General features: G+C 32.4%; 62 protein-coding genes (2 of these 62 cut by a window edge). 37 read left to right on the forward strand and 25 right to left on the reverse strand.

The window, feature by feature from the left end; translation table 11 throughout:
• A protein-coding gene (locus VKY41_RS07185; RefSeq protein WP_500813758.1) for a hypothetical protein crosses the window boundary here: on the forward strand, positions 1–848 show its 3' portion. 340 nt of this gene lie to the left of the window's left edge; only the last 848 of its 1,188 coding nucleotides appear in the window; the start codon falls outside the window, past its left edge; the stop codon is at positions 846–848.
• The gene (locus tag VKY41_RS07190; RefSeq protein ID WP_500813759.1) at positions 845–1,306 is read left to right on the forward strand and encodes a hemerythrin domain-containing protein; all 462 of its coding nucleotides are present in this window, start codon (positions 845–847) and stop codon (positions 1,304–1,306) included. Before VKY41_RS07185 ends, VKY41_RS07190 begins: the two co-directional genes overlap by 4 nt.
• A gap of 56 nt (positions 1,307–1,362) precedes the next feature.
• Here VKY41_RS07190 and VKY41_RS07195 read toward each other — a convergent pair whose 3' ends face one another.
• The 4 genes from VKY41_RS07195 to nirK are packed head-to-tail and all read right to left on the reverse strand — an operon-like array spanning position 1,363 to position 5,666.
• Positions 1,363–2,637 carry an alginate export family protein gene (locus VKY41_RS07195; RefSeq protein ID WP_500813760.1) on the reverse strand — a complete coding sequence of 425 codons (1,275 nt, stop codon included), beginning with the start codon at positions 2,635–2,637 and terminating at the stop codon, positions 1,363–1,365.
• 60 nt (positions 2,638–2,697) lie between these two features.
• On the reverse strand, positions 2,698–3,417 hold the full coding sequence (locus tag VKY41_RS07200; RefSeq protein WP_500813761.1) for an SCO family protein: 720 nt from the start codon (positions 3,415–3,417) through the stop codon (positions 2,698–2,700).
• 5 nt (positions 3,418–3,422) lie between these two features.
• On the reverse strand, positions 3,423–4,193 hold the full coding sequence (locus tag VKY41_RS07205) for a formylglycine-generating enzyme family protein (RefSeq protein ID WP_500813762.1): 771 nt from the start codon (positions 4,191–4,193) through the stop codon (positions 3,423–3,425).
• 9 nt (positions 4,194–4,202) lie between these two features.
• On the reverse strand, positions 4,203–5,666 hold the full coding sequence (gene nirK, locus VKY41_RS07210; protein WP_500813763.1) for a copper-containing nitrite reductase: 1,464 nt from the start codon (positions 5,664–5,666) through the stop codon (positions 4,203–4,205).
• A 209-nt stretch (positions 5,667–5,875) separates the two neighbouring features.
• On the opposite strand from nirK, the gene VKY41_RS07215 reads away from it, so the two are divergent.
• The 9 genes from VKY41_RS07215 to VKY41_RS07255 all read left to right on the forward strand — a co-directional run bounded on the left by VKY41_RS07215 (position 5,876) and on the right by VKY41_RS07255 (position 12,708).
• Complete coding sequence (locus VKY41_RS07215) at positions 5,876–6,643, forward strand: hypothetical protein (protein ID WP_500813764.1); 768 nt, start codon at positions 5,876–5,878, stop codon at positions 6,641–6,643.
• A 12-nt stretch (positions 6,644–6,655) separates the two neighbouring features.
• Entirely contained in the window at positions 6,656–6,988 is a 333-nt protein-coding gene (locus VKY41_RS07220) for a hypothetical protein (protein ID WP_500813765.1), read from the forward strand.
• Positions 6,989–7,111: 123 nt separating this feature from the next.
• Positions 7,112–7,876, forward strand: coding sequence for a ParA family protein (locus VKY41_RS07225; RefSeq protein ID WP_500813766.1), 765 nt, complete (start codon positions 7,112–7,114; stop codon positions 7,874–7,876).
• 2 nt (positions 7,877–7,878) lie between these two features.
• Positions 7,879–8,778, forward strand: coding sequence for a ParB/RepB/Spo0J family partition protein (locus VKY41_RS07230; RefSeq protein WP_500813767.1), 900 nt, complete (start codon positions 7,879–7,881; stop codon positions 8,776–8,778).
• Positions 8,768–9,370 carry a DUF5683 domain-containing protein gene (locus VKY41_RS07235; protein ID WP_500813768.1) on the forward strand — a complete coding sequence of 201 codons (603 nt, stop codon included), beginning with the start codon at positions 8,768–8,770 and terminating at the stop codon, positions 9,368–9,370. Before VKY41_RS07230 ends, VKY41_RS07235 begins: the two co-directional genes overlap by 11 nt.
• A 1-nt stretch (position 9,371) precedes the next feature.
• Positions 9,372–10,073, forward strand: coding sequence for a 4-hydroxy-tetrahydrodipicolinate reductase (dapB, locus tag VKY41_RS07240; protein WP_500813769.1), 702 nt, complete (start codon positions 9,372–9,374; stop codon positions 10,071–10,073).
• Positions 10,074–10,136: 63 nt separating this feature from the next.
• A complete protein-coding gene (gene lepB, locus VKY41_RS07245) occupies positions 10,137–11,714 on the forward strand; it encodes a signal peptidase I (protein ID WP_500813770.1) in 1,578 nt (525 codons plus the stop codon).
• A gap of 65 nt (positions 11,715–11,779) precedes the next feature.
• On the forward strand, positions 11,780–12,400 hold the full coding sequence (locus VKY41_RS07250) for a WbqC family protein (RefSeq protein ID WP_500813771.1): 621 nt from the start codon (positions 11,780–11,782) through the stop codon (positions 12,398–12,400).
• Positions 12,400–12,708, forward strand: coding sequence for a DUF6122 family protein (locus tag VKY41_RS07255; protein ID WP_500813772.1), 309 nt, complete (start codon positions 12,400–12,402; stop codon positions 12,706–12,708). Before VKY41_RS07250 ends, VKY41_RS07255 begins: the two co-directional genes overlap by 1 nt.
• A gap of 4 nt (positions 12,709–12,712) precedes the next feature.
• Here VKY41_RS07255 and VKY41_RS07260 read toward each other — a convergent pair whose 3' ends face one another.
• From VKY41_RS07260 to VKY41_RS07300, 9 genes are all read right to left on the reverse strand, one after another.
• Positions 12,713–13,039, reverse strand: coding sequence for a DMT family transporter (locus VKY41_RS07260; RefSeq protein WP_500813773.1), 327 nt, complete (start codon positions 13,037–13,039; stop codon positions 12,713–12,715).
• 11 nt (positions 13,040–13,050) lie between these two features.
• A complete protein-coding gene (locus VKY41_RS07265; protein ID WP_500813774.1) occupies positions 13,051–14,076 on the reverse strand; it encodes an endonuclease/exonuclease/phosphatase family protein in 1,026 nt (341 codons plus the stop codon).
• A gap of 12 nt (positions 14,077–14,088) precedes the next feature.
• A complete protein-coding gene (locus tag VKY41_RS07270) occupies positions 14,089–14,958 on the reverse strand; it encodes a rhomboid family intramembrane serine protease (protein WP_500813775.1) in 870 nt (289 codons plus the stop codon).
• A 2-nt stretch (positions 14,959–14,960) separates the two neighbouring features.
• A complete protein-coding gene (locus VKY41_RS07275; protein WP_500813868.1) occupies positions 14,961–15,734 on the reverse strand; it encodes a rhomboid family intramembrane serine protease in 774 nt (257 codons plus the stop codon).
• Positions 15,735–15,749: 15 nt separating this feature from the next.
• Entirely contained in the window at positions 15,750–17,603 is a 1,854-nt protein-coding gene (gene mutL, locus VKY41_RS07280) for a DNA mismatch repair endonuclease MutL (RefSeq protein ID WP_500813776.1), read from the reverse strand.
• A gap of 8 nt (positions 17,604–17,611) precedes the next feature.
• The gene (locus VKY41_RS07285; protein WP_500813777.1) at positions 17,612–17,887 is read right to left on the reverse strand and encodes a riboflavin synthase subunit beta; all 276 of its coding nucleotides are present in this window, start codon (positions 17,885–17,887) and stop codon (positions 17,612–17,614) included.
• 8 nt (positions 17,888–17,895) lie between these two features.
• Positions 17,896–18,108, reverse strand: coding sequence for a hypothetical protein (locus VKY41_RS07290; protein WP_500813778.1), 213 nt, complete (start codon positions 18,106–18,108; stop codon positions 17,896–17,898).
• A 238-nt stretch (positions 18,109–18,346) separates the two neighbouring features.
• Complete coding sequence (gene ribH, locus VKY41_RS07295; protein WP_500813779.1) at positions 18,347–18,829, reverse strand: 6,7-dimethyl-8-ribityllumazine synthase; 483 nt, start codon at positions 18,827–18,829, stop codon at positions 18,347–18,349.
• A 25-nt stretch (positions 18,830–18,854) separates the two neighbouring features.
• Positions 18,855–19,625, reverse strand: a complete 771-nt coding sequence (locus VKY41_RS07300) for a tetratricopeptide repeat protein (protein ID WP_500813780.1) — start codon at positions 19,623–19,625, stop codon at positions 18,855–18,857.
• A 130-nt stretch (positions 19,626–19,755) separates the two neighbouring features.
• Between VKY41_RS07300 and recF the strand changes: the two genes are divergently transcribed.
• The 4 genes from recF (at position 19,756) to VKY41_RS07320 (ending at position 21,878) form a co-directional block, all read left to right on the forward strand.
• Entirely contained in the window at positions 19,756–20,835 is a 1,080-nt protein-coding gene (gene recF / locus VKY41_RS07305; protein WP_500813781.1) for a DNA replication/repair protein RecF, read from the forward strand.
• Positions 20,836–20,869: 34 nt separating this feature from the next.
• On the forward strand, positions 20,870–21,295 hold the full coding sequence (locus VKY41_RS07310) for a hypothetical protein (RefSeq protein ID WP_500813782.1): 426 nt from the start codon (positions 20,870–20,872) through the stop codon (positions 21,293–21,295).
• Positions 21,296–21,307: 12 nt separating this feature from the next.
• Positions 21,308–21,604, forward strand: coding sequence for a DciA family protein (locus VKY41_RS07315; RefSeq protein WP_500813783.1), 297 nt, complete (start codon positions 21,308–21,310; stop codon positions 21,602–21,604).
• An 82-nt stretch (positions 21,605–21,686) separates the two neighbouring features.
• Positions 21,687–21,878, forward strand: a complete 192-nt coding sequence (locus VKY41_RS07320) for a cold-shock protein (RefSeq protein ID WP_500813784.1) — start codon at positions 21,687–21,689, stop codon at positions 21,876–21,878.
• Positions 21,879–22,102: 224 nt separating this feature from the next.
• On the opposite strand, the gene VKY41_RS07325 is transcribed toward VKY41_RS07320, so the two are convergent.
• Positions 22,103–22,522, reverse strand: coding sequence for a nucleoside-diphosphate kinase (locus VKY41_RS07325; protein WP_500813785.1), 420 nt, complete (start codon positions 22,520–22,522; stop codon positions 22,103–22,105).
• Positions 22,523–22,612: 90 nt separating this feature from the next.
• On the opposite strand from VKY41_RS07325, the gene VKY41_RS07330 reads away from it, so the two are divergent.
• The 3 genes from VKY41_RS07330 to VKY41_RS07340 all read left to right on the forward strand — a co-directional run bounded on the left by VKY41_RS07330 (position 22,613) and on the right by VKY41_RS07340 (position 25,376).
• The gene (locus VKY41_RS07330) at positions 22,613–23,632 is read left to right on the forward strand and encodes a DHH family phosphoesterase (protein ID WP_500813786.1); all 1,020 of its coding nucleotides are present in this window, start codon (positions 22,613–22,615) and stop codon (positions 23,630–23,632) included.
• Positions 23,625–24,161, forward strand: coding sequence for a gliding motility-associated peptidyl-prolyl isomerase GldI (gene gldI, locus VKY41_RS07335; RefSeq protein WP_500813787.1), 537 nt, complete (start codon positions 23,625–23,627; stop codon positions 24,159–24,161). The genes VKY41_RS07330 and gldI overlap by 8 nt, the downstream gene beginning before the upstream one ends.
• Before the next feature lie 75 nt (positions 24,162–24,236).
• Entirely contained in the window at positions 24,237–25,376 is a 1,140-nt protein-coding gene (locus tag VKY41_RS07340; protein ID WP_500813788.1) for a peptidylprolyl isomerase, read from the forward strand.
• A gap of 73 nt (positions 25,377–25,449) precedes the next feature.
• Here VKY41_RS07340 and VKY41_RS07345 read toward each other — a convergent pair whose 3' ends face one another.
• The gene (locus VKY41_RS07345) at positions 25,450–26,910 is read right to left on the reverse strand and encodes an aminoacyl-histidine dipeptidase (protein WP_500813789.1); all 1,461 of its coding nucleotides are present in this window, start codon (positions 26,908–26,910) and stop codon (positions 25,450–25,452) included.
• Positions 26,911–26,982: 72 nt separating this feature from the next.
• Here VKY41_RS07345 and VKY41_RS07350 point away from each other — a divergent pair, with 72 nt between their 5' ends.
• The 13 genes from VKY41_RS07350 (at position 26,983) to VKY41_RS07410 (ending at position 43,861) form a co-directional block, all read left to right on the forward strand.
• Positions 26,983–28,050, forward strand: coding sequence for a DUF3810 domain-containing protein (locus tag VKY41_RS07350; protein WP_500813790.1), 1,068 nt, complete (start codon positions 26,983–26,985; stop codon positions 28,048–28,050).
• Positions 28,051–28,095: 45 nt separating this feature from the next.
• Positions 28,096–28,893 (forward strand): TrmH family RNA methyltransferase, encoded by a 798-nt coding sequence (locus VKY41_RS07355; protein WP_500813791.1) that lies wholly within the window; start codon positions 28,096–28,098, stop codon positions 28,891–28,893.
• Positions 28,894–28,958: 65 nt separating this feature from the next.
• Positions 28,959–30,191: a M48 family metallopeptidase gene (locus VKY41_RS07360; RefSeq protein WP_500813792.1), complete on the forward strand. Its 1,233-nt coding sequence runs from the start codon at positions 28,959–28,961 to the stop codon at positions 30,189–30,191.
• A 162-nt stretch (positions 30,192–30,353) separates the two neighbouring features.
• Positions 30,354–32,567 carry a RelA/SpoT family protein gene (locus VKY41_RS07365; protein ID WP_500813793.1) on the forward strand — a complete coding sequence of 738 codons (2,214 nt, stop codon included), beginning with the start codon at positions 30,354–30,356 and terminating at the stop codon, positions 32,565–32,567.
• 26 nt (positions 32,568–32,593) lie between these two features.
• Positions 32,594–33,046, forward strand: coding sequence for a Fur family transcriptional regulator (locus VKY41_RS07370; RefSeq protein WP_500813794.1), 453 nt, complete (start codon positions 32,594–32,596; stop codon positions 33,044–33,046).
• Between the two features lie 11 nt (positions 33,047–33,057).
• On the forward strand, positions 33,058–34,329 hold the full coding sequence (locus VKY41_RS07375) for an adenylosuccinate synthase (protein WP_500813795.1): 1,272 nt from the start codon (positions 33,058–33,060) through the stop codon (positions 34,327–34,329).
• Between the two features lie 123 nt (positions 34,330–34,452).
• The gene (locus VKY41_RS07380) at positions 34,453–36,312 is read left to right on the forward strand and encodes an OstA-like protein (RefSeq protein WP_500813869.1); all 1,860 of its coding nucleotides are present in this window, start codon (positions 34,453–34,455) and stop codon (positions 36,310–36,312) included.
• The gene (locus VKY41_RS07385) at positions 36,313–37,515 is read left to right on the forward strand and encodes an aspartate aminotransferase family protein (protein WP_500813796.1); all 1,203 of its coding nucleotides are present in this window, start codon (positions 36,313–36,315) and stop codon (positions 37,513–37,515) included. It begins immediately after the preceding gene.
• 124 nt (positions 37,516–37,639) lie between these two features.
• A complete protein-coding gene (locus tag VKY41_RS07390; protein WP_500813797.1) occupies positions 37,640–39,022 on the forward strand; it encodes a tetratricopeptide repeat protein in 1,383 nt (460 codons plus the stop codon).
• 54 nt (positions 39,023–39,076) lie between these two features.
• A complete protein-coding gene (locus VKY41_RS07395; protein ID WP_500813798.1) occupies positions 39,077–40,087 on the forward strand; it encodes a DUF368 domain-containing protein in 1,011 nt (336 codons plus the stop codon).
• A complete protein-coding gene (locus VKY41_RS07400) occupies positions 40,087–41,106 on the forward strand; it encodes a DUF368 domain-containing protein (protein WP_500813799.1) in 1,020 nt (339 codons plus the stop codon). Before VKY41_RS07395 ends, VKY41_RS07400 begins: the two co-directional genes overlap by 1 nt.
• Entirely contained in the window at positions 41,099–41,836 is a 738-nt protein-coding gene (locus tag VKY41_RS07405) for a shikimate dehydrogenase family protein (RefSeq protein WP_500813800.1), read from the forward strand. The genes VKY41_RS07400 and VKY41_RS07405 overlap by 8 nt, the downstream gene beginning before the upstream one ends.
• A gap of 102 nt (positions 41,837–41,938) precedes the next feature.
• Positions 41,939–43,861 (forward strand): DUF349 domain-containing protein, encoded by a 1,923-nt coding sequence (locus tag VKY41_RS07410; protein WP_500813801.1) that lies wholly within the window; start codon positions 41,939–41,941, stop codon positions 43,859–43,861.
• Between the two features lie 381 nt (positions 43,862–44,242).
• Here VKY41_RS07410 and mazG read toward each other — a convergent pair whose 3' ends face one another.
• The 6 genes from mazG to ruvX form a co-directional block, all read right to left on the reverse strand.
• Positions 44,243–45,025, reverse strand: a complete 783-nt coding sequence (gene mazG / locus VKY41_RS07415; protein ID WP_500813802.1) for a nucleoside triphosphate pyrophosphohydrolase — start codon at positions 45,023–45,025, stop codon at positions 44,243–44,245.
• A gap of 112 nt (positions 45,026–45,137) precedes the next feature.
• Complete coding sequence (locus tag VKY41_RS07420) at positions 45,138–45,557, reverse strand: DUF5606 family protein (protein WP_500813803.1); 420 nt, start codon at positions 45,555–45,557, stop codon at positions 45,138–45,140.
• Positions 45,558–45,610: 53 nt separating this feature from the next.
• On the reverse strand, positions 45,611–46,201 hold the full coding sequence (gene def, locus VKY41_RS07425) for a peptide deformylase (RefSeq protein WP_500813804.1): 591 nt from the start codon (positions 46,199–46,201) through the stop codon (positions 45,611–45,613).
• Between the two features lie 113 nt (positions 46,202–46,314).
• Positions 46,315–46,497: a hypothetical protein gene (locus VKY41_RS07430; RefSeq protein WP_500813805.1), complete on the reverse strand. Its 183-nt coding sequence runs from the start codon at positions 46,495–46,497 to the stop codon at positions 46,315–46,317.
• A 344-nt stretch (positions 46,498–46,841) separates the two neighbouring features.
• Entirely contained in the window at positions 46,842–47,435 is a 594-nt protein-coding gene (locus tag VKY41_RS07435; RefSeq protein ID WP_500813806.1) for a T9SS type A sorting domain-containing protein, read from the reverse strand.
• A gap of 148 nt (positions 47,436–47,583) precedes the next feature.
• Entirely contained in the window at positions 47,584–47,994 is a 411-nt protein-coding gene (gene ruvX, locus VKY41_RS07440) for a Holliday junction resolvase RuvX (RefSeq protein ID WP_500813807.1), read from the reverse strand.
• 176 nt (positions 47,995–48,170) lie between these two features.
• Here ruvX and VKY41_RS07445 point away from each other — a divergent pair, with 176 nt between their 5' ends.
• From VKY41_RS07445 to VKY41_RS07455, 3 genes are all read left to right on the forward strand, one after another.
• Positions 48,171–48,986, forward strand: coding sequence for a 2,3,4,5-tetrahydropyridine-2,6-dicarboxylate N-succinyltransferase (locus VKY41_RS07445; protein WP_500813808.1), 816 nt, complete (start codon positions 48,171–48,173; stop codon positions 48,984–48,986).
• Between the two features lie 274 nt (positions 48,987–49,260).
• Positions 49,261–50,862, forward strand: a complete 1,602-nt coding sequence (locus VKY41_RS07450; protein WP_500813809.1) for an LTA synthase family protein — start codon at positions 49,261–49,263, stop codon at positions 50,860–50,862.
• A gap of 34 nt (positions 50,863–50,896) precedes the next feature.
• Positions 50,897–51,952, forward strand: coding sequence for a glycosyltransferase family 9 protein (locus VKY41_RS07455; RefSeq protein WP_500813810.1), 1,056 nt, complete (start codon positions 50,897–50,899; stop codon positions 51,950–51,952).
• A 4-nt stretch (positions 51,953–51,956) separates the two neighbouring features.
• Here VKY41_RS07455 and VKY41_RS07460 read toward each other — a convergent pair whose 3' ends face one another.
• Complete coding sequence (locus VKY41_RS07460) at positions 51,957–52,784, reverse strand: glycosyltransferase family 2 protein (protein ID WP_500813811.1); 828 nt, start codon at positions 52,782–52,784, stop codon at positions 51,957–51,959.
• A gap of 40 nt (positions 52,785–52,824) precedes the next feature.
• On the opposite strand from VKY41_RS07460, the gene VKY41_RS07465 reads away from it, so the two are divergent.
• Complete coding sequence (locus VKY41_RS07465; protein WP_500813812.1) at positions 52,825–53,583, forward strand: glycosyltransferase family 2 protein; 759 nt, start codon at positions 52,825–52,827, stop codon at positions 53,581–53,583.
• Positions 53,584–53,586: 3 nt separating this feature from the next.
• Here the strand turns inward: VKY41_RS07465 and VKY41_RS07470 are convergent, their stop codons facing one another.
• The gene (locus tag VKY41_RS07470; RefSeq protein WP_500813813.1) at positions 53,587–54,351 is read right to left on the reverse strand and encodes a lipopolysaccharide kinase InaA family protein; all 765 of its coding nucleotides are present in this window, start codon (positions 54,349–54,351) and stop codon (positions 53,587–53,589) included.
• 91 nt (positions 54,352–54,442) lie between these two features.
• Between VKY41_RS07470 and VKY41_RS07475 the strand changes: the two genes are divergently transcribed.
• The gene (locus VKY41_RS07475) at positions 54,443–55,519 is read left to right on the forward strand and encodes a glycosyltransferase family 4 protein (protein WP_500813814.1); all 1,077 of its coding nucleotides are present in this window, start codon (positions 54,443–54,445) and stop codon (positions 55,517–55,519) included.
• Here the strand turns inward: VKY41_RS07475 and VKY41_RS07480 are convergent.
• Positions 55,508–56,374, reverse strand: coding sequence for a hypothetical protein (locus tag VKY41_RS07480; RefSeq protein WP_500813815.1), 867 nt, complete (start codon positions 56,372–56,374; stop codon positions 55,508–55,510). The two genes, VKY41_RS07475 and VKY41_RS07480, sit on opposite strands and share 12 nt — an antisense overlap.
• Positions 56,375–56,453: 79 nt before the next feature.
• Between VKY41_RS07480 and VKY41_RS07485 the strand changes: the two genes are divergently transcribed.
• Positions 56,454–57,449: a glycosyltransferase family 2 protein gene (locus VKY41_RS07485; RefSeq protein WP_500813816.1), complete on the forward strand. Its 996-nt coding sequence runs from the start codon at positions 56,454–56,456 to the stop codon at positions 57,447–57,449.
• Here VKY41_RS07485 and VKY41_RS07490 read toward each other — a convergent pair.
• A protein-coding gene (locus VKY41_RS07490; RefSeq protein ID WP_500813817.1) for a glycosyltransferase family 2 protein crosses the window boundary here: on the reverse strand, positions 57,441–57,671 show its final stretch. 687 nt of this gene lie beyond the right edge of the window; only the last 231 of its 918 coding nucleotides appear in the window; the start codon falls outside the window, past its right edge; the stop codon is at positions 57,441–57,443. The genes VKY41_RS07485 and VKY41_RS07490 overlap by 9 nt on opposite strands.

The following is a 57,671-nucleotide window of genomic DNA, read 5'->3' on the forward strand; positions in this document are numbered from 1 at the left end:
GACTAATTTGGAAAAACCATAAAACAGAATCTAAGGCTTCAAGCTATCTGTTAAAGTTATCTCTTATTTTTATGGTAATTTCTACTATTGGTACATGGTGTTTAGGTCCGGCAGGTAGTATGTTTGGTCAAGGTTCAGCCTTTTTTCAAATTTCCATACAATTCTTTTTACATTTTCAATTTAATGGTTGGTTTTTAATAGCAGCTTTAACTATATTATTTCACAAATTAAAAATTAAAGACTCTACAGAGTTTAAAAGGTTTTTCAACTTACTGGTAGTTTCTACCATACTAACACTTGCTTTGCCTGTAAATTGGTTTCTCCCACATTCCTCTTTATTATGGATTAATGGACTAGGAATTTTACTTCAAATTACAAGTTTATATTTATTTATAAAATTAATTAAAAAGCCATATCAACTGCTAATCAACAACAGCCCTAAAATCTCCAAACATTTACTTCATTTTTCCATACTATGTTTTATTCTAAAAACAGGTTTACAAACCATATCTATAATTCCAGAAATATCAAATACCATATTTCAACACAAAAATTTAGTAATTGGATTCATACATTTAACCATGTTAGGTGTTATTAGTGGATTCTTACTTTCCTATATTTTGCAAAGCAAGCTTGTTACCCAAAACAGGTTCTTAACATCAGGATTACATATTTTTATTTTAGGTTTTATTTTAACCGAAGTTATTATTATCGCTCAAGGTTGTTTATTTTACTTTGGTAAAGGATTATTGCCCAACTATTATATGTTACTGTTTTTAAGTAGTATCTTACTTCCCTTAGGAGTATTAAGTCTTATCTATAATATTTACAAAACCAAAACAACATGAAAACCAAGCCTCAAAAACGCCATAAGGCACTACAACCATTAAGTAGAGAACATCATCACGGATTGCTTTTATCTTGGAAAATAAGAAGTGGTTTTAATAAGAATATCGATCCAAAACGGATAAAAACTTATAGTGATTGGTTTTTTGAAACTCATTTAATCCCACATTTTGAAATGGAAGAAACTCATGTCTTTTCCATTTTAGATGAAAACAATGAACTAGTAAAACGCGCCTTAGCAGAACACAGACGACTAAAACGTTTATTTACCGAAACGGAAGTGAATCCTAAAACTTTAAGCAAAATTGAAGAGGAATTAGAACAGCATATTCGTTTTGAAGAGCGTGTACTTTTTCCTGAAATCCAAAAAGTAGCAACAGAAGAACAATTAGCCCTAATTGAAAAAATTCATCAATCAGAACCTTTTGAAGACAATCTGGAAGATGAATTTTGGAAATAGTTTTTAACTGAATATTTTAATCAGACGAATTATAAACTCTAACAAGCTTTAAATTATTAGTCTTTAAATTCTTTTTTCTTAAAGGATGTTTTAAACAACGATGGCTTCACTGTAATCATAACCCAAGCCCAATTATTTGTTTCGGAGCTATCACCACCTTTAACAATTTCCATGCTTTCCGTAGCAAATATTTGTGAATAGCCTACTTGAAAATGTATGTCTTTAGCAAAATTATAACCAAGTATCAAATCGATTTCTGTACCTAGATCTTTACTCTTTTCATTGCCAAATTCGTCAACTATTGTTGCAGCCGAAGAAAAAATATGAGGTACCATTTTAGCAAAAAACTTGTTTTTCTGATAAGCTAAAGTGACATTAAAATCTACTAAGCCCACAGAGTTGATATGGTTTCCAACATAAAAATAATCCATCCAACCATTAAATTTATGATTCGTACCATACCAAGGATTAAAAGACTTTATTTTGTCAGCTGAAGAATACATATCAGTTCCTGACAAATACTCTCCACCAAGACCTAAATTGATATTTTGACTAATAGTGTAATATACATTCAAAGCTAAATTATAAGCACTTAGATCTGAGTTAGCCAATTTTCCTGTTTGAAAATAAACAGAAGCATCAGCTTTTAATTTATTATTACCATACGTAGCATGAGTTCCAAAAGTTTGGTTGTAATCTACTTGCTGTTTATTATTTATATCTGCAAAAGCATAACCATTATTTAAAGCTAAAAAACTTAATCCAAGGTTATTTAAATTTGTATGATACCATATATATTGGAACGATTTATAGTTGTTTACATTATAATCTATTTCAAATAACGACTCACTTTCGGCACTAAGGGCCAAACCTAAATCTATTCTATGGTTTTCATCAGGTTTAAAGGTAGCTATTAATGCATCGTGGCTTCTGGCCTGCTGCGCCCAACCAACATTTCCAAACATCCGATGATCATCATAATTTATTTCTTGACGGCCAAATTTCAAAAAAAACCAATCACTCAATAAAACTTCGGCCCAAGCTTCGTGAATAGCTGTTCCGTTTTTATCAGAAGCAGCTAAAGTTGGGACATCTCCCCAAACTCTAAGGTTTTGAACACTAAAATAAGTATTGATTTTTTCACTTTTATACCCCAAATTCAAGCGTGTTCTTTGCGATACAAAAACTGCTGGATCTATTGAATCATCAGATAAAGTTTTGTATCCGTGTCTGAATTCAAATCTAGGCCTTAACTCAGCTGAAATCTCAAATTCTTGAGCATAACTAGCCATGCCAAGTCCTATACATAGGATTGCTAATGTTTTTTTCATAAGGACTTTTTTAATGGTTCTTTAGCCTTGCTGGAGGCCTTTCTAAGCAACAAGTAATTTCTATTGAGTCAATTCTAGGATGGCTGCTATGGTTTCTTTATTATCTACCCCTAAACCTTCTTGTTGATGAATTAATTCTCCTTCAGGATTAAATACACTTATAATATTGGAATGTGAAAAATCTATAGGTGAAATCTCTTTATATTTAACCGATAAGACATTGGCAAATTCTCTTACTCCACTTTCTGTACCTTGCAAGAATGTCCAATGCTCATCGTCCATCATGTTTTCTATTGCAAAAGCTTTTAAACGTTTTGGTGTATCTACCGTAGGATCTATACTTACTAATATAAACTGAAGGTCATCTAAATTCTTTTTAGGAATTTGCCCTTCAATATTTCTCATATCAGCAACCAATCTTGGACAAGCCGCTTTACACGACGTGTAAATCATGACCATTACCAAAGTTTTATCTTTTAAATCTTCTAGTTGAATTTCCTCACCCTCTTCTGTATGCCACTTACTTGTAAGGTTGAAAATGGACTCATCGGAAATTTCATTATCAGCACCTGTTTTTGATGCCTTACTTTCAACTAATTGCAAATCCATTTTACAAATAGGACAGCTTACTTTTTCAGAGTAGGTCTTATCACCTTCACATTCCATAGGACATTGATAAACCGCTATTTCCTGTTGAGAAGACTTAGATTTTTTCGAATCACAGGACGTTACTACGATGAGCAACATCATTACTGTCATTATGGTTTTAATATATTTCATTTGTTTTATTCTTTAATATCCTGGACACAACGAAACCCTAAGTTTTTCATTGAGTTTTTTGCTTTTAAACTTCCTCTAATAGCATAACGCATAAAAGCTGCATAATTCATTAAATCAGTGGCATTAATTGAAGCGCTTCCACAGAATAAATTGCTATCCTTATCGCTATCTTTTCTAGATTCACCAGTAATTAATACCGAATTAAAATCTAGAGTCCACTCCCAAACTAAACCATGTAAATCGTAAACTCCCCAAATATTTTTAGGGCTTTCTCCAATAACAGGAACTTTACGAGGCTGTTCGTACCAAGCTAAAATTCGAGCGTTATACTCAGGTTTAATCCTTGCATCTTTTGTTGTTTCGTCTGCCATAGCAACATATTCCCACTCATCCACTGTTGGCAAACGTTTATCCTGACACTCGCAATATGCTTTTGCTGCAAACCAAGATACATTTGTAATTGGACTGTTTGGAATTACTGAATCATCCATTTTTAAATCTGATTGCCAATTAGCCAAATAACTTTTGTCAGCAAATAATCCTTTTATATTTGACTTTCGCCATTTCGGATTTTCTTTTAAAAAGGTCATGTAGTCTTCTACACTTACTGGATAAACATCCATTTTAAAATCCTTAACCTCAACAACGGTAGAGTCTCGACCATATAAAGGCAAATATCTACTTCCTTCTATAAGAACCATGTCTTTAGCTTGTCCAAACACAAAATTTTGAAAAACTAAACACATTAAAAACAAGCTAAAGACTCTGGTTTTCATAACTTTCAATTATTTTTTATTCTTTACTTTATTTACCATTTCTTTTGTAACAACTTGTTTATTGTTACCCCAACTATTATAAACGTAAGTCAATACATTTGCAACCTCTTCTGAAGAAATACTTTGTCTTGTCATTACACTATTATATTTCTCACCGTTTACAGTAATCTCGCCACTAAGTCCGTTTACCACTACACCAATTGCTCGATCTACATCGGCATTTAAGTAGTCTGATTTAGCCAATGGAGGAAAGGCATTTGGGATACCCTGACCTTCTCCTTGGTGACAGGCAAAACAGTTTTGCATATATACTTGTTTTCCGAATTTCATTTGCTCCTCAAATGATTGTGCAGGAATTTCTGATTCCACAATTTCATCTGTTGTAGGCATAGTTTGGATACCAGGTCCTTCCGGTAAATAAATATCTTCACGAAGTTCACCTGAATAGATTTTCTTATTCTCTTCTCCTTCAACATTAAGAATTCCTAAAGCTCCTTTGTTAAATGCTCTAAAAATAGAGTGATCTACTAAAACAAGAGACCCTGGAACATCAACTCGGAACTCAACAATAGCAGCTCCTCCTGCAGGAATAAGTGTTGTTTGAATATTTTCGTTAATTAATTTTCCACCTTCAACATAAACTTTGTCAAATATTTCTCCAATAACATGGAAAGATGATACTAAGTTTGGCCCACCATTACCCACATAAAGTCGGACAGTTTCTCCAACCTTAGCTGTAATAGCATTGTCACCAGTTAAACCATCAACACTACCATTGAATACTACGTAATCGGCATTTTCATCAACGGCCTTCTGCATATCAAAAGGTTGCAAACCTCTTTCTCCATTTTTTCCCTTAGTATAGAAGTCACCTTGCATAATGTAGTATTCTTTATCTACAGGTGGCAAACCTCCTTCCGGTTCAACTAAAATTAAACCATACATTCCGTTTGCAATATGCATCCCAACTGGTGCTGTAGCACAGTGGTAAACAAAAAGTCCTGGATTTAAGGTTTTAAATGAAAAGGTTTTTTCAAATCCTGGTGCTACGAAAGAAGATTCTGCTCCTCCTCCTGGTCCAGTTACCGCATGTAAATCGATGTTGTGAGGCAATTTGTTGTCTGGGTGATTTGCTAAAGTAAATTCTACCTCGTCACCAATTCTCGTTCTAATAAAACTTCCTGGTACAGTACCTCCAAATGTCCAATAGTTATATTTTACTCCACCTGTTAACTCTCCTTCTTGCTCAAGGATTTCCATTTTAACCTTTAGCTTTTTAGGTTTTCTGGCTCCTATAGGTTTTGGCACATGTGGTGGCGCTGTTAATTCAGCCACCATTTCCTGATTTACAGCCATATCAGCTGAACTAACTACTTCTTTTTTGTCGTTAAAACATGCTACAAAAAATACGGGTGTTATTAGTAAGGCAAGACTCCTTACTAAATTGTTTTTTGAATTTTGGTTTGATTTCATGGATAAAAATTTAAGTGATTTTCTATTTAAATAATTAATTTCGGACTAAACAATCCTTTATATTATTAAGCAAATATACATGCACTATAAGAATAAAAATATGACCAATATCATGAAATGAATATAGTAAAGGAATATCTTAGAGTTTTAAAATTTAATATATATATGAAAACCCCAATTACCTACTTGCTTGTTTTTTTACAGCCTTTGTGTTTGCTCAAAAAAACAATACAACAACCATTTACTTTAAAGATGGCACTTCTAAACAATTCGACAAAGTAAACTTTTTAAACAACGTTGAAGACTATATTGTTGGTTTAGAAGCTAAAATTGATTCTAATAAAAAACTCAATTTCAATTTAACAGAGGTCCTTAGTGTTAACGAAAAGAACAGACATTATACTGTTAAACAATCTGAAAAAAACTTATATCTATGTCAAGAAGTTATTATAGGCAACTTATCTCTTTACAAAAGTGGTGACCATTATTTTTTAGAAAATGAAGAACATGGTTTTAAAGAAATATCGAAAGTAGAATTAGATGGCATAACCTTAAATAAATACAATTATTCTACTCTTTCTGTTTTTGTAAACAAATGCAAAAAAGCACAGGAGGAAGCTTACAACAAAAACTCATCTATTACTCCAAGTGTTATAAAATCAATAGTTAGCACTTATAATTCATGCCATTTAAGTGAAGACACACAATTTGCTGCAAATGTTATAAAACTAGCAAATGATCAATCGGAGATTATAGAAATTGGAATTAATATTGGCTATAGCTTCTCAAATACTTCATTCGATAAATTATCACCAGATGCTTCCAACAGTTATGGTACTCCTGTAATTGGGGCTCAAGTTTATTTTAACACCAATATATTAGAAAAGTCTTTGGGGTTTTTATTTTTAGTTGATTATTCATTTCCTAGTGAGTTTAATTCTAGTGAAAATAACATTCATTTAAAAACTAAGCTGTAATATATAAATACGATGGTTGGAACTCGTTACACATTTAACAACATAAATAAAACTTTTAGTCCTTATTTAGGCTTGAATGGTGGTTTTATTTTTAATTCCAAGTCAAGCATCACTATTCAGGACGCTATTTTTGGAGCTCAAAAAATCGAATTTAACTCTACAAACAAATTAGCCTACAATGTTGGTATTGGGACTTATATTCATTTTGGAAAACAAAAAATTGATTTCAATGTAATCTATCAGCCAGAAAATAAATTTGAACTTTCCTCCACGGATAACTTAAGCAAATTAGAAAGCTCGTATAAAGCATCTGGTTTTCAACTAAAAGCGACTTATATAATTTAGTTTTTAATTAAAACCTATAAATTATTAGAGCCACTTTAAGAAGTAGCTCTTTTTGTTAACAAATTCCGTTTTTTAAACTCACAAATAATTGTATTTTTACCGTTATAAAAAACCAAATCATTAATGGGTAAAATAATAGCAATTGCTAATCAGAAAGGTGGTGTAGGAAAAACAACCACATCTATTAATTTAGCAGCTTCTCTTGGGGTGCTTGAAAAAAAAGTATTATTAATAGATGCCGATCCACAAGCTAACGCTACGTCTGGCTTGGGCTTGGATGTTGATACTGTAGAAATTGGAACCTACCAACTTTTAGAGCATACAAAAAGTGCAAAAGAAGCCATATTAAAAACCAACACTCCAAATCTTGATGTAATTCCTTCTCATATAGACTTAGTTGCTATAGAAATTGAACTAGTTGATAAGGAAGAGCGTGAATATATGCTTAAAAAGGCTTTAGAAGAAATAAAAGACGAGTATGATTTTATTTTAATCGATTGCGCACCATCTCTTGGGTTGCTTACATTAAACGCACTAACAGCTTCGGATTCGGTTATTATTCCTATTCAATGCGAATATTTTGCTTTAGAAGGATTAGGAAAATTATTAAACACAATTAAAAGTGTTCAGAAAGTACATAATCAAACTTTAGACATTGAAGGGCTATTACTTACAATGTACGACTCTCGATTACGTTTATCTAATCAAGTGGTAGAAGAAGTACAGAAGCACTTTAACGATATGGTATTCCAAACCATAATACAAAGAAATGTACGTTTAAGCGAAGCTCCAAGCTACGGTGAAAACATTATAAACTACGATGCTAGTAGCAAAGGTGCTAGTAATTACTTAAGTTTGGCTAAAGAACTTATTATTAAAAACTCCTAAAAATGGCGAAGGCAACAAAAAAACAGGCTTTAGGTAGAGGATTATCGGCTCTTTTAAAGGATCCATCAAACGACATTTCGTCGGTACAAGATAAAAATGCAGATAAAGTTATTGGTAGTATAGTTGAATTGGAAATTGATACTATAGAAATCAACCCATTTCAACCAAGAACCAATTTCAATGAAGAAACCCTTTTAGAACTTGCTTCTTCAATAAGAGAATTAGGTGTTATTCAGCCTATAACTGTTAGAAAATTAGAGTTCAATAAATTTCAATTAGTTTCTGGAGAACGCCGTTTTAGAGCTTCTAAATTAATTGGGCTTCAAACAATTCCAGCATACATTCGTATAGCTAATGATCAAGAATCTTTAGAAATGGCATTGGTTGAAAACATCCAACGTCAAGACCTAGATCCTATAGAAATTGCTTTGTCTTACCAAAGATTAATAGACGAAATTAATTTAACACAAGAGCAAATGAGTGAGCGTGTTGGTAAAAAACGTTCAACAATTGCTAACTACTTGCGTTTATTAAAACTAGATCCAATTATTCAAACAGGAATGCGCGATGGATTCATTTCCATGGGTCATGGAAGAGCTATCATTAACATAGAAGATCAAGGCATTCAATTGGACATCTACGAGAAAATTATAAGTAACAAGCTTTCTGTTAGAGATACAGAAGCACTAGTTAAAGCTTTCCAAGAGAAAACTTCAGGAAAAGCGCCTCAAAAAACAGAGGTTCCAGCTTTTCTAAAAAGTGCTGCTAAAGATTTATCGGAATACTTTGGACAAAAAATTAACGTTAAGATTTCTAAGAATGGTAAAGGGAATATTACTATTCCTTTCAATTCAGAAGAAGACTTTAACCGCATGTTAAAACTTATTAAGGGTGCTAAATAAACAGGCCATATTAACTGTTTTTTTACTTGCATTTTGTTTTTCAACCCTGGCTCAAGAAGACAAAACTGAAAACAAAAAAAAGAACGAGAACAATATTCCAACAGAAGAGTTGGTCGTAGAGTCAAGTGTCATCATCACCGATCCAATCGACCCTTTAGCTCCAGCACGAGCTGCCTTTTATTCTGCTGTACTTCCAGGGCTTGGACAAGCCTACAATAAAAAATACTGGAAAATCCCCATTGTATACGCAGGCTTGGGAGTGGGACTATATTTTTATATAGATAACAACAACGAATACCATAGATATAGAGATGCTTACAAAAGACGTTTAGCTGGTTTTGAAGACGATGAGTTTTTTGGAACAGTAACAACAGATGGCTTACGTGAAGCTCAGAAAAATTTTGGTAGAAACAGAGAACTCTCACTACTAGTAACCATTGGAATTTACGCATTAAACATAATAGACGCCAACGTAGACGCGCATTTATTACAATATAACGTGGACGATAAATTATCGATAAAACCTCATTATAAAATTAATGAAATGGATAATGTAGGAGACCTTGGACTAACACTTAACTTTAAGTTTTAAAATGAAAATAGCACTATTAGGATACGGAAAAATGGGAAAAACTATTGAACAGGTTGCTCTGAAACGAGGCCATGAAATAGTTATAAAAACAAATGACGAAGATGGCTACGACCTCAATTTAGCAGATGTTGCCATTGACTTCAGTGTTCCTAAAGCTGCTTTTTTCAATATTGCCAAATGTATAAAATTAGGAGTTCCTGTTATTTCAGGAACCACTGGTTGGCTTGATAGTTATGAAAGCGTTGTTAAACTTTGCCAAGAAAACAAAGGAGCTTTTATATATGCTTCAAATTATAGCCTTGGCGTTAATATCTTTTTTGAGTTAAATAAAAGTTTAGCTAAAATGATGAGCAATCTAGGCCAATATAATGTATCCATGGAAGAAGTTCATCACACTGAAAAGCTTGATGCTCCAAGTGGAACTGCCATTAGTTTAGCAGAAGGAATAATAAACCTACATCAAAAGTACGATAAGTGGTTTTTAAATGAAGTTCAAGAAAAAGTTGTACCAATTACAGCTAAACGTATTGATAAAGTTCCTGGCACTCACGAAATAACCTATACAAGTGAAGCTGATAGTATTACGATAACACATACCGCCCACAACCGAGAAGGCTTTGCACTAGGTGCGATAATTGCAGCCGAATGGATTCTAGGTAAAACAGGGATTTTCACCATGAAAGATGTATTAAATATTGGTTAAAACCTATAAATCGAGTAACAATTTTTAGTGATATTACACTAATAAAAAAACAAAAACAATATTATGACCATAACGCAATTGCTTATTTTCTTGATGGCTATTCAAGTTATTCATGGATTAGGAACTTGGAAATTATACATTAAAGCTGGTAGACAAGCTTGGGAAGCATTTGTTCCTGTGTACAATGCGGTTGTTTTAATGAAAATAATCAATAGACCATGGTGGTGGACGATTCTACTTTTCTTGCCTATTGTAAACCTTATAATGTTTCCTGTAGTTTGGGTAGAAACAGCTAGAAGCTTTGGAAGACACTCTAATACTGATACAATTTTAGCAATTATTAGTTTAGGTTTTTACAACTTTTATCTTAATTACGGATTAGATTTAGAACATGTAAAAGACCGAAGTTTACAACCTAGAACGGCAGCTGGAGATTGGGTAAGTTCTATTCTATTTGCCATTGTTGCTGCTACCATTGTTCATACTTACTTTATACAACCTTATACCATTCCAACCTCTTCTTTAGAAAAGTCTTTATTAGTTGGAGATTTCTTGTTTGTAAGTAAATTTCATTACGGTCCTCGTGTTCCAATGACCACTATCGGGGCCCCAATGGTACATGACACGATTCCTTTTATTAAAAAGAAGTCCTATTTATATAATGATAATGTAGAAAAGAAAAATACAGCATTTGTAAATAAACTTTCTTTGCCATATATGCGAATTCCTGGTTTTCAAAACATAAAACGCAACGACATTGTAGTATTTAACTGGCCAGTAGACACCATGTTAAATATGCGATATACTGACAGAAATCACTACAAACCAATTGACAAAAAAACCAATTATGTAAAACGTTGTGTTGGATTGCCTGGAGATTCTCTAGAAATTCGTGATGGATATGTATATATTAACGGGAAACAAAACGAACTACCTGACAGAGCTAAACTTCAATTTTCATATAAAATAGAAACAAAAAGTGGCCCATTCAATAACGAACAGTTAACCAAAAGATATGGCATAACAGATTTACCACAATACAATCAAGATTATTCTTTAAGTTATTTTCCAGGGATAACAGATGAAGCCTTGAGTCAATTTAAGAACCATCCAAATGTAGGAAGTGTGGAATCGTTAAAACGTAAAAAAGGCGAACGAGAACCTAGCGTTTTTCCTCACGATCCAAATTACAATTGGAACAACGATTTTTTTGGTCCTCTTTTTATTCCTAAGGCGGGATCTACTATCGATTTAAACTTAGACAATTTACCATTGTACAAACGCGTAATATCTGAATATGAAAACAATACACTTACAGTAAAAGGTAACCAGATTTATGTTAATGGAAAAGTTGCAAGTACTTATACTTTTAAAAATGATTACTATTGGATGATGGGAGATAACCGTCATAATTCACAAGATGCAAGAACATGGGGATTTGTACCTTTCGATCACGTAGTAGGCAAACCAGTACTTATTTGGATGAGTTGGGATAGATTTGGAAAACCACGTTGGGAACGTTTCTTTACAACCGTTCACGGAAGTGGCGAACCTGTTTCATATTTAATTCCGTTTTTAATAGTTCTTGCAGGTTGGTTTGGATTTAACCAATGGAGAAAACGTAAAAAAGCAAATAGTTAGTTGTATCGTTTTAAAATACCTCAACAGAGACAATTTTACCAAGTTAATAGAAACCAACACAAACAATGAAGGTTCTTATCCATCCAACATATTTTCCTAATATAGCCCACGCCGTAGCTATGGCCCAGGCCGACGAGGTTACGTTTGAAATGGACGACAACTACCAGAAGCAAACTTATAGAAATAGAACATATATCTATGGAGCTAATGGCAAGCTACAACTTAGTATTCCTATAATTCATTCGCAGAAAGAACGACAAAAATATCGCGATCTCAAGATTTATAACGCTGAAAACTGGCAAGATATTCATTGGAAATCTTTAGAAACAGCTTACAGAACCTCTCCTTACTTTGAGTTTTATGAAGATGAAATCCACCCTTTATTTACAGAGAAGGCAGAGTTTTTATTAGATTTCAATCTAAAATGCTTTAACACAATATTAGACTGTTTACAATGGGATTTAAAAATCTTAAAAACTGAAGTCTATCAAAAAAATGTTGAAGACAAATTAGATTTCAGATATCTTGCCAATGCTAGAAAGGAACGTTCTTATAATTTTGACCAGTATATTCAAGTATTTAACAGCAAACATGGATTTATTCCTAATTTAAGTATTTTGGATTTACTGTTTAGTGAAGGTCCAAACTCTTTAAATTACTTGGAAAACCAATACAAGCACTTGTAATGTTGCAGTCTATTTTACATTATGGCATCCACTTTTTAGTCCCAATTGCAGTTGCTCTATTATTTTTTAAATCTCATTGGAAGTCAGCAGCTTTAATTATGCTTTGCGGAATATTTATAGACTTAGATCATCTATTAGCCAATCCGATGTTTGACCCAAATAGATGCAGTATCAATTTCCATCCACTACACAGTTATTACGCCATAGGCCTTTATATACTATTACTACTTCCAAAGAAAACTAGAATAATAGGTTTGGGCTTAGTCATCCATATTATTGCTGATTCGGTAGACTGTTTGATGATGTAATTTATTAGTTTGAAACAAACTTTAATCCAACAATAGAAGCTATTAAAGTAAATAAGAAGAAAACTCTCCAAAAACTAGCTGGTTCTTTAAAAATAAAAATTCCAACAAGTACAGTACCTACTGCTCCAATTCCTGTCCAAACAGCATAAGCAGTTCCAATAGGAAGCTCTTGAGTTACTTTTACGAGCAAGTACATACTGATAGTTAAACAAACTAAAAAGCCAACGTACCAGGAAATCATTTCGTTTCCAGTAGTTTCTTTTGCCTTACCTAGACAAGCAGCAAAAGCTACTTCAAATAAACCTGCAATAATCAATAATAACCAATTCATTTATACAAAAGTTACGGGAGAAGTTTAAAGCTTGCTAAAAGTGGATAATGATCTGAAAATTTGTTGTCAAAAGTTTTAAAATCGGTCACTTCAAACGTCTTATCGGCAAAGATAAAATCTATTCTAACTGGAAAAAACTTTAAATCATATGTTCTACCAAAACCATTTCCTGCTATTTTAAAGGCATCTTTTAAATCGCCTTTAATTTCTTTATACACATAGGAAAATGCCGAATTATTAAAGTCTCCACAAATTATCATTTTATGAGGACTTGCAGCTTTATGTTCTACGAACATTTCTGCTTGTTGTTGTTGCATTTTAAAGGTTTGTTCAATACGTTTTAAAATCCATTCAGAACCCTCCTTTTTAAGCTTTTCAACGTTAGCATCGATACGCAAAGACTGCAAATGAACACTATAAATACGTACTGTATCTTTTTCTTTTACTATATCAACAAAAATGGCGTTATTTGAAGTATTTGGAAAATTTATAGAACCCGAATTAATTATTGGATATTGCGAAAATATAGCTTGACCATATTTCACTTTATTTCCAGATAATTTTTCGTATTTATATTTAAAAAAAGATAAATCCACGTTTTTGTGTGGATGATATTCTTGTAAACTTAAAACATCTGGGGCTTTGGACTTTATAAAGTCTACGGCTTTGGTTTCAATACCTTTTTCAGGAATCCAGTCGTAAATATTAAACAACCGAACGTTATAGTTCATTACAGAAAGGTCTGTTTTATCAGGTTCTACATCAGACGTTGAAAATTTATAGAACGATCCAAAAATAAAATAACCAATAACTAAAATTACAAACGATAAGATTAACTGCTTTTTTACTTTTATGAGCCAATAAATAAAGAAAAGAGCGTTGAGTAAAATTAAAAATGGCATTCCTAAACTTAAAACCGAAAGCAGCGCAAAGTTTTTTGGTGGAAAATAAGGAAGTATATAGGATAGCAAAAGCATGGTAGCCACCATAGCATTAACCAGGTAAATAAATTTTTCGAAAAGCTTAAGGTTTTTCATATATACTCGGTACTATTTACCTACTTTGAATAAAAACTCTTTTTCTTCTTTAGTTAAACTATCGTAACCACTTTTACTTATTTTATCTAAAATAACATCAATCTTCTTTTGTTTATTTAATTCGTTAAATTCAGATTTGGAGTAACCACCAAAGTTTTCAGTTTTTTTTCTATAGACAGTTTTTAGCGGCGATTTACCCGACTTTTTAAACATACTCCCCACTCTATCCATCAACCCTTCGAATCCTTTACCTATATCTGTCCCTTTTTTTAATTGAACCGCATAAAAGTATCCCAACAAAGAGCCACCCAAATGAGCTAGATTTCCACCAGAATTCATTCCAAAAAGCCCCAAAACATCAATAACAACTATAGCAGCTCCAACGTACCAAAGTTTTAGGTTAAACGTAAAAAACCGAACTTCCATATGCGGCATATATGCACATAAAAAAATCAATAACGCCCTAACCCCAGCCGAAGCTCCAACCAATCGAGTATTTCCAGTAAACAAGTTAGGAAATACGTTATAACCCAACAAAAACAAAAGTCCTCCAGAAATAACACCTAGAAAATAGATATTTAACCCAGTTTTGGGAGAAAATAAATTCATAAACATCCCTCCAATAAAATAGAGCCACAACATATTAAATAAAATATGCCAAAAATCATAGTGTGTAAATCCATAAGTAATAATACTCCATGGCTGTAATATGGCATCAAAAAAGTCGCTAGGCAGTTCTAACCATCCTAAACTTTTATTAATATTAAAAACCACTCTTATAAACAAGCCTACGAAGAAAAGAACGAGGTTAACCCCTATAATTTTCTCGAACACATTCAGGTTTTGAAGTTTATCTTGTATGTCTTTGTTTAGCGTGGCCATATTTAGTTCCATCTATTTTTATTAAACTGTGTTTTTTTCCAATACCACATAATCAAGAACCCTGTTAAAGCCCCTCCAACGTGAGCTATGTAAGCTGTGTTACTAGGACTAAAAAACGATTGACCAGTAACTGCTGAAATTAAATCTAAGGCTATAATCCCTGGAATAAAGTATTTGGCTTTAATAGGCACTGGTAAGAATATAAGCATAAGTTTAGATTCTGGATATAACATTCCAAAAGCTACCAAAACCCCCATAATAGCACCGGAAGCACCAACCATGGTACTATTGAACACTCCAACAAAATGCTGTAATTGCTCCTGATTTAAAAATTCGCTCCATCGTCTATCATACATGCTATACCCTGATTTTAGGGTTTGAAAGGTCTGCGCTTCATCAAAACCAGATTCGTTTAAAATGGCCAAGCCTGAATAAAATCGGAAATAATAAAACCCAATCATACAAAGTGCTGCACCTAATCCGGATGAAATATAAAAAAACAAGAATTTCTTAGTTCCAAACTGCTGCTCTACCGCTGTACCAAACATCCAAAGTGCAAACATGTTAAACAGAAGATGCATAAACCCTCCATGCATAAACATGTGCGTAATAATTTGCCATGGCTGAAAAATTTCATTTTTAGGAAAATGCAATGCAAACCAATCATAAAACAAGGTATTATCACCAAAAGCCTGTCCTCCAATAGTCAAGGTTCCTATAAACATTATTACGTTTATAATAATTAAATGTTTTACGGTATCTGTAATATTATTCATCATAAGACTTGGTACTTATATAAATTTTTTATCCAATTCCTCTACACTTAACGTTACGAATGTAGTTTTATTTGTTGGCGACATATTTGGTTCTTTACAACCGAAAAGACTATTCACCAAATGTTCCTGTTCAAGTACTGAAAGAGATTGCCCTGTTTTTACTGCCAAGCTTTTTGCCATGGACTTTGCCAACAAATCTGTTGGACTAAAATTACTATCTGGAACTTCGTTTTCAATATCGTTAATTAACTGTTCTAAAATAACAGAAACCTCACTTTCTGGAACTCGAATTGGAACTCCAGAAATTTCAATACTATCTTTTGAAAGGTCGGAAAACAAAAATCCTGTATATTCTAAATCCTCTTTTACTTGTTTTAAAATATCAATCTCTTGAGGTGAGAAATGTAATTTAATAGGAAACAATAACTGTTGGCTCATACTTTGTTTCACAGTCATGTTTTTCAGAAAATCTTCATACAACACTCTTTGATGTGCCCGATATTGATCAATAACTAACATACCAGATTTAATAGTACTAATCACATATTTATTCTGAATTTGAAACGTGCTTTGTTTCGTTTCAACTTGAGATTGATCTTTAAAAATAGAACCTGTTTGTTCTTCACTTTCAAATTGTATACTAGTAAAATCCTGCTGTGTTTGTGTGCCTTTGGACTCTAATCCAACATACAAACTATCCCAATTAGAAGGTGTTTGTTTTCTAAAAGCGGTAGTCTGCTTACCAGAAATCTGTTTTTCTTGAAAGGGATTAAAACTTCTATCGACTTCAATTTTTGGAGTGCTCGGATTTTGAATATCCTTGTAATTGTAAGGTGTGTCTAAATTAGCATCTCTATCAAAATCTAAAACAGGTGCAATATTAAATTGTCCTAAACTATGTTTAACTGAGGCCCTTAAAATAGCATAAAGCGTATGCTCATCGTCAAACTTAATTTCTGTTTTAGTTGGGTGAATGTTTATATCAATGGTTTCAGGGTTAACTGTTAGATTTAAAAAATAGCTAGCATGTGTACTATCTTTTAAAAGCCCTTCGAAAGCCGAAGAAATGGCGTGGTTTAAATAAGCACTTTTTATAAATCTGTCGTTTACAAAAAAGAATTGTTCTCCTCTGGTTTTTTTTGCATATTCTGGTTTACCGACGAAACCAGAGATTTTAACTACTTCAGTCTCTTCATTAACTGGCACTAATTTCTCATTAGTTTTAGGACCAAAAATATTAACTATACGTTGTCTGTAATTACTTTCCGGAAGATTAAAAACCTCACTCCCATTATGATACATGACAAACTGAACATTTGGATGCGCTAAAGCCACTCTATGAAATTCGTCAATAATATGACGAGTTTCAACTTGATTAGATTTTAAGAAGTTACGTCTAGCAGGAATATTAAAAAATAAATTTTTAACTGCAATTGAAGTTCCTTTAGGCGTAACAACAGCCTCTTGTGAAACTACTTCACTTCCTTCTATAACTAATTGTGTTCCTACCTCATCCTCCTCTTGTTTAGACCGAAGTTCTACATGAGCAATAGCTGCAATACTTGCTAAGGCTTCACCTCGAAACCCCTTAGTATTTAATTGAAATAAATCCTCTGCAGAACGTATTTTTGAAGTAGCATGGCGTTCAAAACTTAATCTTGCATCGGTAACACTCATTCCTGAACCATTATCGATAACCTGAACTAAGGTTTTGCCTGCATCTTTAATTAAAAGTTTTATTATAGTTGCCTTAGCATCTAAGGCGTTTTCCATGAGCTCCTTAACGACAGAAGCAGGACGTTGAACAACTTCTCCTGCTGCAATCTGATTCGCCACATGGTCTGGTAATAACTGAATAATATCTGACATGAGCGTATTTAAAAGAAAATGGATAAATCGAATTCAATAATTAAAAGGAAAATCAAAATTAAAATTCCAATTATTATTAAAACTCTCTTATTTGCTGTATTGTTTTGATTGTACTTATAGTCTTCTAGTGCAGAAACAAGTTTATTTTTTAAACCTTTATTGTTTCCTACTGTACTTCTAAAGTCGTCGAACTTGTGTTTTATTTCAAATGGACTGCCTTCACCTTTATAATGTCTAGGTGTATAACTATACTTTTTGTTTTTTCTTGTTTTAAAAATCCCCATAATATCATCTATTCATAACCGCTTAAATAATACCAAAGCACTAAAATAGCTATCAAAAACAAGACCATATACCAAGGTGAAGTTAAAATGCTACTTTTACGCTTTCTACCTTGTTTTAACTCATGCCATTTTGACTGAATATCCTTTTCCTTATTTTCGGTGGTTTCAATTGGATATTTAGGCTTGAAATTAAATTGTCTATTCTTTTTGAATGATGCCACAACTACTATACTTTGATATCTTTCAAAAATACTTAAAAAACAAAGAAAAACAGGCTTTTGAAATGCCAAAAATTGTTAACATCCGTAATGCTTTCTATAAAAATAATCCGATTTCATCTAAGGTAATTTTTATCCATAAAGAAATCTATCGCTCTATAGATGGCGAGTTTTATTTTCAAAAATTAAGAATATGATAGCTAGCAACTTGCAAACCTACAAGAAGCTTAATAATAAAGGCTTAAAGTTTATTTAATACCGCCATTTTTATGGCAGCAATAGCAGCTTCTGTTCCTTTATTACCATGCTTTCCACCAGAACGATCGATAGCTTGCTGCAAATTATTATCGGTTAACACACAAAAAATAACAGGAATATCGTGAAGTATATTCAAATCTTTAATTCCTTGTGAAACTGCTTCGCACACGAAATCGAAATGTTTAGTTTCTCCTTGAATCACACTTCCAATGGCAATAACAGCATCAACGCCTTTTTCTTGCATTTTTTTAGAGCCAAAAATAAGCTCGTAACTACCTGGAACATTCCAACGGATAATGTTTTCAGGTAAAACATCATTGTCTATTAAAGCGCTATAAGCACCTTTATACAAACCTTCAGTAATAGTGTCGTTCCATTCTGAAACAACAATCCCAAACCGAAAATTCTTCGCGCTTGGGATTGTAGCTTTATCGTATTCCGATAAATTTTTATTTTCTGTTGCCATGTGTTTTTCCGAGAAATCGGGAAATTTATTTGTTAGCCAAGGCTTGCGCTTTACCAATAAACACATCAATGTTTTCAGCTTCGGTAGAAGACGCATAATTTTCTTTAATATCGTTGAAGTAAGTTAAAGCTTTATCGGCTTTCCCTAAATCCATAGCTACAACACCTGCTTTAAATAAGTATAATGGTGTAGTAAAACTATTAGATCTTAATTTAGCTGCTTGCTCATAATAATCTAAGGCATCTTCTTGTTGGTTTAACTGTACAAAAGCATCACCAATACTTCCTTTAGCCATTGGAGCTAAAACTAAATCTTTACTAGAAAAATCGTTTAAGTACGTTACTGCATTTTTGTAATCCTTCAAGTTTAAATAAGCCATTCCAGCATAATAATTAGCTAAATTAGCAGCAGAAGTCCCACTGTACTCTGAAGCAATATCAAGCATCCCTAATTTCCCTTCACCTCCATTTAAGGCTAAAGTGTATAGAGAGTCCTTTTGCACTCCTGTTACTGCTTGGTTGAAGTATTTTTGAGCTTGGAACATTTCGTTCATCGCTTCGTTTTGTTTTGGTTTTGCTACAAATTCGTTATAACCTAAATAACCTAACACCACAGCGGCTACTACACCAATAATAATGAAAATGTATTTTTGGTTTGAAATAACCCAATCTTCTGCTTTGGAAGCAGACTCATCTAAGGTGTTAAAAACTTCAGCAGTTGTTGAATTGTCAACAATCTCATGCTCTTTCTCTTCTTTCGTAGCTGGTTTGTAACCTCTTTTCTTGTAAGTTGCCATATTTTTTTAATTAATGCGTGGCAAAAATATGATTTTTCTTCATATTTAAAAGCCTATTATTTGTTATTTTTCAATATTTTGCGCAACATATACATTTAATAATTTAAAACAGTATTTAAGCACCTTTTTTATGATTCTAAAATCACTTTCATTACTAAATTATAAAAATTTTGAAAGTCAGTCTTTTGAGTTCAATCACAAGATCAATTGTTTTGTTGGAAACAACGGTGTTGGAAAAACTAACATCCTAGATTCCATTTACCATTTATCTTTTGGAAAAAGTTATTTTAACCCAATTTCTTCACAAAACATTAAACATGATGAAAGTTTTTTTGTGATTAATGGCGACTATGAAAAAGCCGGTAAAACCGAAAAAATTGTAGTCAGCTTAAAAAAAGGACAAAAAAAAGTTATTAAACGCAACGGAAAAAATTACGATAGATTTAGTGACCATATTGGATTTTTGCCTCTAGTAATTATTTCGCCTGCAGACCGAGATTTAATTATTGAAGGCAGTACGACGAGAAGAAAATTTATAGATGGTGTAATCTCGCAAAGTGACAAACTTTATTTAGACACTTTAATTAACTACAACAAGATTCTCGTTCAAAGAAATTCGCTTTTAAAATACTTTGCACTAAACAACACATTCAATGCCGATACTTTAGATATTTACAACAAGCAACTGGATAATTACGGTCAAATTATTTTTGAAAAAAGACAAGCATTCCTAAAAACTTTCATTCCTATTTTTAAAGATCGTTACAAGGCTATAAGCAATGGAAATGAGGATGTTAATTTAATTTACACTAGCGATTTAACAGAAGGAAAACTTGAAGACCTATTAAAGAAATCCATAAACAAAGATAAAGCATTGCACTACACAAGCGTTGGAACACATAAAGACGATTTGGTTTTTGAAATAGAACAACACCCTATAAAAAAGTTCGGAAGTCAAGGACAGCAAAAATCATTTTTAATTGCATTAAAACTAGCTCAATTCGACTTTATAAAAGCCCAGTGTGGCGACAACCCAATTTTGTTACTAGATGATATTTTTGATAAACTAGATGAAAACCGAGTTTCGCAAATAATTAAATTGGTAGACGACGAAAATTTTGGCCAGCTGTTTATAAGTGACACTCATGCTGATAGAACTGAAAAAGCTATAAAACAAGTGCATCAGGCTTATGAAATTTTCAAACTTTAAATTAAAAAGAAGTATTAAATAAAACTAGAACACCATGAATTTTAAATATTACATTCTAATCTTTTGTTTGCTAATACTAAGTAGCTGTTCCAATAATCCTGAAACCTATATTAACCATCTAGAAGGCTATTGGGAAATTGAAGAAGTTCAATTACCGGATGGCAGCAAGAAAAAATATAATTACAACGACACTGTAGATTATATTGAAGTTTCGGACAGCTTGGTTGGATTCAGAATAAAACTAAAACCTGCTTTCGATGGCACGTACGAGACATCAAACGATACTGAAAAATTTTCTATTAAAATTGAAAATGACAGTTTAAACCTATATTACGAAACACCTTTCGACTCTTGGAAAGAAACTGTTTTATTTGCAAATAATGAGCAGCTAAAAGTTACAAACAAAAATAAAGCCGTATTTTTATATAAGAAATTCACTCCAATTGACGTCACAAAATAACCCCCTCAAATTATGGCAAAACGAAACAACGAACATATAAGCATTGCAGATGCTCTTAAAGAATTTGTAGAAACCAACAAACTTGAATACGGTTTAGATGTAGTTAATGTACAAGACACCTGGAGAGATATGATGGGAAATGGCGTAAATAATTACACAACTGATATTCAATTAAAAAACGACACACTATTTGTACAACTAAGTTCTAGTGTATTAAGAGAGGAACTTAGTTATGGGAAAGAAAAAATTATTTCTATGTTAAATGAAGCTCTTGGTAAAAATGTGATAAAGAAATTGGTGTTACGATAAATAACTAAGATTAAATTACCTGATTTAAATTCCTGGCACGCTGTTTGCACTATAATTAATAATTAATTTAATAAAATTTATAATGAGTAAAGGAACAGTAAAATTTTTCAATGATGCCAAAGGATTTGGTTTCATCATAGAAGAAGGTTCAAACCAAGAACATTTTGTACACATTTCAGGATTAATTGACGAAGTTCGTGAAAACGATGACGTTGAATTCGAATTGACAGAAGGTAAAAAAGGATTAAACGCAATAAACGTAAGAGTTTTATAATATATACGATTATCTTTTTAGAACAAAACCCACAGCAGAAGCTGTGGGTTTTTTGTTTTATATATGGTTTACTACCTGATCATTACTTATAAGACTTATAACAAATTAAATGAGAAGTTGATTGGTGTTCAGATTTTTTATTCAGACAAGCTCTATAAAACACAAAAAAGCCTGAAAAACTACTTTTCCAGGCTTAATTTAAACTTTTCTAAAGTTTGATTTATTTAAAACATTTCTCTTCCTGAAAAATGAAAAGCTCCTTCAATAGCAGCGTTTTCATCGCTATCACTTCCGTGTACAGCATTTTCTCCAATAGAAGCAGCATATAATTTTCTAATAGTTCCTTCAGCAGCATCTGCAGGATTAGTAGCACCAATTAAAGTTCTAAAATCTTCTACAGCGTTTTCTTTTTCTAAAATAGCAGCTACAATAGGACCACGAGTCATGTATTCTACCAATTCTCCAAAGAAAGGTCTTTCATTGTGGATTGCATAAAATGCCTCAGCATCCGCTTTTGTCAATTGTGTTAATTTCAAAGCTACGATTCTAAAACCTGAAGCATTGATTTTCTCTAAGATTGCGCCAATGTGTCCTTTTTCAACCGCATCTGGCTTAAGCATTGTAAATGTTCTGTTAGTTGCCATTTAATATTTTTTTAATTTGGGTGCAAAAGTAACGCTTTTCTATAAAAAAACCTTAAAATCACATATTAAATAATTGTATCTTTGTTACCTATGGAAAAAGACGATATCATTAAAATCAATCAGCTGTTAAAAACACCTAAACAAGTAGTTATAGTTCCTCATAAAAACCCAGATGGAGATGCTATTGGTTCTACTTTAGGTTTATATTTATATCTATTGAAGCACAAACAAATCGCAACTGTTATTGCTCCAAACGATTACCCTGACTTTTTGAAATGGATGCCTAAAGAGTCTAAAATCCTCAAGTATGAACTACAAAAAGAAGCATGTGATGCCTTAATTTCTAAAGCTGAAGTAATTTTTACTTTAGACTTTAACGCACTCGATAGAGCGGGTGACATGGAGGAAGTACTTAGTTCTAGTAATGCTTTAAAAATCATGATAGATCATCATCAGCAACCAGAAGACTACGCAACCTATATGTATTCTGATGTTAGCATAAGCTCCACCTGCGAAATGGTATATAATTTCATCGAAATGCTTGGTGACAAAAACCTTTTAGATAAGGATATAGCTAGTTGTTTGTATGCTGGAATTTTAACAGACACCGGATCGTTTAGATTCCCTTCAACAACTAGTAGAACTCATCTAATTGCCGGAGAATTGATAGATTTGGGAGCAAATCATTCAGAAATTTACAACCAGATTTTCGACAACAACAGTTACGAACGTATGCAGCTTTTAGGTTGCGCTTTAAGTAATTTAAAAGTTTTACCAGAATACAGAACCGCGTACATTACACTATCACAAGATGAGCTTAATCAATTCAACTTTAAAAAGGGTGATACTGAAGGCTTTGTAAATTATGCACTTTCACTAAACAACATAATTTTTGCAGCTATTTTTATAGAAGACTCACAAAACAACATTGTAAAGATTTCTTTACGTTCTAAAGGAAATTTCTCTGTAAACGAATTTTCTAGAGCGCATTTTGAAGGCGGAGGACACACCAACGCAGCAGGTGGGAAAAGTGATTTAGACTTAAAATCTACAGTTGAAAATTTTATTAGTATCTTGCCTCATTATAAAAACGCCCTGAACAATGAGTAGAATTATTACCATACTAATAGGCACCTTACTTCTGGTAGCTTGCAAATCGCCTGAAGCTAGACGACCAGTTTCCTCAAAATCAGGATCGTTTATCGACGAATCTGTTGAAAGAAATATTAAACTTAAAGAACGAGAAGAAGCCTATATTAAAAAAATTATGGCCGAAAATCCTGAGCTAGAATATATAGCTTCAGCAAATGGATTTTGGTATTACTACAACGTAAAACAGGCCGACAGCTTAATATCGCCAGATTTTGGAGACATCGTCAATTTCAACTACAATATAAAAACCTTAAACAACGAACTAATCTATTCACAGGAAGAGCTTAAAAACCAAACCTACGTAATGGATAAACAAGAACTTTTTTCGGGTTTAAGAGAAGGTTTAAAACTTATGAAACCTGGTGAAACAGTTACCTTTATGTTCCCTTCACAGAAAGCTTACGGCTACTATGGAGACGAAAACAGAATAGGAGTTAATGTGCCCCTAATATGCGAGGTTTCTGTAAACTCAATTATTGACAAATAATTCCAATTAAATTTTTAATAAAATACTATTTTTACAACCGAAAATTAAAAACACATGAACATCTTAAAACATACTATGAAAATTTTATTTCTTGCACTTTTCGTAAGTTTAACAGCTTGCGAACAGCAAAAATATCCTGATTTAGAAGACGGATTATACGCTGAATTTGTTACTAACAAAGGTATTATGTTAGCTAAATTACACTACCATGAAGTTCCTGTTACTGTAGCTAACTTCGTTGCTTTAACTGAAGGTACACATCCAAACCTTCCGGACTCTTTAAAAGGAAAAAGATATTACGATGGAACAACCTTTCACAGAGTTATAGATAAGTTTATGATTCAAGGTGGAGATCCATCTGGAACGGGCGCTGGAAGTCCTGGATATAAATTCATGGATGAATTTCACCCAAATTTAAAACATGATAAACCAGGTATTTTATCTATGGCTAACGCTGGTCCTGCAACTAATGGAAGTCAATTTTTTATAACTGAAATCCCTACACCTAATTTAGATAACAGACATGCTGTTTTTGGAGAACTAGTACAAGGATTAGAAGTTCAAGATAGTATTTCTAATGTAGAAACAAACAGAGCAGACAATAAGCCTAAAGAGCCAGTTGTTATTGAAGCAATTAACATTATTAGAAAAGGAAAAGAAGCTGAAGCTTTTGATGCTGCTAAAGTTTATACTGAAGAACTTCCTAAAATTGAAGAAAAACAAAATCAGTTAAAAGAAGCAGAAAACCAAAAACTTAAAGATGGTGCTAAAGCAGCTGCAGAAACTTTTTTAACTAAAAATGCCGATTTAGGTGGTACAGTTAAAAAACTAGATACTGGCGTTGTTATGCTTTTCACTAAGCAAGCAGAAGATGCTGTAAAACCAAATTCTTCTCAGAAAGTTCTTGTAGACTATGCTGGTTTTTTTGAAGATGGTCGCTTATTTGACACATCATGGGCTAGTGTAGCTAAAGAAAACAACCAATATAACGAACAACGTGATGCTCAAGGAGGGTACAAACCATTCCCTATGATCTATAACGAAACAGCGAGTCTTGTTCCTGGTTTTAGAGAAGCGATGCTTAACATGAATGTTGGAGATAAAGCTCGTGTTTTTATTCCTAGTTATTTAGGTTATGGAGCAAATGGTATGGGACCAATTCCACCAAACAGCAATTTAGTTTTTGATTTAGAAATTGTTGGAATAGCAGAATAACATCCAATTAATATAAAGAAATAAAAAAAGCAGCTCGTTGAGCTGCTTTTTTTATTTATGGTATTTATACTAATTATTTCTTAGGAATCTGTTTTAAAATCTCTAATACAAATTTCCAATATTTTTGAGCTGAAGATATTTGAGCTCTTTCATCTGGAGAATGCGCTCCTTTAATATTTGGTCCAAAACTAATCATATCCATGTTTGGATAATTCTGTCCAAGAATTCCACACTCCAATCCCGCATGACATGCAGCAACATGAGCTTTTTGCCCATTCATTTTCTCGTATAAACTATCCAATACTTTTAAAATAGCCGAATCCATATTTGGTTTCCAACCTGGATAATCTCCAGAAAACTCTACTTCACATCCTGTTAATTCAAAAGTTGCGCGAAGCATGTTTGCTAAATCCCATTTTGAACTTTCTACAGAAGAACGTGTTAAACAACCAATTTTAATTTCACCGTCTTTTACAATTACTCTTGCTATGTTGTTCGACGTTTCAACTAAGTCTGGAATATCTGCACTCATTCTGTATACACCGTTTAGTGCTGCATACAAAGCTCTTGTTAAACCTTCTTGAACCCCTAAATCCATAATATTTTTAGGAGTAGCTGTTTTAGAAACAACAATCTCTAAATCTGGCTCCATAGTTTTAAGCTCTGTTTTAATCTCATTAGCAAGCTCTGTCAGTTCTGAAACAAAAGCCTCTTCATGCACAGAATCGATTGCAACAATAGCCCTACTTTCTCTAGGAATAGCATTTCTTAAACTTCCTCCATCAATTTCAGAAATACGCAATCCAAAATTTTCAAAACCATCAAACATCAAACGATTCATGATTTTATTGGCATTACCTAAACCTTCATGTATTTGCATTCCTGAATGTCCTCCTTGCAATCCCTTTACTTCAATAGTAAAACCTGTTTTAAATTCAGGAGTTTCTTCTTCATTATAAGTTCTTGTAGCGGTTACATCCACTCCACCGGCACAACCAACCCCTATTTCATCATCTTCTTCCGTGTCTAAATTCAAAAGAATTTCACCGTCCAGCAAGCCTCCTTTTAAACCCATGGCACCTGTCATTCCTGTTTCTTCATCTATAGTAAATAAAGCTTCAATAGCAGGATGAGGAATATCAGTGCTTTCTAAAATGGCCATAATAGTTGCTACTCCTAAACCGTTATCGGCCCCTAAAGTTGTTCCTTTTGCACGAACCCAATCACCATCAACATACATATCGATTCCTTGTGTAGCAAAGTCGAAATTGGTATCAGCATTTTTTTGGTGAACCATATCTAAATGAGACTGCATAACAACAGTTACACGATCTTCCATTCCTGGAGTCGCTGGTTTTTTAATAATAACGTTTCCAACCTCGTCCACAATAGTTTCAAGGTTTAACTTTTCACCAAAATCCTTCATAAAAGCAATTACCTGTTCTTCTTTTTTTGAAGCTCTTGGCACAGCATTTAAATCGGCAAATTTATTCCAAAGTTGTTTTGGCTCTAGGTTTCTTATTTCTGAATTCATATCTGTAATTTTATGTTTTACAAAGGTACTTATATCTTGTAGAGTATTAAAACATTTACCTATTTTTGAAGGATGCTGAAAAACCCAAAACCATATATTGCCTTTTCCCTAGTTCCATTATTACTTATAGTCGAGCTTTTAAAACAATTCCCTGAAGTTGTTGAAACTTACTACAGCTTAGGTCTATATCCTATTATTTCCAGTATATTCCGTTTTACACTAGGATGGGTTCCGTTTTCATTTGGAGATTTAATTTACGGTTTCGCAATTGTTTATATGGCTAGATGGTTTATTGTAAATAGAAGACGAATTATAAGAGACACTAAACTTTGGCTGATTGATGTGGTTGCTTTTATTTCAATCATATTTATTGCTTTTCATTTGTTTTGGGCAATGAATTACCACAGACTACCCTTACATGAAAGCTTAAATTTAGATGCTGAATATTCTACAGAACAACTACTTACGGTAACTGAAAAATTAATTAAAAAATCGAATGCAGTTCATTTAGAATTAACTAAAAACGACTCGAACAAAATTAATTTACCTTATAGTAAAAATGAAGTAATAAATTTAGTTCCAAAAGGTTATGAAGCTATAGAAAATGAATTCCCTCATTTAAAATATCATCCAAAAAGTATTAAAAAATCGTTGTTTAGCTTACCATTAACTTATATGGGTTTTAGCGGTTATTTAAATCCATTAACAAACGAAGCACAAATTAACAGTTATATTGTTCCTTATAGATTTCCGGTAGTTGCATCGCATGAAGTTGCACATCAATTAGGTTATGCTAAGGAAAATGAAGCCAATTTTATTGGTGGATTGGCAGCTATAAATCACCAAGACCCTTATTTTAATTATAGTGGTTATACTTTTTTACTAAAACATTGTTTGCTTGAAATTTACAAACGCGACAACGAATTGTATTTTGATATTTTAAAAACCGTAAACAAAGGTATTTTGAAAAACTATCAGGAGGTACAGAACTTTTGGGACAGCTATCAAAATCCGGCCGAACCCTTATTTAAAAAAACCTATAACAGTTATTTAATTGCCAACAACCAAAAAGAAGGTATGGAAAGTTATAGTTATGTTGTTGCTTTAATTGTTAATTATTTTGAAGCAAAAAGTATCTAATTCATTCATTTAAAATTATTATTGAAAAAACTAAATTTGCACACGATGATAAAGCAAATAACAAGTAGCCAAAACGCTTATATTAAAGAACTATTTCAACTTAAAGAAAAATCTAGAGCACGTAAAAAATCTGGATTATTTTTAATTGAAGGTGCTCGAGAAATTAGTTTAGCAATAAAAGGAGATTATTCCATTGATACCATTTTATTTTTTCCAGATTTATTTTCTGAAGAACAACTTAACAACTTGATAACTTCACAGCGAAACACCATAGAAATTTCTAAAGAAGTTTACCAAAAACTCGCTTACAGAGATACTACAGAAGGTATAATTGCAGTTGCTAAAGCCAAAGACTTCTTACTTAAAAACCTAAGATTCAAATCAAAAAACCCATTAATATTAGTTGCTGAAGCCCCTGAAAAACCAGGTAACATAGGTGCACTTTTACGCACTGCAGATGCGGCTAATGTAGATGCTGTAATTATTGCTAATCCAAAAACTGATTTGTACAATCCAAATATTATACGTTCAAGTGTAGGTTGTGTTTTCACCAATCAAATTGGCACTGGTACTACAGAAGAAATCATTGAATTTTTAAACAGTAACAATATCGATATTTATAGTGCTATATTGCAAGAGTCTGTGAATTATCATGAACAAGATTACGCAAAAGCATCTGCCATTGTAGTTGGAACAGAAGCCAATGGACTTAGTAATGCATGGAGAAAAGCTTCTAAACAGAACATTAAAATACCAATGCAAGGAGAAATAGATTCCATGAACGTTTCTGTAGCAGCCGGAATTCTTATTTTTGAAGCTAAAAGACAACGAGCGTTCCTCTAAAAGTTCAACAATAAACAATTTACAATACCCAAATTTCAATATAACCGAATCGGAATTTAATTCTCATGACAGCCACTACCCTATTCTACATTATAATTGCCATTATAATTATCAATTTCATTATAGATAAAGTCCTTGATGCTTTAAACGCAAAACATTTTAATGATCCTGTTCCGCAAGAGCTTCAAGACGTATATGATGAAACAGAATACAAAAAATCTCAAGCCTATAAAAAAACAAATTATAAGTTTGGACTGTTTACTTCCACATTTTCCATTGTGCTTACTCTTGCTTTTTTAATTTTTGATGGTTTTGAATTTGTAGATAACATTGCTAGAAGCTATTCGGACAACCCAATTTTGATAGCCCTGATTTTCTTCGGAATAATCATGATTGGCAGCGATTTCCTTTCAACACCTTTTTCATACTACAAAACCTTTGTTATTGAAGAACAATTTGGCTTTAATAAAACCACTAAAAAAACCTTTGTCTTAGACAAAATAAAAGGCTGGGTTATGCTTGGTATTATAGGTGGGGGTATTCTAGCACTAATAATTTGGTTTTATCAATTTGCTGAAAACAATTTTTGGCTATACGCTTGGGCATTAATAGCAGTTTTTACTGTTTTTATAAATATGTTTTATGCAAAATTAATCGTGCCCTTATTCAATAAACAAACGCCTTTAGAAGAAGGCGAATTACGTAACAAAATTTCCTCTTATGCTCAAACGGTTGGTTTTAAATTAGACAAAATCTTCGTGATTGACGGTTCTAAAAGAAGCACTAAAGCCAACGCCTATTTTTCTGGATTTGGAAGTGAAAAACGTGTAACATTGTATGACACATTGATAAACGATTTAGAGGATGAAGAAATTGTGGCTGTGCTTGCTCACGAGGTCGGTCACTATAAGAAAAAGCACATTATTTTTAATTTAATCGCCTCTGTCCTACTAACTGGGTTTACACTTTATATTCTATCTATATTCATTTCAAATCCGTTACTTTCAAATGCCTTAGGAGTTGAAACTCCGAGTTTTCATATTGGCCTAATTGCCTTTGGGTTACTATATGCCCCAATTTCAGAAGTTACTAGCTTAGTTATGAATTGGTTCTCTAGAACCTTCGAATATCAAGCAGATAATTATGCTAAAAACACCTATAAAGCTGAACCTCTTATCAGCTCTCTTAAAAAATTATCAAAAAATAGTTTAAGCAACTTAACCCCTCATAAAGCATATGTTTTCATGCATTATTCTCATCCAACCTTACTAGAAAGAATAAAAAATTTGAAATTATAAGTCCACTTTTAGATTAAATAAACTTTTTCTTGTTATTACCGAATTAAAATCGGGAAACATCTTATATTTATATAAAATAAGACTTTTTAATTCCTATGTAATAGATCTATATTTAAGTAAAAAGGATTGTGAATTAGTTTCGTTTATATTATTTTTAAATTTATGACAGAACAAGAGCTAGAGAAAGAAAATGTTGCAATTGCCAAGGCTTATAAAGAGCTACTTCGAGTAAGTTACAGAACACTTACAGATGAAGATAAAAAACTCATTAGAAAAGCTTTTGATGTGGCAGTAGATGCGCACAAAGACCAACGACGAAAATCGGGAGAAGCTTATATTTTCCACCCAATTGCTGTAGCTAAAATTGTAGCTCAAGAAATTGGAATGGATGCAACCTCAATTGCTGCAGCACTTCTTCATGATGTGGTTGAAGACAACGATAATTATTCAATTTCCGATATTGAACGATTATTTGGTGAAACCGTTGCAAAAATTGTAGATGGCTTAACTAAAATTTCATCCTTAGACACAGAGATGGATGTGTCTCTTCAAGCTGAAAACTTTAGACGCATGCTCTTAACCCTTAACGACGATGTTAGGGTAATTATCATAAAAATTGCCGACAGACTGCATAATATGCAGACTATGGAATCCATGCGTTCAGATAAACAAATAAAAATTGCATCTGAAACCTTATACATTTATGCGCCTTTAGCACATAGAATTGGGCTCTACAATATAAAATCGGAACTTGAAGACCTAGGTTTAAAATATACCGAACCGGAGGTTTACCACGATATTTTAACGAGTATTAAAGACAGTAAAGAAGAGCAGGATGCCTATATTGATGAATTTACAAGCGTTATAAAAACCACTCTTGACAAAGAAAAATTAGATTACGAAATAAAAGGTAGAACTAAATCTATTTTTTCTATTCGTAGAAAAATGCAAAATCAAGGTGTTTCCTTTGATGAAGTTTACGACAAATTTGCCGTTAGGATTATCTATAAAAGTGAACCCGAAAATGAAAAATTCCTTGCATGGAAAATCTACTCCATTGTAACCGATCACTTTAGACCAAACCCTACCAGACTTCGAGACTGGATTTCTTCACCTAAATCTACTGGCTACGAAGCTTTGCATATTACCGTTGTTGGACCAAAAGGCAGATGGGTAGAAGTGCAAATAAGAAGTGAGCGCATGAATGAAGTAGCCGAAAAAGGTTTTGCTGCACACTATAAATACAAACAAGGTAGCGATATAGACGATAGTTTGGACATTTGGATTTCAAGACTCCAAGAAGCTTTAGAAAATCATGAAACCAATGCAGTTGATTTTGTAGAACAGTTTAAACTTAATTTATATTCCAAAGAAATTTTTGTGTTTACACCTAAAGGTGAATTAAAATCTCTACCAAAAGGAGCTACTCCTTTAGATTTTTCTTTTAGCATCCATACAGAAGTTGGAATGAAAACCCGTGGAGCCAAAGTAAACGGAAAATTAGTTCCTTTAAGTCATGTGTTAAAAAGTGGTGACCGTGTAGATATTTTAACTTCCGATTCTGCAAAACCAAATTCAAACTGGCTCGATTATGCAACAACTGCCAAGGCAAGAAGTAAAATTAAATCGGCCTTAAAAGAAGATAAAAAAGAAATTGCCGAAGAAGGAAAAGAAATTTTAAGAAGAAAATTAAAACAGTTAAAAATAATTTTAAACGAAAAGTCGGTTAACGAATTGGTTAATCACTTCAAGTTAAAAACTAGTTTAGATTTATTTTATAGAGTAGGTATTGGAACTATTGATAATGCCATGATTAAAGAGTATGCTTCATCTAGAAGTAATGCCTTTATGAGTTATATTAAAAATAAAATCTCTCGAAAACCTACACTTTCCAAAGAAGAACTGGACAAAGATGAAATTACCTCCAAATACGATTTATTAGTATTTGGAAAGGAAGGAGAAAAACTAGATTACAAATTTGCTAATTGCTGCAACCCTATTCCTGGAGATGCTGTTTTTGGATTTTTAACTATAAATGATGGTCTAAAAGTACATAAACAAAACTGTCCGAATGCGGTAAGCCTGCAGTCCAATTACGCATATAGAATCATGACTGCAAAATGGATAGATTCTTCGCAACAAGAATTTGCTGCTCAAATTATTCTTTCTGGAATTGACAATTTAGGTTTGGTCAATGATATAACTAAAGTTATTTCTGCCAACATGCACGTAAATATGAAAAGCTTAAGTTTTCAAAGTGATGACGGCCTTTTTTCTGGAAAAATAAATGTTGTTGTTAAAAACAACACCTTACTTAAAAAACTAATGGATAACTTGAAAAAAATTAATGGTATAGATAAAGTATCTAGAGTGTAAAAATTAATGTAAATTTGCACACAACTATGAGCTTAAAAACAGATACAAAGAACCAAGAAATTGTAAAAAACGTGTTTACTGCTTTTTTAGAAGAAAACAAGCACCGTAAAACACCTGAGCGTTATGCCATTTTACAAGAAATTTATAATAGCGATGAACACTTCGATATAGAGTCTTTATACCTAAGTATGAAAAACAAAAAGTATCGTGTGTCGCGTGCTACGCTTTATAATACCATTGAAATCTTATTAGATTGCGGCTTGGTTAGAAAACACCAATTTGGTCAAAATCAAGCACATTACGAAAAATCGTATTTCGATAAACAACACGATCATGTTATATTAACAGATACTGGTGAAGTTATTGAGTTTTGCGATCCAAGAATTCAAAGTATAAAAAAAACTATAGAAGAGGTTTTTGATATTGAAATTAAAAACCATTCACTCTACTTTTACGGCAACAGAAAAACAAACAAATAACTTATTTTACAATGGCAGTAGATTTACTACTAGGACTACAATGGGGAGACGAAGGCAAAGGAAAAATTGTTGATGTTCTTACCTCCAACTACAACATTATTGCACGCTTTCAAGGTGGGCCTAACGCTGGACACACGCTTGAATTTGATGGAATTAAACACGTTTTAAGAACCATCCCATCTGGAATTTTTCATAAAGAATCAACCAATGTTATTGGTAACGGAGTAGTAATCGATCCAGTGGTTTTCGCCAAAGAATTGGAAGGTCTAGACCAATTCAATATCGATTATAAAACCAACTTGATTATTTCTAGAAAAGCACACATTATCCTTCCAACACACCGATTGTTGGATGCTGCAAGTGAAGCTTCAAAAGGAAAAGCTAAAATTGGTTCAACTTTAAAGGGAATTGGACCAACTTATATGGATAAAACCGGTAGAAACGGAATTCGTGTTGGAGATTTAGAACTTGCCGATTGGAAAGAAAGATATCGTGCTTTAGCAAACAAGCACATAGCCATGATTAACTTCTACAATGTAGATATTCAATACAACTTGGCAGAAATGGAAGTAGAGTTTTTTGAAGCTGTGAAAGTTTTAAAATCTTTACAATTTATAGATTCTGAAGAATACCTATACCAAGCCCAAAAAGCTGGAAAAACTATTTTAGCTGAAGGAGCTCAAGGATCTTTACTAGATATCGATTTTGGAACCTACCCATTCGTAACATCAAGTAACACAACAGCGGCCGGAGCTTGTACTGGTTTAGGCGTGGCTCCAAACCAAATTGGCGAAGTTTACGGTATTTTTAAAGCCTATACAACACGTGTTGGCTCTGGACCATTCCCAACAGAATTATTTGATGAAGTTGGTGCGAAAATGGCAAAAATAGGAAATGAATTTGGTGCGGTAACTGGTCGTGCTAGACGTTGTGGTTGGCTAGATTTAATCGCTTTAAAATATGCATGTCAAGTTAATGGTGTAACCAAATTAATGATGATGAAGGGTGATGTACTTTCTGGGTTTGACACCTTAAAAGTTTGTACCGCATACAAGTATAAAGGTGAAACTATAACTCATTTACCATATAATATCGAACCTGAAAACCTAGATCCAATTTATACAGAATTCAAAGGTTGGAAAGAAGATTTAACTAAAATGACAGAAACTTCTCAGTTCCCAAAAGAATTGAACGACTACATCGATTTCTTAGAAAAAGAATTAGAAATCCCTATTCATTTAGTATCTGTTGGACCTGATAGAAAACAAACTATTTTTAGATAATCAACTTACAAAATACAACATAAGACCTTTCAAGTTATTTAAACTCGAAAGGTCTTTTCTATTAAAAATATCTTAATGCAACTCAACCGAACGTATTAATCATTATTTTTGTCAAAATTTATAATGTTGCAACAACCAAGTCAAATTTTACTTAGCTTTTTATTATGCCTGTTATTCTTTGGCTTTTCTTTCGCCCAAGAACAAAAGCGCATAGAGATTAAATATTCTGGTTTTTTAGAATTTAAAGAAGAAGATGCCCCAGGACTAAAAGTAATGACCCGTGATGACTCCCAACAAATACACGTCATCCACGAAGGTGTAAACATGTATTGCGACCAAGCTTTACTTTACAGCAACGATGATTTTATTGAAGCTTATGGCAACGTAAAAATGATTCAAGGAGACACCATTAATATGACTGCCAAATATGTAGAATATAGTGGGAAAACAAAATTGGCTTTTGCTAGTGGCGAAGTCATTCTTAAAGAGCCAAACTCCACCTTAACTACTGACACTCTGTTTTTTGACCGTGTTAAACAACAATCTTATTATAAAAGTGGCGGTCAGGTAGTTCGTGATTCTTCAGGAACTATTACCAGTCAAATTGGACGCTATTATATGGATGCAAAAAAATACCAATTTGTAAACAACGTGGTTTTAACACATCCTGATTATAAAATCAACACCAAACACTTAGACTTTTATTCGGAAAGTGGACACGCCTATTTGTATGGCCCTTCAACCATTGTTACCGACGAAAGTAAAACCTACTGTGAAAAAGGTTTTTACGACACAGAAAACAAAACAGGTTACGGCGTTAAAAAAACAAAGATTGAGTATGACAATCGTGTCTTTGAAGGAGATAGTATGTATTTTGACAACAACCGAAATTTTGCCTCTGCAACCAACAACATAAAAGTTACAGATACAGTAAACAAAAGTATTATTAAAGGACATTATGCTGAAGTTTACAAGGCTAAAGATTCTGTTTTTATAACTAAAAGAGCTTTGGCAATATCTGTTCAAGAAAAGGATTCTATCTATATCCACGCAGATACGCTTATGGTTACTGGAAAACCAGATAAAAGAATTACTAGAGCCTTTAGAAACACAAAAATGTATAAGTCGGATATGAGTGGTAAGGCAGACTCCATCCATGTCAATCATCACACAGGATTAACGCAACTTATTAATATTTCATCATTATCGTCTAAAGATGCCTTTGCAGTAAAACGTCGACCGGTAATTTGGAATTTAGAAAACCAAATAACAGGTGATACCATTCATATTAAATCCAACCCTAAAACTGAAAAACTAGATTCCTTGGTTGTTTTTTATGACGCATTTTTAATTAGCAAGGATACAATTAGCCAAGATGGATACAATCAGATTTCAGGAAAAAGTCTCATTGGACTGTTCGATGATCAGAACAATTTAAAACAAGTGGACATCCTTAAAAATGCTGAATCTATTTTTTATGCTAGGAATGATGAACAAGAACTAGTTGGAATAGACAAAGCAAAATCAGGTAGTATTTCTATCTTTTTTAATGATGGAGAAATTGAGCAATACAATCGGTACAACCAAATTGATGCAAAGACTTATCCTGAATCTGAATTCCCCAAAAACGCAAGAAAACTTAGAGGGTTCGATTGGAGAGAAGAAGAAAGACCAAAAAATGTAGAAGACTTATTTAGTGATGATCCTCCTTTAAACCTACCTATTATAAAAGGCTTGGATGATTATGTGCCACAAGAAGAGTTTTTCGACGACAGTATGATTGGACGGGTTGAAAAAGCACGAAAATCAGAAAAACCAACAATTGAAGCCAATTCGAAAGAAGATAAAGGCAAAAACAAAACATTTAAGGCTGGTAGACATATTCCACAAGATATTTTGGATGATGCAAAAATGAAGAAAGAGAATACCAAGCCTACAACCAAAACAAAAAAAGGGTTGTTACCAAAAAAAGTAAGTAAATAAATGGCTATAGATTTTTTTAAATATCAAGCACAAACATCCCCACACCCATTAGCTATGAAAGTTTCTTATGCTAAGGGCTCATATATCTATGATGTTAACAACAAAGCCTATCTAGATTTCGTGGCTGGTGTTTCAGCTTGCACTCTAGGTCATGGGCATCCCAAAGTGGTTACCGCCATAAAAGATCAATTAGACAAGTACTTACATGTAATGGTCTATGGCGAATACATTCAGGAACCAGCTGTAGAACTGGCTAAATTATTAGCTAAACACTTACCTAATAACTTAGAAAAAACCTATTTAACTAATTCGGGAACTGAAGCAATAGAAGGTGCTTTAAAATTGGCGAAACGCGCAACGGGTAGAAGCGGAATTATTTCTGCAAAGAATGCATATCATGGCAATACCATGGGTTCTATGAGTATTATGGGTTATGAAGAGCGTAAAAGAGCCTTCAGACCCTTGTTGCCAGACACTTCTTTTATTGAATTCAATAACGAGGACGATCTAAATAAAATAACTAAAAATACAGCTTGTGTTGTTTTAGAAACTATACAAGGTGGCGCTGGTTTTATTGAACCTAAAAACAGATATTTAGAAAAAGTTAGAGAACGATGTGATAAAGTAGGAGCATTATTAATATTAGACGAAATTCAACCAGGAATAGGAAGAACTGGCAAGCTTTTTGGTTTTGAACATTATAATTGCGTACCTGACATTTTGGTAACAGGGAAAGGTTTAGGTGGAGGAATGCCAATTGGCGCTTTTACAGCATCGGCTAAATTAATGGATTTATTACAAGACAATCCAAAATTAGGACATATAACAACCTTTGGTGGACATCCAGTAATTGCAGCTGCAGCATTGGCAACCTTAAAGGAAGTAACGAAAAGTAATTTAATAGCTCAAACCCTAGAAAAAGAACAGCTTTTTAGAAAACATCTAGTTCATCCGTTAATATTAGGTGTTCGTGGTAAAGGGCTAATGTTGGCCGCTATGACGCCTTCAGCAGAAATAACAACTGAAGCTATTTTAGCTTGTCAAGACGAAGGACTTATCTTATTTTGGCTACTTTTTGAACCAAAAGCCATTAGGATAACACCTCCATTAACCATATCGAATGAAGAAATCGTGGAAGGATGTCAAATTATCCTAAAAGTTTTAGATAAAATCCAATCAAAACACAGCCAACCAACCCGCTGATAATCAACAAACCCAGCAATCAATCAAATAAGTGTTCATTACTTTGTTAAAAAGATTTGAGCAAACTTATCATAAAAATAAAATAGTACCTTAAATTTAGTACTATATCTATATAAAAGTGCTTATGGAGTTTAGTCCCAATAATAATATATCATTAACAAAATTTGAATCGATGTTAAAAACGAATCATATTTTGTTTTTTGACTCGGAAGAATTTGAGAATATTATTCATCATTATTTGACCTTGGGTAAAATTTCATTGGCTAAAAAAGCCATTAAATTAAGCCTGCAACAACATCCCGATTCTATCAATTTAAAGCTTTTTAAAGTTGAAGTTCTGGTGTTTGAAGATAAACTAAGCGAAGCGGATGCTTTACTTAATGAGCTTCATGATTTAGAACCTAATAACGAAGAAATATACATTCAAAAAGCTAATATTTTCTCGAAAAAAGACAATCATAAAAAAGCCATACACGTATTAAAAAAGGCATTAGAACTTACTGATGACGTTCAAGATATTTACTCGTTAATAGGAATGGAGTATTTATTCTTAGATAAATTTGAAGAAGCTAAATACTATTTTATTAAATGTATGGACGAGGATACAGAAGATTATTCTGCCTTATACAACCTAATTTATTGTTTTGAATTCCTTGATCAACAAGACGAGGCTATTGAGTATTTGAACAACTTTTTAAATAGAAATCCGTATAGTGAAGTCGCATGGCATCAATTAGGAAAACAATATTATGCCTTAAAAGAGTTTAACAAAGCCTTAACCGCATTCGATTTTGCAATTATTTCTGACGATACTTTTGTAGGAGCTTACTTGGAAAAAGGAAAGGTATTAGAAAAACTTAAACGCTATGAAGACGCGCTAGAAGCCTATTCATTAACACTAGAACTTGACGACGCCACCTCATTTGCTCTACTAAGAATAGGACATTGTTATGAAAAGCTAGAGCAAGACGAGCTGGCTATTCAGTACTACAATAAAACAATAAAAGAAGACCCTTTATTAGACAAGGGCTGGATTGCTATTACTAAATATTATAACAAAAAAGGAAACTATAAAAAATCGCTTTATTATATTAATAAAGCAATAAATATCGATTCCGAAAACATGGCATATTGGAAATTATATGCCCAATTAAATTTTAGATTAAACTTTTTAGAAGAAGCTGAACGAGGCTATAAAAAAGCTTTAGATTTAGGAAACTACGAGTTAGAAACTTGGTTGGTTAGAGGCGATATTTTATTAAAACTTGGCGAACCTGAATCTGCTATTTTAAATTTTCTTCAAGCTTCTGAATTCTATCCAGAAAATGCTGAAATTGAATATCGACTAGCTGGTTTGTATTTTAGTTTAAATGAAAGTGAAAAAGGAGAATACCACTTAAAAAACGGACTTTGTTTTAATACGGAATACGCTTTTATTATTGAAGAACTTTTTCCAAAAGTGTATAAAAAACGACAAATTAAAAACTTGCTTAAATCCAAACAATAGCAAAAACGTCTGATTAAATTTACATACCTTTGGTTTTCTATTTTTAAACTAACCATGCAAAGACGTTTTAAAGATTATTTTTTCATAACACTAAAAGGGCTTGCCATGGGTGCTGCCGATGCCGTTCCAGGAGTTTCTGGAGGCACAATAGCCCTTATATCTGGCATTTACCAAGAACTTATATCCACTATTAGCAACGTTAACATATCCTTGTTAAAAACGCTTCGTACAAATGGGTTTCAAGCTTTTTGGAAAGAATTAAATGGCAATTTTATTCTAGCTCTTTTACTAGGAATTTTCACTAGTTTCGTAACGTTTATGCGTTTAGCGAAGTATTTAATTGAATTACATCCAATTTTAATTTGGTCATTCTTTTTTGGACTAATCATAGCCAGTATTTTCTTTGTAGCAAAGCAAATAACCAAGTGGAACCCTATTACTTTTATAGCTTTAATTCTAGGTGCATTTATAGCTTATTATATAACTACCTTGCCTTCTATGGCAAGCAATAACAACCCATTATTTTTATTTATAGCAGGAGCCATAGCAATTTGCGCCATGATTTTACCAGGAATTTCTGGATCTTTTATTTTAGTTATTTTGGGGGCCTATAAAACCTTAAGCGATGCAATACACGACTGGGATTTTAAACGAATCGCGATTTTTGCCGCAGGAGCTATAGTTGGTCTATTAAGTTTTAGTAGAGTTTTAAAATGGCTATTTAAACATTATCAAAATACTACTTTAGCCTTATTAACAGGTTTTATTGTGGGTTCATTAAATAAAATTTGGCCTTGGAAAAAATCCTTAACTGTATTAAATGATGCTACTGGTGAAGCCTTACAATTTTCAGAAGTTTCAGAATTAGGAACACTAGCCGTATACCAACAACAAATAAATGATTTTGAATCGTATAAGGTTGTTACAGAGGAAAGCGTGTCACCTTTTGTATACACATCCATAAATAATGGCGAGAGTTCTCAATTAATACTTGCCATATCACTAATTATCGTAGGATTTTTAACTATTTTTATTCTCGAAAAGATAGGTAACAAACAAGCATAATGCAACGTACACGGACATTTACCGATAAATTTTTCCTGGTTTTAAAAGGCTTGGGAATGGGAGCTGCCAATAAAGTTCCCGGAGTTTCCGGTGGTGTTGTTGCTTTTGTTGCTGGATTTTATGAAGAGTTTATTTATTCCCTACAGAAAGTAAATGGAAAGGCCTATAAGCTTCTTATAAATAGGCGCTTTAAAAGTTTCTACCAATATATTAACGGACGCTTCTTAAGTTTACTATTCTTTGGAATGATCGTCAGTTATTTTAGTATATCTAAACTATTAGATTATTTAATTAAGCACTACGAACTCTATGTTTGGAGTGTATTCTTCGGAATGATTATTGGCTCAATTTATTACATAAGCAAAGATTTTAAAGATTGGAATTATAAAACCTACATGTCACTAGGAATAGGAACTCTTATAGGTTTAAGTATTAGCTTTTTAGACCCTGCAACAGAAAACGACAACCTTTTATTTGTATTCTTCTGTGGAATTATTAGTGTTTCTGGCATGACATTACCTGGATTTTCAGGCTCCTTTATTCTCATAATTCTTGGTAACTATGTACTTCTTTTGGTCGATTCGGTAAATGCTTTATACGACACTTTTGCTGAAATAATAACAGGGGACTTTAGCGTTATCGAAAATAAGGAACGACTAAGAATGCTTAAAGTTTTAGCCGTATTTACACTAGGATCTGCAGTTGGTTTAGTTACTTTTTCGCATATTTTAAGTTATATTTTAAAACACTACAAAAGCATAACCATCTCAGCTATTATAGGTTTTATTGTGGGCTCTCTTGGTGTGGTTTGGCCTTGGAAAAAAACCATTTTAAAAATGGATACTCAAGGACAGTATATACTAGACTCATCCGGACGAACCATTATTGAAAATTATAAACGATATATACCAGAACTACAAAGCGATACATACTTTGCAATAGCTTATATTGTTTTTGGCATTTTCATTGTTCTTGCCTTAGAACGATATGGACGAATAACTAGAAAAACCGATGGATAAATTTGGTCTTATAGGGAAAAATATTTCATACTCCTTCTCCAAAGAATATTTTAAAAACAAATTTAAAAACGAAGGAATTTTAAATGCTTCCTACGAGAATTTCGATATTCAGAATATATCAGAATTTCCGAACATCTTAAAAAGCAATCCATATATAAAAGGTCTAAACGTAACCATTCCTTATAAAGAAATTATAATTCCTTTCTTAGATGAAATGGATGAAAAAGCCTCAAAAATTGGAGCAGTAAATACAATCAAAGTTTTAAATAACGGAAAACTAAAAGGCTACAATACAGATTATTTTGGATTTTCAAAATCCTTAAAACCCCAAATTAAGCCAATACATAAAAAAGCCTTAATTTTAGGAACAGGTGGAGCCAGCAAAGCAATAAAATACGCTTTGGAAGAACTTAACATAGAATGTGCCTTCGTATCAAGAAATTCTTCCAAAGAAACAGAATACACATACAAATCCTTGTCTGAAGAGGTTATAAGAACCCATCAAATAATTATCAACTGCACGCCATTAGGCACCTATCCTAAAATAGACGAATGTCCTAACATTCCATACCAAGCCATTTCAAATACTCATATTTTGTTCGACTTAATCTACAATCCAGAGGAAACAAAATTTCTGAAATTAGGAAAAAACAGAAAAGCCACATGCATAAATGGCCTTAAGATGTTAATATTTCAAGCAGACAAAGCTTGGGATATATGGAATTCATAATATCATTTTAAAAGAAATAAAAACGGGAAGCCTTTGTAAATAATACAGTTGTTACTATCTTTAACGCTAGAGTATTTTTTTACGAACCATAACATTTTAAAAATGTCAGAGCAAGATAACCTGCAAGATGCAGACGGAAAGAAGGAATTAACAGTTTCAGTTGAAAACAATGAAAATTCTACAGTACAAATAGAAGAAGTTACCTCAGGAGTGGAGGAAAAAGAAAATGACGATAAAGTAATTTCTGAAATCGAAGAATCTAATGCTGAAGACGCTGAAGATGAAGGCAGTGTAGATAGACATAGTATTGATAAAAAAGACTATGAAAAAATGTCATTGGAAGCTTTGGCTGACGAGTTAGAACAATTGTTGAAAAACCATAAAGTTCAAGCCATTAAATCTCATGTTGAAGAGATTAGAAGTGAATTTAAATCGAAGTTTAGCACTCTTTTAGACGAAAAGAAAGAAGAATTTTTAAACGACGGTGGAAATGAAATTGACTTTTATTACTCCAACCCTACGCAAAATCGCTATAAAGATGCTATTAAAGAGTATCGTACCAAACTCAATGCACATTATAAAAGTTTGGAAACAAGCTTAAAAGAAAACTTGGCCGAACGTCTGGAGATAATTGAAGAAATTAAAGGGTTAATTAATGTTGAAGAAAACATAAATACAACCTATAAACACTTTAAAGATTTACAAGAAAGATGGCGAAATGCTGGTCCAATTCCAAGAGATAAATACAATAATGCTTGGAACACATACCATCATCATGTAGAGATATTTTATGACTTTTTACATTTAAATCGCGATTTACGAGATTTAGACTTTAAGCATAACTTAGAACAAAAAACTAAAATTATTGAACGTGCTGAAGAATTAGCACAAGACGATAATTTAAACAGAGCCTTTAGAGAGCTACAGGTTTTACACAAAATGTGGAAAGAAGAACTTGGCCCTGTTGACAAGGAATATCGAGAAGAAATATGGCAGCGCTTTAAAGCAGCAACCAAGAAAATTCACGACAAACGTCAAGTGTATTTCGATCAACTGGATAAGGAATATGAAAAAAACCTAGAGACCAAACAAGCCATTATAGATAAAATAAAAACGTTAGGGGAAAAAGGTGCTAAAACCCATAGCGAATGGCAAAAGAAAATTAAAGAAATTGAAGCTTTAAGAAATGAGTTTTTTGAAGCTGGAAAAGTCCCTATTAAGGTAAATGAAGCTACTTGGTCTGCTTTTAAAACAGCTGTTAGAAGTTTTAATAAAAAGAAAAACGCTTATTACAAGGATCTAAAAAAGGACCAATACGACAATCTTCAGAAGAAATTGGATTTAATTAAAATTGCTGAAGACAATAAAGATAGTGACGATTTTGAAGTTACCACTCCTTTGATGAAAAAGATTCAAAACGATTGGAAGAAAATTGGACACGTACCTAGAAAAAATAGTGACAAGATTTGGAATCAATTTAAATCGGCTTGCAACCACTACTTCGATAAAATAAATGCTGCCAAAAACGAGGCTAACAAAGAAGAGGTAGAAGCATACGAAACTAAAGTTAAGTTGCTAGAGGAAATAAAAAATTTAGAACTTTCTGGCAATAAGGAAACAGATTTAGAAACCATTAAAAAGCACATAGACCAATGGAAGTCTATTGGAAATGTTCCTTCAAACAAACGATATATTGAAGGTAAACTAAATAAAACACTAGATGCTTATTTTAAAAGTTTGAAATTAAACAAAACCGAAGCAGAACTTATAAAATTTGAAAACAAACTTGAGGTTTTAAACAATTCTGATGATTCTAGACACTTAGATAATGAACGATCGTTTATTAGTAAAAAAATTAATGAGGTTAAAGCAGAAATCAATCAGCTGGAAAACAACTTGCAGTTTTTTACTAACGTAGATGAAAGCAATCCTGTAGTTAAAGATGTTATGGATACTATTAAAAAACATAAAGATACTTTAGCTCTTTGGAAAACTAAACTTAAAAAGATTAAAGAGTTGTATTAGAATACACAAGTACTGTAAAATATTAAATCCTATTTATTGAATAAAGTAAGCACTTATTCATAAATAGGATTTAAACTAACTAAACTAACTAAATCGTTATTCTTTTCCCAACTAAAAAATAACCTTCTTATAATTTTGAATGGCAACTTTATAGGTAAGAACTTAAGCTATTAATCTACTACTTATGAAAGAAAATAGCCATTCAATTACTTTATATACGTGTAGAAAACGTATTTGGACTACTTTAAGTCGAAAAATTTACATTATTTCTTCATAATTGGAGCAATAATCTCGAAAATATCAGATTTTCCAATTACATATTTTGATTTCGCTTTGCTTCCTCCCAAAATTTAGGATAATTGAAAATCACAGATTTTCCAATTACATATTTTGATTTCGCTTTGCTTCCTCCCAAAATACATCCATTTCAGAGAGGGTCATGTCTTTTAAGTTTTTATTCAAAGCTTTTGCCTTGGCTTCTAAATATTGAAAACGTTTTGAGAATTTCTTATTAGTTCGTTCCAGTGCATTTTCAGGATTGATTTTTAAAAACCTTGCATAATTAACCAAAGAAAACAAAACATCTCCAAATTCAGCTTCCATAGCATCCATATTGCCATTCTTAACTTCATGTTTAAATTCAGTTAGCTCCTCCTCTACTTTTCCCCATACTTGATTCGGTTCTTCCCAATCAAAGCCGACTCCTGCAACTTTATCCTGAATTCTACTTGCTTTTACTAGAGCAGGCAAGCTTCTAGGAACACCTTCTAATACGCTAGTTTTTCCTTCTTTTAATTTTAATTTCTCCCAATTACGTTTCACTTCCTCTTCATCCTCAACAACTACATCACTATAAATATGTGGATGCCTAGATATTAACTTATCACAAATACTATTACAAACATCGGCAATATCAAAATGCTTGGTTTCGCTACCTATTTTAGAGTAAAACACGATATGTAACAAAACATCTCCCAATTCTTTCTTTACTTCTTCTAGATTTTTATCCAAAATGGCATCTCCAAGCTCGTAAGTCTCTTCAATAGTTAAATGCCTTAAACTTTCCATGGTTTGTTTTCTATCCCAAGGACATTGTTCACGTAACTCGTCCATAATGGTTAATAAACGATCGAAAGCCTTTAGTTGATTTTGTCTAGAATTCATTTGTGCTCTTTTTATAAAATTAAAATTTTTAACAAGAATAATGGGTAATGTAAAACAAAAAAATCTAGCATTTGGTGCTAGATTCTTTTGTTTGATGATATTCGAAAATATACTATTCTTCTTCGTCTGAAACAGTTGCTTCTACTTCAAAATCTAACATATCATGTTTTTGAAGTAGGTTATACCACTGAATCACTTTTTTGATATCGCTTGGGTATACACGATCCTCATCGTAATCTGGTAAAATTTCAAAGAAGTACTCTTCTAAAACATCTTTACTGTCTTTATGACTAACAGAGGTTGCTTTTCCGTTTTCTTTCTCTTTAATTTTACTAAGAACCTGACGTAATGGAACTTCTTCCGTTAAGGTGTAAATTGCTATTTCGCTTAATACACTAACATTTTGATGAATGTTTACTGACAGTCTTTTTTTATCTAATAAAGATTCTGCAATAAATCCACCACGAGTTTGTGTAATCAATTTATACAATCCTGGTTTTCCTGAAATGGCCAATACTTTTTCTAAACTCATAATTTCTTTTTAAGGAGCGCAAATATGCTACGTTTGTTATATTAAAACAAATATTATCGTTTCTTTTTTTGATTAGGAAAACGCATTCTGTAATCGACGTTTATTTTGCCTTTTGAAATGTTTGTCAGTTTTCCTTTTATTAATCGTTTTTTTAAGACTGAAAGTTTATCTGTAAATAAAATCCCTTCAATATGATCGTATTCATGCTGAATAACACGAGCTATTAAGCCGTCGAAATTTTCAACATGCTTTACAAAATTTTCATCTTGATACTCTATTGTTATTTTAGGTTTTCTAAAAACATCCTCTCTAACATCTGGTATACTTAAGCAACCTTCATTAAATGCCCACTCGTCACCTTCCTCGTTAGTAATTTTGGCATTTATAAACGTACGTTTAAACCCTTTTAAAGCCTCTTGTTCCTCTGGAGATAATTCTTCATCTTCAGCAAATGGAGTAGTATCCACAACAAATAACCTAATTGGTAAACCAATTTGAGGAGCTGCAAGACCTACACCAAAGGCGCCTTTCATGGTTTCATACATGTTATCTATTAGTTCCGATAATTTAGGATAGTCTTTGGTAATCTCCTCGCTAGTTTTCTTTAAAACAGGATCGCCATAAGCTACAATAGGTAATATCATTATATATTTTTTGAAAATTTCGTTGCAAAAATACAATCTTTAATTTAGATATATAAAAAACTCCCCTTTTAAAAGAGGAGTTTTAACTTATATTTAATTCAAAATTTAACTACTTAACAGATTTTACTTTTTTCTGCAACAAAGAATAAATCCACTTCCCCTTTTATTTTGGAGTTGATTTTAGTATTCAAAATATCTTTTTTCTTAGAAACCAACTCTAATTCTACCATTGACATACTGGCTACTATTTTTACTGGAGAAATAGTGTGCAACTCAATCTGTGATTGGGAATTCATTTGAAAAATGGATGAAAAAGCAATAAAAATTAATATTATAGGTAATCTCATATTTACATGACCAATTAATAGCTAAGCAAATATAACCTTACTAAACACTATAAAAAGAATAAATTTGTTGAAAGCCATAGTAAAATCGATAATATGATAAAGAACAATATTTTATCGATAAAAACGTAGTTCTTTATTCATGAAAAAAAGTTTATTTCTACTAAAGTTACTATACAACAATTGACATTCAGTTTAAAGAAAATAAAACAATCTAAAATCAAGGAAAAAAGCATAAAAAAACTCCTTTTCTTTACAAAAAAGGAGTTTCGATTATCTTTTAGATTTTCAACAAATTATTTCATTATTACAACCTTTTTGGTTGCTATTGAAGATCCGGCCTCAATTTGAATTAAGTAAACACCATTTGTTAAACTTGAAACGTCTACTTGTTTCTTTCTTAGGTTATCAATTTCGATGCTAAGTAATTTTTTGCCGGTAATATCGAACATACTTGCTTTTCCTTTAACATTCTCGTTAAACACAAGTTGTATAGTATTTCCAGCCGTTAATGGATTTGGAAAAACTCTTGTTGATTTAATTACTTGATTCACCACACTTATAGAAAGAGTTTCTTGAGTAAGACTTCCATTAGTGTACTCACAAGTACCAACACCAAAATCAGCAACGAAAATATTTATATTCGATAATGCATCACCTGCTGTTAAGGTGTAAATAGCATAACCCGGTTCACATGTTGTTAGACTAAACTCACTTGCTCCAACCGAAACCATATTAGGTCTCTCATCACAAATAGCCGCTCCTGGGCTATAAAAAAAGTAAAGAGCAGATCCGTCTGAAAAGCCTGTTGGGGGACAAAATTGAGAATAAGCAGAATTAAAGCTAAACATTGCCAAAACCGACAATATTAATAGGTAGTTTTTTTTCATAAGTTTTCATTTAGATTAATAGTTATGTAAATATATATTAATGGAGAAAAGACACAACAAACCACAGATGAACTGACTAAAAATACCGATATATAGTTAAAAATCGTGCGTACAATCGACGAAATGCACTAGCTGAATGACACACCGTTCATTTTGAATACAAATAATTTTGAAGAATCAAAGTGGCGCTTATCTGATCAACCAACGCCTTATCTTTACGTTTCTTTTTGGACATTCCACTATCTATCATAGTTTGAAATGCCATTTTTGAAGTAAACCTTTCGTCCACTCTTTCTATAGGAATATTGGGAAAGGATTTTTTTAGCTTTTCTAAAAACGGAACAATAAGAACCTCACTTTCAGAAGGTTCATTGTTCATTTGTTTAGGTTCCCCAACAACAAATAATTCCACATTTTCCGAATTTATATAAGCTTTTAGAAACGATAATAATTCAGACGTTGGTACCGTTTCAAGTCCTGATGCTATAATTTGCAACTCGTCTGTAACAGCTATTCCTGTTCTTACTTTTCCGTAATCTAAAGCTAGTATTCTTCCCATAGAACAAAGTTAATATATTAAAATTAAAGACGCATCAACTCCCATTAATAACATCTATAAACATTCAAAACAATATGTATTTTGAATGAATAGACCTTAAAGAATTCAATTATAACTTTATCTTTGCGAAAAGTATTATTAATTAATTTGAATTTCCACAGTCGTGGATAAATATTATGAAACAACTACAACAAATAATTGAAGACGCTTGGAACAATAGAGAATTACTTAAAGAAGAACAAACTACCTCTGCTATTAGAGAAGTTGTTAATTTATTAGATTTAGGTAAGCTTCGTGTTGCCGAACCAACAGAAAATGGTTGGCAAGTAAACGAATGGGTGAAGAAAGCTGTAGTTTTATATTTCCCTATTCAAAAAATGGAAACTTTTGAAGTTGGTATTTTTGAATATCATGACAAAATCCCTCTAAAAACTGGCTATGCCGAAAAAGGAATTCGTGTAGTACCTCACGCAGTAGCTAGACATGGTGCCTATATTTCTGCAGGAACCATATTAATGCCTAGTTATGTAAATATTGGTGCATATGTTGATGAAGGTACGATGGTGGATACTTGGGCAACGGTTGGTAGTTGTGCGCAAATTGGTAAAAACGTACATCTTTCTGGAGGTGTTGGAATTGGAGGTGTTTTAGAACCTTTACAAGCGGCACCAGTAATTATTGAAGACGGAGCTTTTATTGGATCAAGATGTATTGTTGTGGAAGGAGTTCGCGTAGAAAAAGAAGCTGTTTTAGGTGCAAATGTCGTTTTAACCATGAGCACAAAAATTATTGATGTTACCGGAGATGAACCTGTAGAAACAAAAGGAGTTATCCCTGCTCGTTCTGTAGTAATTCCTGGAAGTTATACTAAAAAATTCCCTGCTGGAGAATTCCAAGTTCCTTGTGCTTTAATTATTGGAAAACGAAAAGAAAGCACGGATAAAAAAACATCATTAAATGATGCTTTACGTGAATACGGAGTAGCAGTTTAGTATTAAAATGACGAATTATTACAAAAGCTTAAGCCTCTTTGCAAAGCGTATTTTATTAGTGGTAATAACATACCAACTTTGCAGGTTATTATTTTTAATTTTTAACTTCAATACTTTTAATCAGCCCTTCTTTAATACATTTTTAGGAGGGTTACGATTTGACTTATCTGCAATTGCTTATATCAATATTCTTTTTGCAATATTACACTGTGTTCCGGGAAAATTCAAGTATAATAATGCTTACCAAAAGACACTGAAAGTAGTGTTTTACAGCGTGAACTTACTTTTTATAATCACTAATTTTATTGATTTTGAATATTATAAATTCACAGGAAGAAGAAGCACCTTTGGGATGATTACTGCCCAAGGAATGGAGCAGGAAATTTCAGGACTTATAGTTTCTTTCTTAATGGAGTTTTGGTATTTATTATTACTTGGTATTGCACTTTCTATTGCCTTCTACAAGGCTATTCCTAACTTAAAACTACCGGTTACAGAACAAGAATATTCAAAGAAAGATTATACGAAACAAACCTTAATATTTTTAGGTGTAATGGGGCTAACCCTAGTGTTGGGCCGAGGTGGTTTTCAAAAAAAACCCCTTCGTATTATCGACTCTAGTGGTTATGGCGCATTAAATCATTCTGCTTTAGTTTTAAACACGCCTTTCTGCATCTTAAAAACCCTAAATAAGAAAGAAGTTTTACGTAGTCCTAATTATTTTTCAAAGGAAGAATTAGATACTATTTTCAGCCCAATTACTTCTATACAATCTGAACATGAAAACACTAAAAAGAATGTAGTCTTAATTATTTTAGAAAGTTTTGGAAGAGAAAACTTAAACATTGGTGCTACACCATTTTTAGACTCCTTGATTACAGAATCTTATTATTTTGAAAATGGTTTTGCTAACGGAAAACTATCTATAGACGCAGTACCTTCAACGCTATCGAGTATTCCGAGTTTATTAAAACATTCTATTATCACTTCAAATTATGCTGTAAATAAAGTAAATGCGCTTCCAAAAATATTAAAAGAAGAAGGATATCACACGTCATTTTTCCATGGTGCATTTAATGGAAGTCAAAACTTTGACCAATACAGTAAAGTAGCTGGTTTTGATGCCTACTACGGAAAAGATGAATACGAAGGCCCTGAGGCTTTTGATGGACGATGGGGTATTTTTGATGAAGAATTCCTACAATATTTCAATAAAACGTTAAGCACTTTTAAAGAACCTTTCTTTAGCACTATTTTTACTATTTCCTCTCATAACCCTTATATCATACCAGAAAAATATATAGGCAAATTTCCTAAAGGAGATACTAAAATACACGAAACAGTAGCGTATTCCGATTTTGCATTAAAACGTTTTTTTGATGCTGCTAAAAAAGAAGATTGGTATAAAAACACCTTTTTTGTGATTACAGCAGACCATACTTCTGCAGGTAGTAAAAATAAAATCTATAACACCAATGTTGGAAAATTTAGGATTCCTATTCTATTCTTAGACCCTTCTAATGAAAATTTAAAAGGAGTCCACGAGAAAAACTTTCAGCAAATTGATATTCTACCTTCTGTATTAGATTACTTAGGAATTTCAAAAAAAACTATCAGTTTCGGAAAATCGTACACTTCCGACAAAGACTTCGTAGTTTACTATTTAGATAATATTTATCATGTTATTGAAGGCGATTACTATTTAGCTTTTAACGGAACAAAATCTTTAGCTTTATATAATTTCAAAAAAGATCCGTTGCTCGAAGAGAATTTAATCTCTATGGAAACAGAAAAAGCAAACACTTTAGAGAAGTTTATTAAAGCATATATACAATCATTTAATGAGCGTATGATAAATAATAATTTAACTTTATAGCACTTTTAACAACAAAGGCTTTTAATTTATCTGCATGAAAATACTAGTGATTCAACAAAAAATGATTGGCGATGTTCTTACAAGCAGCATATTATTTGAGGCTTTAAGAGCGAAATATCCCAATGCACAGTTAGATTATCTAGTTAATTCACATACGGTTCCGGTTATTGAAAACAACCCGAATATTGATAACTTAGTCCTGTTTACAAATGAAGAAGAAAGCAGCAAACTTGCCCTCTTAAAATTTGCTAAAAAGATTAAAAAGCAACAATATGATGTGGTGATTGATGTGTATTCAAAACTATCCAGTAACCTGATCACACTTTTTTCTGCTGCTAAAACTAAAATTTCTTATTACAAATCCTATTCATCTTTTATATACACGCATAATATTAAACGCGCCACGAAAACCGATGAAAATTGTGGTTTAGCCATTGTAAACCGACTTCAGTTATTAAAACCTTTAGATATAACTATTGCGTCTGCAAAGCCTAAAATTTATTTAACTTCGGAAGAATTAGAAACCAGTAAGCAGTTTTTAACTACCAACGGAATCAACTTAAAAATGCCACTAATAATGATTAGTGTTTTAGGTAGTGGTGAAAACAAAACTTATCCGTTTGCCTATATGGCAAAGGTTATCGATCAAATTGTTGCAACAACAGAAGCACAGATTTTGTTTAATTATATTCCGAAGCAGGAAAAGGAAGCTAAAGCAATTTTCAACCTTTGTAAGGCAGAAACACAAGCTCATATTTATATGCACCTTTTTGGTAAAAGTCTCCGTGATTTTCTAAATCTTACTGCACATTGTCATGCTTTAATAGGAAATGAAGGAGGCGCTGTAAATATGGCTAAAGCATTGAACATAAAAACCTTTACCATATTTTCGACTTGGATTGACAAAGATACTTGGAATATTTTTGAAGAAGAAACCATAAATGAATCGGTACATTTAAAAGATTATAAGCCGGAACTATATAGTGGAAAGACCGAAAAGGAAATGAAGCCACAAGCGATGAAACTTTATAAGAAATTTACCCCTGAATTATTTCAGCAGAAATTAGATGCTTTTTTAATAAAAATATAAATTTCTAATTTATTTTATCAATTCCGAAATCGGTATACTTAGATTTTAATCGTCTAGTTTCTTTTCTAATAGCATTATTCTTTTGAAGAATTTCCTCATTTTTATATGGTCTTTCATGGTATAAATGAACGCAAATCGCACTATATCGAATTTGTAAAAACTTGACACCATTATTCATCATGCGCTCTCCTACTTCTCTATCTTCTGCTCCATATTGCATGCGTTCATCAAATCCATTTACAGCTAGTATATCTTTCTTATAACAGGACACATTCATCCCATCAAAGGTTGCCTTAGTTGGCGTTAAGATGTTTAACAGCTTAGCTTTAGTTTTTGATTTGGTGAGTTTATTAAACTTAAAACTTTTTGTTTGTCCCTGTGATAAAAGCCATTCCTTATCGAAACAATCTTGCTTATTGATAACTTCTTTTGAAACTATATTAGAAACTCCAGCATCCAATTTAAAATAACCGCCAGAAAGAGCACAATTCTTTTGTCTTAAATTAAGGTGAGTTTCAACAAAATCTTTACGAGCTATACAATCGCCATCCGTAAAAATAAGATAATCTGTATTTGAAGCAACAATAGCTTTATTCAATATTTTAGTTTTCTGAAAGCCATCATCTTCTTGCCAAACGTGAATAACTTTTAATTTACATTCTGAAGCAAATCTATCTATAACAACTTTAGTTCTAACATCTGATCCATCATCTGCAACAACAATCTCAAAATCACGTCTCGACTGAAGACCATAACTATAAAGTACCAACTCCAACCATTTTGGTTGATTATAAGTACTAATTATTACTGAGGCTTGAAGATTAGATTGCATAACACAAAAATACTATATTTACGCTTGAGAAATTATAAAAATGCTAAAACTATCTGGAGTCATTATTACTTTTAATGAAGAACGAAACATAGAAAACTGTTTGCGATCTTTAATTGATGTTGTAGATGAAATTATAGTGGTAGATTCTTATTCATCGGATAACACAAAAGCTATTTGTCAAAAATTTAATGTGAAATTTATTGAACAGAATTTCTTAGGATATATAGAACAAAAGAATTTTGCTTTATCACAAGCCAGTTATGATCATGTTGTTTCATTAGATGGCGATGAAGCCTTATCTGAAACCCTTCAAAAATCGATAATCGAAGTAAAATCTAATTGGAAATTTGATGGTTACTACGCCAATCGATTTAATAATTTCTGTGGGCAATGGATAAAGCATTCCGATTGGTATCCGAATAAAAAGCTTAGAGTTTTTGATAGACGAAAAGCAGAATGGCAAGGCACAAACCCTCATGACAATGTTCAACTATATGACTCAGTTTCAAAAACAGGCTATTTAAAAGGCGATATACTACACCTCACCTATCAGACTTATTCTGAATTCAACCAAAAAACCGAACACTTTTCAACTATTGCTGCAAAGGCCTATTTTGAAAAAGGAAAAAAGGCACCGCTCTTTAAAATTATTTTTAATCCTACTTGGGCCTTTTTTAAATCCTACTTTTTAAGACTTGGTTTTTTAGATGGTTTCAATGGCTTTGTTATATGTGTTCAGACTGCTAATATCACTTTCTTAAAGTATTCTAAACTGAGAGAGTTATATCAAAACAAATAAAAATTACTTATCAGTTTTCCATAATTTCAGTTTCTTTTTTATACGTCGTTTTCTATGAAAACGCTCTTGAAAAGCCTCTGTTTCTCCCCACATTAGATTGAAAACTTTCTGATAATCATACCTGCCCAATTTAGCATATTCATCACTCATAATTTCCACCATAGACTTATGAATTGTTAATCTCGAGAAGTTTTTAATACGAGTTTCAAAATCTAAATCTCCAAACTCCATGCGGTTTAAATCCACCAAATAAAATTTATAATCTCCGTCATTCAATTGAATCAAGGTGTTTCCTGGAGAATGATCTAAAAAGTTCACCCCTGCTTCATGCAGTTCGAAAGTAAACCTTGTAAAGGCTCGAAGAATAGCTTCATAATTCGGAATATCAAAATCGTAAGTCAGTTCTCTATACGTTAAATCGTAAGCTAAATGGGCACTGATATAGTAGCTTTTCTTAAATAACAAAGGCGTTTTATATTCATAAAAAGCAATAGGTTGCGGTGTACCAATTCCTAATTTTAAAAGTCGGTTTGCGTATTCATAAGAACGTTGAGCTTTACTTTTTCTAAAAAAACGATACGCTATTTGGTTAATAATATTAGGGATTTTAAAGGACTTTACATTTATAGTTAAACCGTTTAAGTCGTATAATTTGAGAGAATTCCGATCCTGATTACCAAAATTTTCACCAGCCGTTTCATAATTTTCAATGTAAGATGTAAGCTGTTGCTTATCCTTCTGAAACGCCTTATGCACTGTATAATTCATGCTACAATATTACAATATTTATTTTATTTTTATTCGGAATTAAATTAGCAGTTCGTTTTCATTTTTAATAATTTGCACAAAAGTTTTTAGTATGCCTACAATTTGTTTAGAATCTCATAATATTGATAATCTCTTCTTCGGATTTGGTCAGTTTAACTACCATCTTATTAAAGGGTTTTATAAGAATCAGGCTATTTTAAAAGCATTGGATTTACACATCACGCTAATTAGTAGACATCCTGAAAAGCTAGAAGCTGAATTTGGTAGTACCTTTTTATATAAAAAATACAATTCCTTACAGCGAAAAAAACTATTCCGAATTAAAAAACCATACGATTTATGGCATTCCTTAAATCAAAATACCAAAGTAGAACCTTATAAAAACATACCGTATGTATTAACAGTTCATGATGTCAATTTCATGGAAGAATTATCAGGAAAGGACTTAAACAAACGCGTCGCACTTTTCAATGCTAAACTAAAGCGAAGTCATGCTATTACATACATTTCAGAATACGCTAAAAGCATGACGCACAAGTATTTTAAAGTTCCAAATGTTCCTGAATATGTTATTTACAATGGTAGCTCAAAACCTTTTGAGTTAGCTAAAAACCATAATCCCGAATTACTTCCAAAAGGCCATTTTCTATTTACAATAGGTGAACTTTTAGAAAAAAAAAACTTTCACACATTAGTAGATATGCTTGCCCATCTTCCCGAATTGAGTTTGATAATTTCCGGAAAAAACACCACAGATTACGCCAAAGAAATCATGAAATTAGTTGAAGATTTAAAACTTGGAAATCGCGTATTTCTAACAGGAAAAATTAGTGAAGAGGACAAAGCCTATTATTTAAAAAACTGTTATGCGTTTTGCTTTCCATCTTTACGGGAAGGCTTTGGCATTCCCCCAATTGAAGCTATGCAATACGGTAAACCTGTATTTTTATCAGATAAAAGTTCGCTTCCAGAAGTTGGTGGTAAACATGCATTTTACTGGGAACATTTTGAACCTAAATATATGGCTGACATACTCAAACATGGTATGTCCACCTACAATGAAAACCCAACAGAATACAAGGAAAAGCTACAGCTACATGCCAATTCCTATTCTTGGGATGAAACCGCTAAACAGTATTTAAAAGTTTACGAAAGTCTACTTAAATAAGTGTTTGAAATATTGACCAAAATTCTTTTTAGCTATAAAAAATTTGGACGGCATAATCCCTTCTAAATTGATATTTTTTCTAATTTCTTCAATGGTATTCCCTTCACAAAACTCCAAATGTTTCCATTTTTCAGGCTCAATATAGAAGAAGTTTTCACGTTCTTTATAGTTGGATTTATTGGTGGTCCGCCATTTTTCTAAAAAAGCTTCTTTATCCTGAACTTCAATGTTATGTCCCCAATTATCTAATTTTAATACCAGTTCCGCCTCATCCCGAGCAATACTTTCATGCAGTAGAATATTTTGCGTGTAAACAATACGCTTTCGGGTATTTCTACCCACTTTATAATTCGGGTAATTGGAGGCAATAATTCCGCGTGTTGGCTCTTTAATAAATAACACACCATTATCGGTATACTTATATAAATTAATTAAATAGGCAGCAATTTGAATGTTCTTTTTTTCAGGATTATCCAAATAACTATCAAAGCGTCTTAAGTCTTTTACATAGTTGGCAAAATCTACGAAATATTCATCACTATCAATTTGTATTAACCAATTTCCAATACCCATTTTAAGCGACAACATGTGCCTTTCTCGATTTTCATTTTCAATGGCAATTAAATTCGCATCGTAGAAATCATCTTTATACAATTGAATCTTATTATCCACATCAAAAGCTTCCAACCATTCAAAAAAGGCCGGATCCACTTCAAAGGTTTCTCCGGACCACGTTCTGCTCTTATGATCCATAGCAATAAAAATAGCATCCGCTTCCTTATAAACAGGTGGAATGGATTTTTTTAGTTTATCATAATCATAAGAAAGTAAAAAACCTAAGTGAATTTTTTTCATCGATAATTGCGGATTATTTTTTACAAATATAGTTTATGCCTTATAAATAACTACTTTTGTCACTTAAATTGTCTTAAAAATGCCTGAATTAACTGTTATTATGCCAGTTTATAATGGAGAAAGTTTTTTGTCGGAAGCTATTGATAGCGTTCTAAATCAGACTTTTTCAAATTTTAAACTTTTAATTTTAGATGATAATTCTAAAGATAAAACCTCTAAAATTCTAGAAGAATACAAACAAAAAGATTCTAGAGTTGAAGTAGTTACAAAAGTGACAAATGTTGGTCCTGCAAATTTAAGGAACGAAGGTATGGCGCTTGCTGAAACGGAATATATTGCTCTACTTGATGCTGATGATATTGCGCTTCCTACAAGATTTGAAAAACAAATTGCATTTTTAAAAGACAATAATGAATATGGTGTTTGTGGCACTTGGTTTACTTTTTTTGGAGATAAAAAAAACAAAAAAGTAAGACACGAGGTAGACCACGAAAGTATTAAAATTCAGATGCTGAATAACTGCTGTATAGGAAATCCAACGGTAATGTTAAAAAAATCGCATCTAGAAGGATTGCGCTTTGAAAACGAATATGTTCCTGCTGAAGATTATGGACTTTGGAGTCAGTTAACTTTCAAAACTAAGTTTTATAATATTCCAGAATCCTTATTACTCTACAGGTGGCACCCGAATAATATTAGCCAAAAGAAAGTTGAAAACTTACGAAAAGCTGAAGTTATCATCAAAAAAAAACAATTAAACCATATCGGGATCCCTATGAATGACGAGCATATGGAGTTCTACTTAAATGCCGTTAGTATTAAAAAAGGACTTTCTAAAAAGGAAATTAAAAACACCATTGAAGCTTCCAAAAAACTTATCCAACTAAACGCTGAAAAAAATATTTACAAGCAAGATTTATTTATTTCGCATATTGATAAGACAATCATAAGAAGCATTAGAAATTGCAAAGAAAACAACCAGGCTTACTATAAATACATTAAGGAAGAATCTGGTTATTATTCTAAAATCTCAACATTAGACGCTATAGCACTCTATTTTAAATGTCTATTTTAAGAATTTATACTTAAAGAGCTTTTTATAGTATTTAATCTTTGTTTTAAAGTCTGCCGATTTCAAATAAGTAGCTATAAAATCTACCTGAACTTCACTAAGTTTTTCACCTGTATATTTTAGTTTTAAAACTTCTGTTGCAGTTGCCTCTTCTAACGACTTGAGTACTTTGTTCATATTCCTAGATTTGGACTCTGGCGCCACATCTGTAACCTCCTTAAGGTT

The sequence above is a fragment of the Xanthomarina sp. genome (genome assembly GCF_035306605.1).
Classification (GTDB): domain Bacteria; phylum Bacteroidota; class Bacteroidia; order Flavobacteriales; family Flavobacteriaceae; genus Xanthomarina.

What these genes read in the sequence shown, in the direction of transcription:
- VKY41_RS07190 (WP_500813759.1), top strand. Translation starts at nt 845, where the DNA reads ATGAAAACCAAGCCTCAAAAACGCCATAAGGCACTACAACCATTAAGT.
- VKY41_RS07195 (WP_500813760.1), bottom strand. Translation starts at nt 2,637, where the DNA reads ATGAAAAAAACATTAGCAATCCTATGTATAGGACTTGGCATGGCTAGT.
- VKY41_RS07200 (WP_500813761.1), bottom strand. Translation starts at nt 3,417, where the DNA reads ATGAAATATATTAAAACCATAATGACAGTAATGATGTTGCTCATCGTA.
- VKY41_RS07205 (WP_500813762.1), bottom strand. Translation starts at nt 4,193, where the DNA reads ATGAAAACCAGAGTCTTTAGCTTGTTTTTAATGTGTTTAGTTTTTCAA.
- nirK (WP_500813763.1), bottom strand. Translation starts at nt 5,666, where the DNA reads ATGAAATCAAACCAAAATTCAAAAAACAATTTAGTAAGGAGTCTTGCC.
- VKY41_RS07220 (WP_500813765.1), top strand. Translation starts at nt 6,656, where the DNA reads ATGGTTGGAACTCGTTACACATTTAACAACATAAATAAAACTTTTAGT.
- VKY41_RS07225 (WP_500813766.1), top strand. Translation starts at nt 7,112, where the DNA reads ATGGGTAAAATAATAGCAATTGCTAATCAGAAAGGTGGTGTAGGAAAA.
- VKY41_RS07230 (WP_500813767.1), top strand. Translation starts at nt 7,879, where the DNA reads ATGGCGAAGGCAACAAAAAAACAGGCTTTAGGTAGAGGATTATCGGCT.
- dapB (WP_500813769.1), top strand. Translation starts at nt 9,372, where the DNA reads ATGAAAATAGCACTATTAGGATACGGAAAAATGGGAAAAACTATTGAA.
- lepB (WP_500813770.1), top strand. Translation starts at nt 10,137, where the DNA reads ATGACCATAACGCAATTGCTTATTTTCTTGATGGCTATTCAAGTTATT.
- VKY41_RS07250 (WP_500813771.1), top strand. Translation starts at nt 11,780, where the DNA reads ATGAAGGTTCTTATCCATCCAACATATTTTCCTAATATAGCCCACGCC.
- VKY41_RS07255 (WP_500813772.1), top strand. Translation starts at nt 12,400, where the DNA reads ATGTTGCAGTCTATTTTACATTATGGCATCCACTTTTTAGTCCCAATT.
- VKY41_RS07260 (WP_500813773.1), bottom strand. Translation starts at nt 13,039, where the DNA reads ATGAATTGGTTATTATTGATTATTGCAGGTTTATTTGAAGTAGCTTTT.
- VKY41_RS07265 (WP_500813774.1), bottom strand. Translation starts at nt 14,076, where the DNA reads ATGAAAAACCTTAAGCTTTTCGAAAAATTTATTTACCTGGTTAATGCT.
- VKY41_RS07270 (WP_500813775.1), bottom strand. Translation starts at nt 14,958, where the DNA reads ATGGCCACGCTAAACAAAGACATACAAGATAAACTTCAAAACCTGAAT.
- VKY41_RS07275 (WP_500813868.1), bottom strand. Translation starts at nt 15,734, where the DNA reads ATGAATAATATTACAGATACCGTAAAACATTTAATTATTATAAACGTA.
- mutL (WP_500813776.1), bottom strand. Translation starts at nt 17,603, where the DNA reads ATGTCAGATATTATTCAGTTATTACCAGACCATGTGGCGAATCAGATT.
- VKY41_RS07285 (WP_500813777.1), bottom strand. Translation starts at nt 17,887, where the DNA reads ATGGGGATTTTTAAAACAAGAAAAAACAAAAAGTATAGTTATACACCT.
- ribH (WP_500813779.1), bottom strand. Translation starts at nt 18,829, where the DNA reads ATGGCAACAGAAAATAAAAATTTATCGGAATACGATAAAGCTACAATC.
- VKY41_RS07300 (WP_500813780.1), bottom strand. Translation starts at nt 19,625, where the DNA reads ATGGCAACTTACAAGAAAAGAGGTTACAAACCAGCTACGAAAGAAGAG.
- recF (WP_500813781.1), top strand. Translation starts at nt 19,756, where the DNA reads ATGATTCTAAAATCACTTTCATTACTAAATTATAAAAATTTTGAAAGT.
- VKY41_RS07310 (WP_500813782.1), top strand. Translation starts at nt 20,870, where the DNA reads ATGAATTTTAAATATTACATTCTAATCTTTTGTTTGCTAATACTAAGT.
- VKY41_RS07315 (WP_500813783.1), top strand. Translation starts at nt 21,308, where the DNA reads ATGGCAAAACGAAACAACGAACATATAAGCATTGCAGATGCTCTTAAA.
- VKY41_RS07320 (WP_500813784.1), top strand. Translation starts at nt 21,687, where the DNA reads ATGAGTAAAGGAACAGTAAAATTTTTCAATGATGCCAAAGGATTTGGT.
- VKY41_RS07325 (WP_500813785.1), bottom strand. Translation starts at nt 22,522, where the DNA reads ATGGCAACTAACAGAACATTTACAATGCTTAAGCCAGATGCGGTTGAA.
- VKY41_RS07330 (WP_500813786.1), top strand. Translation starts at nt 22,613, where the DNA reads ATGGAAAAAGACGATATCATTAAAATCAATCAGCTGTTAAAAACACCT.
- gldI (WP_500813787.1), top strand. Translation starts at nt 23,625, where the DNA reads ATGAGTAGAATTATTACCATACTAATAGGCACCTTACTTCTGGTAGCT.
- VKY41_RS07340 (WP_500813788.1), top strand. Translation starts at nt 24,237, where the DNA reads ATGAAAATTTTATTTCTTGCACTTTTCGTAAGTTTAACAGCTTGCGAA.
- VKY41_RS07345 (WP_500813789.1), bottom strand. Translation starts at nt 26,910, where the DNA reads ATGAATTCAGAAATAAGAAACCTAGAGCCAAAACAACTTTGGAATAAA.
- VKY41_RS07350 (WP_500813790.1), top strand. Translation starts at nt 26,983, where the DNA reads ATGCTGAAAAACCCAAAACCATATATTGCCTTTTCCCTAGTTCCATTA.
- VKY41_RS07355 (WP_500813791.1), top strand. Translation starts at nt 28,096, where the DNA reads ATGATAAAGCAAATAACAAGTAGCCAAAACGCTTATATTAAAGAACTA.
- VKY41_RS07360 (WP_500813792.1), top strand. Translation starts at nt 28,959, where the DNA reads ATGACAGCCACTACCCTATTCTACATTATAATTGCCATTATAATTATC.
- VKY41_RS07365 (WP_500813793.1), top strand. Translation starts at nt 30,354, where the DNA reads ATGACAGAACAAGAGCTAGAGAAAGAAAATGTTGCAATTGCCAAGGCT.
- VKY41_RS07370 (WP_500813794.1), top strand. Translation starts at nt 32,594, where the DNA reads ATGAGCTTAAAAACAGATACAAAGAACCAAGAAATTGTAAAAAACGTG.
- VKY41_RS07375 (WP_500813795.1), top strand. Translation starts at nt 33,058, where the DNA reads ATGGCAGTAGATTTACTACTAGGACTACAATGGGGAGACGAAGGCAAA.
- VKY41_RS07380 (WP_500813869.1), top strand. Translation starts at nt 34,453, where the DNA reads ATGTTGCAACAACCAAGTCAAATTTTACTTAGCTTTTTATTATGCCTG.
- VKY41_RS07385 (WP_500813796.1), top strand. Translation starts at nt 36,313, where the DNA reads ATGGCTATAGATTTTTTTAAATATCAAGCACAAACATCCCCACACCCA.
- VKY41_RS07390 (WP_500813797.1), top strand. Translation starts at nt 37,640, where the DNA reads ATGGAGTTTAGTCCCAATAATAATATATCATTAACAAAATTTGAATCG.
- VKY41_RS07395 (WP_500813798.1), top strand. Translation starts at nt 39,077, where the DNA reads ATGCAAAGACGTTTTAAAGATTATTTTTTCATAACACTAAAAGGGCTT.
- VKY41_RS07400 (WP_500813799.1), top strand. Translation starts at nt 40,087, where the DNA reads ATGCAACGTACACGGACATTTACCGATAAATTTTTCCTGGTTTTAAAA.
- VKY41_RS07405 (WP_500813800.1), top strand. Translation starts at nt 41,099, where the DNA reads ATGGATAAATTTGGTCTTATAGGGAAAAATATTTCATACTCCTTCTCC.
- VKY41_RS07410 (WP_500813801.1), top strand. Translation starts at nt 41,939, where the DNA reads ATGTCAGAGCAAGATAACCTGCAAGATGCAGACGGAAAGAAGGAATTA.
- mazG (WP_500813802.1), bottom strand. Translation starts at nt 45,025, where the DNA reads ATGAATTCTAGACAAAATCAACTAAAGGCTTTCGATCGTTTATTAACC.
- VKY41_RS07420 (WP_500813803.1), bottom strand. Translation starts at nt 45,557, where the DNA reads ATGAGTTTAGAAAAAGTATTGGCCATTTCAGGAAAACCAGGATTGTAT.
- def (WP_500813804.1), bottom strand. Translation starts at nt 46,201, where the DNA reads ATGATATTACCTATTGTAGCTTATGGCGATCCTGTTTTAAAGAAAACT.
- VKY41_RS07430 (WP_500813805.1), bottom strand. Translation starts at nt 46,497, where the DNA reads ATGAATTCCCAATCACAGATTGAGTTGCACACTATTTCTCCAGTAAAA.
- VKY41_RS07435 (WP_500813806.1), bottom strand. Translation starts at nt 47,435, where the DNA reads ATGAAAAAAAACTACCTATTAATATTGTCGGTTTTGGCAATGTTTAGC.
- ruvX (WP_500813807.1), bottom strand. Translation starts at nt 47,994, where the DNA reads ATGGGAAGAATACTAGCTTTAGATTACGGAAAAGTAAGAACAGGAATA.
- VKY41_RS07445 (WP_500813808.1), top strand. Translation starts at nt 48,171, where the DNA reads ATGAAACAACTACAACAAATAATTGAAGACGCTTGGAACAATAGAGAA.
- VKY41_RS07455 (WP_500813810.1), top strand. Translation starts at nt 50,897, where the DNA reads ATGAAAATACTAGTGATTCAACAAAAAATGATTGGCGATGTTCTTACA.
- VKY41_RS07460 (WP_500813811.1), bottom strand. Translation starts at nt 52,784, where the DNA reads ATGCAATCTAATCTTCAAGCCTCAGTAATAATTAGTACTTATAATCAA.
- VKY41_RS07465 (WP_500813812.1), top strand. Translation starts at nt 52,825, where the DNA reads ATGCTAAAACTATCTGGAGTCATTATTACTTTTAATGAAGAACGAAAC.
- VKY41_RS07470 (WP_500813813.1), bottom strand. Translation starts at nt 54,351, where the DNA reads ATGAATTATACAGTGCATAAGGCGTTTCAGAAGGATAAGCAACAGCTT.
- VKY41_RS07475 (WP_500813814.1), top strand. Translation starts at nt 54,443, where the DNA reads ATGCCTACAATTTGTTTAGAATCTCATAATATTGATAATCTCTTCTTC.
- VKY41_RS07480 (WP_500813815.1), bottom strand. Translation starts at nt 56,374, where the DNA reads ATGAAAAAAATTCACTTAGGTTTTTTACTTTCTTATGATTATGATAAA.
- VKY41_RS07485 (WP_500813816.1), top strand. Translation starts at nt 56,454, where the DNA reads ATGCCTGAATTAACTGTTATTATGCCAGTTTATAATGGAGAAAGTTTT.